This window comes from Qipengyuania sp. SS22, from assembly GCF_025736935.1.
Taxonomy (GTDB): domain Bacteria; phylum Pseudomonadota; class Alphaproteobacteria; order Sphingomonadales; family Sphingomonadaceae; genus Qipengyuania.
Genome location: NZ_CP107048.1, coordinates 1,353,020 through 1,409,266 on the forward strand (window position 1 = coordinate 1,353,020; position 56,247 = coordinate 1,409,266).

The window sequence follows — 56,247 nt, forward strand, 5'->3', positions numbered from 1 at the left end:
ACGAGCATCTTCTTGGGCACGCAGCCACGGATGACGCAGGTCCCGCCGACGCGGTGCTCCTCGGCCACCGCGACCTTCGCGCCATGCGCGGCCGCCACGCGGCTGGCGCGAACGCCGCCCGAACCGGCGCCGATGGTGAAAAGGTCGAAATCATATTGCTCGGACATGCAGCGGCTCCCTGTTGCGCGGATGCGCGATATCGGGATGCCGCATGCATTTGCCAAGGCGCGAATTGCGCCCCGGCGGTCCGGCGAGACGTTTTACCGTCCCGCGCGGCGGCGGTTGCGGCTGCGCGCGGGGCGGTTGCCCTGCGGACGACCGCCTTCGCCGCTCTCGCCATCGCGCTTGGGCGCACCGGCACGGTTGGAGTGCTTGGTCTTGGGCTTGCTCCTACGCGCCGCATCACCGGTGGGGCGAACCTTGGGCTTGGCCATGCGCTGGCCGGGGGCCGCGCGCTTGGTCGGGCCGACGCCTTCGACGACCGCGCGGAAATTGTCCGGCAGCGGCAGGCGTTCGAACTCGGCGTCGGTCTTCTTGCGGATATCCTTGAGGTAATCGCGCTCGTCCTCGGCGCAGAAGGCGATCGCGATGCCATCCTTGCCCGCGCGCGCGGTCCGGCCGATGCGGTGGACATATTGTTCGGGCACGTTCGGCAGTTCGTAATTGATCACGTGGCTGACGCCGGGGATATCGATCCCGCGCGCGGCGACATCGGTCGCGATCAGGATCGGCGTCTTGGCGCGCTTGAACTCGTCGAGCGCACGTTCGCGCTGCGGCTGGCTCTTGTTGCCATGGATGGCGTTGGCGGGGATGCCGACCTGCGCCAGCTTCTTCACCACCCGGTCGCAGCCATGCTTGGTGCGCGCAAAGATCAGCACGCGTTCGAACTTGCCCGGCACCTGGTGGCGTTCGGAGAGCATCATTTCGAGCAGCGTCTGCTTCTCGTCCTGCTGGACCATGAAGAGATACTGGTCGATGCGTTCGGCAGTGGTACTTTCGGGCGTGACCGAGACCTTGACCGGATTGCGACAATATTTGCCCACCAGTTCCTGGATCTGCTTGGGCATGGTGGCGCTGAAGAACAGCGTCTGGCGGTCTTCGGGGACCAGCTGGCTGATCCGCCGCAGCGCGTGGATGAAGCCGAGGTCGAGCATCTGGTCGGCCTCGTCGAGCACCAGCACTTCGACCTTGTCGAGCGTGAACGCCTTCTGGTCGATCAAATCGAGCAGGCGGCCGGGCGTGGCAACGAGGATGTCGGTGCCGCGGTGCAGCTTGTTGCGGTCCTTGTTGACCGAGGTGCCGCCGACGATCGAATGGACCTTGAGCCCGGCCAGCTGGCCGTAATCCTTGGCGCTCTGGGCGATCTGGCCGGCCAGTTCGCGCGTCGGGGCAAGCACCAGCATACGGCAGGACTTGAACGGCGTCTGCTTGTCGGCATCGCGCAGCCGGTCGATGCTGGGGAGCATGAAGGCGGCGGTCTTGCCGGTACCGGTCTGCGCGATACCCATCAGGTCGCGTCCTTCGAGAACGGGCGGGATCGCCCCTTCCTGGATCGGGGTAGGCGTGGAATAGCCCTTGAGGTCAAGCGCCTGGAGGACGGGCTGCGACAGCCCAAGATCGGAAAACTGTGTCATGTAAACTCGCATTCGTAATGCGGCGCGCGCAGACTTCCATCGCGGAATCCGGGCGCGTTCGCGGGGTTGAATAACCACCCGCGTGAATAGGGAAGTCTGGAAAAAGGAACCGAGGCGCGGCCGGGGCAATCGCTGTAAGCCGATCGCCGCTTCACGCTGGCTAGCGCGCTTCGATGGAGCGGCATGGGGCATGCCGCGCGATAAGTCAATGCCGCAGTGCAGCTTGCGCCGCGCCGCGCGGGCGGGTCAGCGGATGCCCGCGTGGTCCATCAGCCTTTCGACGACGCGGTCGGCGGGCGTCGGTTTGGCGACCACGGGCGCATCGATCGCGCGCAGCATCTCGCCCGAACGGTCGAGATCGCCGGTGTTGAGGATAAACGGGATCGACCGTTCCTTCAGCGCGAGCGCGATTTCCTCGCAGGTCTCGCCGCCGCCCAGGTTTACGTCGAGCACCGCGCCATCGATCGGCTGTTCGTCCAGCGCGGAGCAGGCCTCGGCGCAGGTGACCGCAGTGACCGTCGCGATGGCGCAATCCTCGAAGGCCATGACCAGATCCATCGCGATCAGCGGCTCGTCCTCGAGGATCAGCACGCGATTCATCGGCCACCGCCCGTACGGGCGATGGGCAGCGAGATTTCCACGCGCAATCCTTCGCGGTCCCAATGCCGTTCGATCACGCCGCGCGAATGCCGCAGCAGGCTTTCGGCGATATCGAAGCCGGTCCCGCTGGACCCGTCGGGCGGCGCGCTCACTTCGGGTCCGCCGCGTTCGGTCCAGGTCACGATGATCGAATTGCGTCCATGCTTGTCTTCCTCGTGCCGCCATTCGACCGCGACCGTGCCGGCATCGTTCGACAGCGCGCCATATTTGATCGCATTGGTCGCCAGTTCATGCAGCGTCAGCCCGATCGCCGAAATCGCATTGGGTTCGGTCCGCAAGCCATTGCCGTTGAAGCGGAACCGCTCGCCTTCGGGGTCATAGGGCTTGAGCACCGAACGCACCGCCTGGCCGATCTCGATGGTGCCGAAGAAGGCATCGTCGAGCGTCGGTTCGTAGGAGCGGCCGAGTGCCTGCACCCGGTCGTTGATCCGGCGCGCGACACCGCGCGCGTCCATCGAGCGGCCGGTGATGTTCACGATCGCGCCGATTACCGCAAAGACGTTCTTTAGCCGGTGCGACACTTCGCGCGCCATCGCCTTGGCGTGGCGTTCCTCGGCCTTGGCGAGATGGATATCGCTGACGTCCCACTGGCTGCCGAAGAAATATTTGAGATTGCCCTCGGCATCGTAGATCGGGCCGAGATGCAGCGCATTCCAGAAGCTGGAGCCGTCCTTGCGGTAATTGCGTATCTCGACGACGACGACCTCCTCGTCGCGGATCGCATCGCGGATCTTGGAAACCTGGTCCTGGTCGGTCTGCGCGCCCTGGAGAAAGCGGCAGTTGCGACCGACGACTTCGTCCGCGCTATACCCGGTCAAACGTTCGAAGGCGCGGTTGCAGAACACGATCGGATGATCGGGCAGCGTCGGATCCGACAGGCACACCGCCATACGCGTCTGCGCCATGGCCTGCTCGAACAGCAGGCCCGAGGCGCCGACGAAGGCATCGGGGGTATCGAATTCGGCGCTGGGTGTGCCGAGGGCTTGGCTTAATGGGTGGGGCGGAATTTCCGACATCCGGCAGGTCTCATACGAATTCTAGCGACGTCCCGCCTCTGTTAGTGCGGTTACCTGCCTCAAACCTCCGGATGCCGTGAAGTTCCCGAATTGTGCGGGTTACGGGGTTATTCGGAGGTGAGACCAGCCGCTTCCAGCAACCCCTCGGTACTCGCGTCGAAGGCCTCGCCGCCCTGTTCGATCGCCTTGGCCATCTGCTTGCCCAGTTCGACGCCGAACTGGTCGAAGGGGTTGATGCCCATCAGTACCGCGCTGGCGAAGACGCGGTGTTCGTGGAAGGCGATCAGCGCGCCCAGTGCGGCGGCGTCGAGGTCGTCGCACAGGATCGTCGCCGAGGGCCGGTCGCCGGGGTAATTGCGCGCGGGGTCGGCGCCCTTCTTGCCCGCCATCAGCGCGGCGCCCTGCGCAAAGCAGTTCATCAGCAGGATGCGGTGATGCGCGGGGTCGAGTTCGTCGCCCGGCGCGATGCTGGCGATGAAATCGACCGGGATCAGATGCGTGCCCTGGTGGAGCAGCTGGAACACCGCATGCTGCGCATCGGTGCCCACCCCGCCCCAGGTAATCGGCGCGGTCGGGCCATCGACCGGCTGCATGTCGGCGGTGACGCGCTTGCCGTTCGATTCCATCTCGAGCTGCTGGAGATAGTCGGGGAACAGCCCCAGCCGCTCGTCATAGGCGAACACGGCGCGCGTCTGGCAGCCGCGCACGCGGGTGTAATAGAGATCGGCGAAGGCCGCGCGCAGCACGAGGTTGGCCGCGCCGTCGGTATCGCGGAAATGTTCGTCCACCGCCTTGGCGCCCGCGAGCATGGCGCGGAAATCCTCCATCCCCACCGCCATCGCGATAGGAAAGCCGATCGAGGACCAGATCGAATAGCGCCCGCCGACGCTTTCCTGGAACGGCAGGATGCGCGTTTCGTCGACGCCCCATTCGACCGCTTTGTCGGGCGCGGCGGTGAGCGCGATCACGCGGCCGCCGGGATCGGATACGCCGTTGTCGCCCAGCCATTTGAGCGCGCTGGCGGCATTGGTCATGGTCTCGATCGTGGTGAAGGTCTTGCTCGCCACCGCGATCAGCGTCTTGGCCGGATCGCACTTGGCAAATGCCGCCTCGAGCGCGACGCCGTCGATGTTGGAAACGACATGGACATCGCAATAGCTGAGATCGCGGCTGAGCGCGTCGACGCCCAGCGCCGGGCCGAGCGCACTGCCGCCGATGCCGATATGGATGAGGTGCTCGATCTCGCCCAGCGCGCCCTGGTGGATCGCTTCCACCAGCATGCCCATGCGGTCGATCAGCGCCATCGCCTCTTCGACCTTGGCGCCCTCGCCCGTGCCGCGCAGCGTCGCATGGTCGGCGGCGCGGCCCTCGGTCGGGTTGACCACTTCGCCGCCGAACAGCTTGGCGCGCATGCCCGCGAAATCCATCGCCTCGGCAAGTTGTTCGAAGCGCGCGATCACCGCGCGGTCGAGATGCGTCTTCGACCAGTCGAACAGGATCCCGCCTTCATCGAGTTCGATCCGGCCCGAGAGCATGGCGACCCGCGCCTCGCCGCCCGGCTCGTCGGTGCCCTCGCCCCCGTCGCGGGTGGCGCTGAACAATTCGCCCAGCGTGGGGCGCGGGAGCGCGGCAAGCTGGTCCCAGATGTCGGCAGCAGAGGTCATGGTGCAAAAATCCTTTCGTGTCCGCAGGTGCGCGACTAGGGAACTCCGCGATGATTGAGAAGCCCGCATGACAGACCGCGCCCTGGATCCGCATTCGCCCCCGACCAGTTCGAGCGAACCAAAAGACAAGGAGACGCTCGGCAGTTTCCTGTGGTTCGTCACCAAGCTGGTGCTCGTGGTGCTGATCTTCCGCAGCTTCATCTTCTCGCCCTTCACCATCCCCAGCGAGAGCATGCTGCCCAATCTGCGCAATGGCGATTACCTCGTCGCGGCGAAGTGGCCCTATGGCTTTTCGAAATACTCGCTGCCGGGCGAACCCGACCTGTTCGAAGGGCGGTTCTTCGCCAGCCTGCCCGAACGCGGCGATGTGGCGATCTTCAAGCACCCGGTGACGGGCGTGGATTACGTCAAGCGCGTGATCGGCCTGCCCGGCGATACGGTGGCGGTGCAGGACGGCGTCGTCATCCTCAACGGGACCCCGCTGCCCAAGGAGGATGCCGGACCTGCGGACATCCCGATGAGCGCCAACACCGGCTGCCGCCGCGATGGCGGCGTGGTGCTGGACGGGACGACCTGCCGCTATCGCCAGTTCCGCGAGACGCTGCCTTCAGGCCGCAGCTATCTGACGCTGGATTTCGGCACTGTCGGCGCGCGCTTACTGACCGACGAGACCGGCCAGATCGCCACCGATGCGCGCGGCAATCCGCTGCGCGTCGATCCCGACAATACCGAGCCGGTGATCGTGCCCGCGGGCCAGCTGTTCATGATGGGCGACAATCGCGACAATTCGCTCGACAGTCGTTTCCCCGCAGTGCGCGATGGCGGGGTCGGGCTGGTCGATGCCTCCCTGCTGGTCGGGCGCGCCAGCCGCGTCTTGTGGTCGAGCGACGGCAGCGTCGAATGGTATCTGCCGTGGACCTGGTTCACTGCCGCGCGCTGGAACCGCATCGGGGCCGACATATGAGTGCGCTCGATCCCGCCGCACGCGACTGGCTCGCCAAGACCGGCTTCACGGTAAAGGACGAGGCGCTGTGGTTCGTCGCGCTGACGCATGGCAGCATGGGCGAGAAACAGGATTACGAACGGCTAGAATTCCTCGGCGACCGCGTGCTCGGCCTGTCGATCGCCGACTGGCTCTATGCGCGCAGCGATGCGCCCGAGGGCAAGCTGGCGCAGCGGCTCAACGCCATCGTCAGCCGCGAAATGTGCGCGCAGGTCGCGCGCGGGATCGGGCTGGCCCCGCATATCCGTATTTCCAAGCAGGCCAGCAGCGACGGCGGGCGCGACAGCGACAATATCCTCGGCGATGTGATGGAAGCATTGCTGGGCGCCGAGTTTCTCGACAATGGCTTCGAACCCGCGCGCGGCGTGGTCCAGCTGCTGTGGCGCCCCGCGCTCGAAAGCGGCGCGGGCAAGTCCAAGCATCCCAAGAGCGCGCTGCAGGAATGGGCCGCGGGCAACCAGCGGCGCCCGCCCGAATACGAGCTGGTCGATCGTTCGGGCCCCGATCACGCGGCGCGATTTACCGTGCGGGTGAAAGTCCACAAGGTCGGCGAGGCCGAAGGCACCGCGGGCAGCAAGCAGGAAGCCGAGAAGCAAGCGGCACGCATATTTATGGAGACGTTCGGGTGACGCAGGAAACAACCAAATGCGGCGTGGTCGCCGTGCTGGGTGCGCCCAATGCGGGCAAGAGCACGCTGGTCAACCAGCTGGTCGGCCAGAAGGTCGCGATTACCAGCGCCAAGGCGCAGACCACGCGGGCGCGGATGATGGGCATCGCGCTGCACGGCAACACGCAGATGATCCTGGTCGACACGCCGGGTATCTTCGCGCCCAAGCGGCGGCTCGACCGCGCGATGGTCAGCGCGGCCTGGGAAGGCGCGGAAGCAGCCGATGCGGTGCTGCTGATGGTCGATCCGGTCAAGCAGCGGCGGCACGAGCTCGAACCGCTGCTCGAACAGGTCGCGCAGCGTCCCGAACGCAAGATCCTCGTGCTCAACAAGGTCGATGTGGCGAAGAAGGAACCGCTGCTGGCGCTGGCGCAGGATCTGGCGGGCAAGGTGGACTTTGCCGATATCTATTTCGTCTCCGCGCTGACCGGCGACGGGGTACCCGAGATGAAGGAAGCGCTGGCGGGAATGATGCCCGAAGGCGTGTGGATGTATCCCGAAGACCAGGTGAGCGATGCCAGCGAACGCCTGCTCGCCACCGAGATCACCCGCGAACAGCTGTACCAGCAGCTGCATGAGGAGCTGCCCTACGACAGCGCGGTGCGGCCCGAGAAATACATCCAACGCCCCGATGGCAGCGTCGAGATCCACCAGCAGATCGTGGTCATCCGCGACAACCAGCGCGCGATCGTGCTCGGCAAGGGCGGTTCGAAGATCAAGGCCATCGGCGAGGCCGCGCGCAAGGAACTGACCGAACTGCTCGGCCAGAAGGTCCACCTGTTCCTCCACGTCAAGACCGACGAGCGGTGGAGCGAGGACAAGGAAATGTTCGAGGAAATCGGGCTGGACTGGAAGAGCTAGGAGCTCTTCGCACCGGCAATGCTCGCGCTCGATTCCCTCCCCCAGATGGCTGCCGCGCTCGCGGCGGGGCTGCTGGTGGGGATCGAGCGCGGATGGAAGCTGCGCGGCGAAACCCCCGGCATGCGGGTTGCGGGAATTCGCACCTTCACCCTGCTGGGCGTGGCGGCAGGCCTTGCGGGCATCATCGCGGGCCACGGCTTTGCAGTCGCCTCCGGTCTCGTCTTTGCAGCGGCCACCGCCATCGTGGCGATCGGCTATTCGCGCGCGGTGCTCGACAGCAGCCGGCCCGATGCAACCAGCGCGGTCGCCGCCATGGTCACGCTGGGTCTGGGGTTCCTCGCCGGGATCGGCGAAGAGGCACTGGCGGTTGCGGGCGCGGCTGTGGTCACGCTGATCCTCACCCTGCGCGCCGAAGTCCACCGCTGGGTCGGCGCGCTCGACGAGGCCGATATCAAGGCCTTCACGCGCTATGCGGTGATCGCGCTGGCGGTGTTCCCCTTTCTGCCCGAGGGGCGTTTCGGCCCCTACGATGCGTGGGAGCCGCGCACCCTGTGGCTGGTGGTGATTATCGTTACCGGTTTTTCCTTCGCCGGCTATGTCGCCAACCGCCTGTTCGGCGCGCGCCGCGGGACCATCGCGACCGCCGTCATCGGCGGCGCCTACAGTTCCACCGCGGTGACGCATTCCTTTGCCCAGCGGATCGGCTCGGGCGGCGGGCACGGCGCGGAGAACGCCGGCATCGCGCTGGCCAGCGCGGTCATGTATCTGCGGGTCATCATCCTGGTCGCAGTGCTCGCGACGAGCCTGCTTCGGCCCTTCGTGATGGTGGTGGCCCCCGCGTTGATCGCCGGCTTTGCGGTCAGTTACCGGCTGTATCTCAAGGCCCCCAGCACGTCCGGCCCCGCCGCACCCGGCAATCCAATCGCCATGCTGCCCGCATTGACCTTCGTCGCTTTCGTGGCCGTTGCTGCGGTGGCCGCCCGCTGGGCGCAGGGCGAGTTCGGCGAACAGGGCATCGCGGTCCTGTTGCTGCTGATGGGCAGCATGGATGTCGATGCCGCTATCGTCACCGCAGGCGGGCTCGGGCCGGGCACCATCGCCCCCGACCTCGCCGCGCTGGCGATCGCGGGGACGATCCTCGCCAATATGAGCGTGAAGCTGGGCGTCACCCTCGTTTACGGCGGGCGCGAGGCGCGCCCTGCCGCGCTGGCGCTGGGCGCAAGCATGGTGGTGCTCGCCGGGAGCCTTGTTGTGGGGTATGTGCGGCCTTGAGTTGCGAGCGCTCGGCCCTGATTACTGGTTGGCGAGCTCGAAGTTGATATCGAACCGCCTCAAGTAGCTAACCGCGTTGCCATCAGCGTCGGTTCTGATCTGAAATTCTTGCGCCCCTGCCTGTTCGCAGGCCACTTCGCCAAACGCATCGGGCAGCTCGGTCAACGCTTCGCAGCGGACCATCTCGCCCTGCATTCCGATCTCGAGACCTAGCTCGATACCAGACTGGGGCGCGCCTTCGGCATCCTCTGGCAGGCGATTCACGGTCAAGATGATGCCGTCTTGTTGGATCCGTCCCAACCGAGATGCGAGACCTGATCGGCCATCGGCGTCGACGATGGTGATTATTCGCCCCAATCCATAACCGCGCTTCCCCGCGAAATTTCTGGCAGGTTCGATCCGGTGGCCGATCAGGACCGCGCACATCTCTTCGGCCACGTCTTCGTGCGGCACGGAGTGCCTTACTTCGCAGCTGAGGACTTTCCCTTTCGGATCGGCGAATACCTCCAGGCGGGCAGCCGTCCATTTACGCTCGCGATCGACCCATCCGGGCAGGTTGTCGTTGACATGCTTCGCGTCGCGGACCTCGAAAGAGGGCGTCGCAAACGAAACAGCGGCAGCCAAGAAAGGAAGAAACAAGGAGCTACTCCAATGCCATTTCAGAAGGTTCTCAACGACCTAACGTGAATCGGCCAGGTTGGCGAGTGGGATCACGAACTCCGGCTACCGCTTCTTCAGGATCTCGATCTTGTTCTTCTTGGCGAAGTCCTTGGTCGATTCCTCGCTGCGGCCGATGGCCTTGGCGATTTCCTTGAGGCCCTTGCCCTTGCCTGCCAGCAGCCGCAGCTGTCCGGCCTCGTCGGCCTTCCACGGCTGCTTGTGGCGTTCGAAACGTTCCTTCGCCATCAGTCGGCCTCCGCTTTCTTCGCCGCGGGCTTCTTGGCAGGGGCCTTCTTCTTGGCGGGCGCCTTCTTGGCGGCGGGCTTTTTCTTCGCAGCAGCCTTCTTCTTCGGCGCGGCCTTCTTCTTTTTCGCCGGGCCCTTGGCCGCGCGCGCATCGATCAGCTCGATCGCCTGCGCCTCGGTGACGTCCTCGGGCTTCATGTCCTTGGGGATCGTCGCATTGGTGGTGCCGTCGGTGACATAGGGTCCGTAGCGGCCCGGCATCACCTTCATCTCGGCGCCGCTGGTCGGATGTTCGCCCAGCGTCTTGATCGGTTCGGCCTTGCCGCGCCCACCGCCCTTGCGATTGGCGGCTTCGGCAAGCAGCGTGACCGCCGCATTCATGCCGGTATCGAACACGTCGCGCGTGCTCTGCAGCTTGGCGTATTTGCCATCATGTCGCAGGTAGGGGCCGTAACGCCCTATCGCGGCTTCGATTTCCTTGCCGCTTTCGGGATGCGTCCCGACGATCCGCGGCAGGCTGAGCAGCTTCAAAGCCCATTCGAGATCGAAATCGTCGAGATCCTTGGGGATGCTCGCGCGCTTGGCTTCCTTGCCCTCGCCCAGCTGGATGTAGGGGCCGAAGCGCCCCGTCTTGCGTTCGACCGGGAGGCCGGTTTCGGGATCTTCGCCCATCACCCCGTCATCCGCGCCGTCGTCGCCTTCACCGCCGGGCTTGGCGAACTGGCGGGTGAACTTGCAGTCGGGGTAGTTGGCGCAGGCGACGAAGGCGCCGTAGCGGCCGCCGCGCAGCGCCAGCCGGCCGCCTTCGCGGCCTTCGGTTTCGCACAGCGGGCAATGGCGCGGGTCCTTGCCGTCGGCGCGTTCGGGGAACAGGTAGTCGGACAGGAATTCGTCGAGCACTTCGGTCACTTCCGAAGGCTTCTTGTCCATCACCTCTTCGGTCTTGGGCTTGAAGTCGCGCCAGAACGCCTCGAGCAGCTTCTTCCAGTCCTCGCGCCCGTCGCTGACGGTGTCGAGCTCGTCCTCGAGCCCGGCGGTGTAGTCGAAGGCGACATATTGCGGGAAGAAGCGTTCGAGGAAGGCGGTCAGCAACCGCCCGCTTTCCTCGGCGAAGAAGCGATTCTTCTCCATCCGCACATAGGCACGGTCGCGCAGCGTCTGGATCGTGCTGGCATAGGTCGAGGGGCGACCGATGCCGAGTTCCTCGAGCCGCTTGACCAGGCTCGCTTCGGAGAAACGCGGCGGCGGCTGGGTGAAGTGCTGGTTGGCCTCGACACCCTTCTTGAGCGGGCTGTCGCCCTTGGAAATGGCGGGCAGCAGGCCCTCTTCATCGTCCTCGGCATCGTCGCGCCCTTCCTGGTAGACCGCGAGGAAGCCGGGGTATTTCACCACCTGGCCGGTGGCGCGCAATTCGTGCTGGCCGGTGGCCTCGCGCAGCGTGACGGTGGTGCGTTCGAGCGAGGCGGCGGCCATCTGGCTGGCCATCGCGCGCTTGAAGATGAGGTCGTAGAGACGGCCCTCATCGCCGCTGCCCGCGCGGTCGCGGTTGAAATCGGTCGGGCGGATCGCCTCATGCGCTTCCTGCGCATTCTTGGCCTTCGTCTTGTACATCCGCGGACTGTCGGGGAGCGCATGGCCGCCATAGCGATCGGCGACCGCCTTGCGGCAGGCGGAAATCGCGCTGCCATCCATGCTGACGCCGTCGGTCCGCATATAGGTGATCGAACCCGCTTCGTAGAGCGACTGCGCACAGCGCATCGTGTGGCTCGCGGAGAAGCCCAGCTTGCGCGCGGCTTCCTGTTGCAGCGTCGAGGTGGTGAACGGCGGCGCGGGGTTGCGCTTGAACGGCTTGGTCTCGACTTCCTCGACCGTGAAGTTGGCGGTCTCGACCGCCTGCCGGGCGGCAGTGGCGCTGCCCTCGTCGCCGAGCGTCAGCTTGTCGAGCTTCTTGCCGTCGTATCGGACCAGCCGCGCGTCGAATTCGCTGCCGTCCTGCTGCAGCTTGGCGATCACCGACCAGTATTCGTCAGCACGGAAATGTTCGATCTCGATCTCGCGGTCGACGATCAGCCGCAGCGCGACCGATTGCACGCGGCCCGCGCTTTTCGCGCCGGGCAGGCGGCGCCACAACACCGGGCTGAGCGTGAACCCATAAAGATAGTCGAGCGCGCGGCGCGCAAGATAGGCGTCGATCAGCGGCTGGTCGAGCTCGCGCGGGGCCTTCATCGCATCGGTCACCGCCTGTTTGGTGATCGCGTTGAAAGTGACGCGGTCGACCTTGGCGGGCAGCGCCTTGCGCTTCGCCAGCAGCTCGCGGACATGCCACGAAATCGCCTCGCCTTCGCGGTCGGGGTCGGTCGCGAGGACCAGCCGGTCGGCGCCCTTCGCCGCGTCGCTGATTTCCTTGAAGCGCTTCTGCTTGTCGCGATAGAGTTCCCAGTCCATCGCGAAATCCTCGTCCGGGCGCACGCTGCCATCCTTCGGCGGCAGGTCGCGGACGTGACCGTAGCTGGCGAGAACCTTGAAGTCCTTGCCGAGATATTTCTCGATGGTTTTCGCCTTGGCGGGCGATTCGACGATGACCAGTTGCATGGAGGTAAAAACAGTCCCTTACGTGTGTACGTGCGTATACGCGCGAAAATGGGACCGGGGTTCGGTGGCCGTCAAGCGCCAAAACGCAGAACGGGCCGCCCGTATAGGAGGTACGGAGGCGGCCCGTCGCGCGCGCTGCGAACAGCGCCCGCTGTCTGATCTGGTGTGCTTGCGGCGCCCGAGTCGCGGACAGCGAAGACATGCAGCATATGACAGAAACGACATCCGAAATTGCAAGAATGCGCCAATTTCTCTCCTTTCCGTAACGTCACCCGCAAGCTGGTAGGGAGACTTGGCACCGTTCGATCACTGCAGGCTGACCCGTCCGCCAGCGTGGCGTTCGAGCGATCCGGCAATCTCCAGTTCGAGCAGTGCGAGCTGCACCGCCGCGGCGGACGTGCCCGACTGGCGGATCAGTTCGTCGACGGCGACCGGGGCGGTGGTCAGCAGCCCCGCGATCTCGGCGGGTTCGGCCTGGGCAAGGTCCTCGGGCGTGTAGTCGAAGCCATTGGCCGGTTCGCGGAAGGTCGAGCGCGGTTCGCCGGTGAAGGTGCTCAGCAGTTCGGCCACCTCGGCCGGTTCCTGCACCAGCATTGCGCCTTCGCGGATGAGGTGGTTGCAACCGTGGCTGCGCGCTTCGAGCGGGCTGCCGGGGATCGCCATGACCTCGCGCCCCGCCTCGCCCGCCAGCCGCGCGGTAATGAGGCTGCCCGATTTGACCGCCGCTTCCACCACCAGCGTCCCGCCCGCCAACCCGGCGATGATGCGGTTGCGGCTGGGAAAGTGGCTGCCGCGCGGTTCGGTGCCGGGAGGCTGTTCGGCAAGCAACAGGCCATCGCTGGCGATCCGCTCCTGCAGCCCGGCATGCTGCGGCGGATAGGCAATATCGATCCCGCTGGCGATTACGCCGACGGTGTGCGGAAAGGCACCCTCATGCGCCGCGCCGTCGATCCCGCGTGCGAGGCCCGAGACCACGGTAAATCCCGCCTCGGCCAGTCCGCTGGCGAAATCGCGCGCCAGCTTGACCGCTGCCGCGCTGGCGTTGCGCGCACCGACCATCGCGACACAGGGCCGCGCCGCCACCGCAAGATCGCCGCGCCAGGTCAGGATCGGCGGAGCGCTGTCGAGCTGCGCAAGCAGCGCGGGGTAATCGGGCTGGTCGTGAAACAAATATCTGGCGCCCGCCTTGCGCACCGCCTCCACCTCGCGCTCGACCTTCTCCGCAGCAATCGCCCGATAGGCGCGCCCGCCGCGCCGCCCCAGATCGGGCAGCGCTTCGAGCGCCTGCACGGCATTACCGAAACGCTGGAGCAGCATGGCATAGCTGACCGGCCCGATATTGGGCGAGCGCAGCAGGCGGATGCGGGCGAAAGCCTCGTCCTGCGACAGGGCCGAGGTCGCCGCACCGGTCATCCCCCAGCGTTGTCCTTATTGCCGCCGACGCGAGGTTCCTCGCCCTTGGCCAGCCGTGCGATATTGTCGCGGTGGAGATAGATGATCAGCAGCGCGATCGCGCCGAGCACGGGGAAGAACTGCGGGAAGCCGAACAGCGGCGCTGCGGCCGCCGCCGCGACCACCGCGGCCATCCCGGCAAGCGAGGAAATCCGGAAGATCGCCAGCACGCTGAGCCAGACGAAGGCATAGGCCAGCCCGACCGGCCAAGCGAGCCCGAAGGCCACGCCCGCATTGGTCGCCACGCCCTTGCCGCCCCTGAAGCCGAGCCAGATGGGGAAGCAATGCCCCAGCACCGCCGCGCCCGCGGCAAAGGCCATCGCCACTTCGCCCCACAGCTGACCGGCAATCGTGACCGCAGCGAACCCCTTGAGCAAATCGAGCAGCAGCGTGGCCGCGGCCAGCCCCTTGTTGCCGGTACGCAGCACGTTGGTCGCGCCGATATTGCCGCTGCCGATGTTGCGCACGTCGCCCATCCCCGCGGCGCGGGTGAGCAGCAGCCCGAAGGGGATCGAGCCGATCGCATAGCCGAGCAGTGCCGCCCAGAGCACGGTGGTGGTCATTTCTGCTGGCACGATTTACCCCAAGCTACGCCCCGAGCGTCCCACCACCGCAGGCGGGCGTTGCCCCGCGGGTGTTTTTGCGTTCTAGCGACCTAGAAGAAAGTACCGGGTTAGGCCAAGACCCATCTGCGATACCGGCCTGCCAATTCGAACGGATCTGGAGCTTTGGACCAACATTCCCCCATCCTGCTGTTTGATTCGGGTGTCGGCGGACTGACCGTACTCGGCGAATTGCGCGCGCTGCTGCCGCAGGCGCCAGTGATCTACGCCGCGGACATGGCGGGCCTGCCCTATGGCGCGAAGAGCGAAGCGGAGGTGGCCGCGCGAGTCGCCGGGCTGCTCGGGCGGATGGCCGAACGCTACCAGCCGCGGCTGATCTGCATCGCCTGCAACACCGCCAGCACGATCGCGCTGGGCATGGTGCGCGATGTGCTCGAAACCCCGATCGTCGGCACGGTGCCCGCGATCAAGCCCGCGGCGGCGATGAGCCGGAGCGGGGTGATCGGCCTGCTCGGCACCGAGGCGACGGTGCGCCAGCGCTATGTCGACGACCTCGAACGGCAATTTGCCCGCGAATGCACGCTGCTGCGGTTCGGCGCGAACAACCTCGTTGCGCTGGGCGAAGCGAAACTGCGCGGCGAGGAGGTCGCTATCGACGATGTCGCGCGCGCTGCCTCGGGTCTCGTGCTGCAGGACAATGGCGAGCGGCTCGACACGGTGATCCTGGCCTGCACGCACTTCCCGCTGCTCGAAGCCGAATTGCGCGAGGCCTTCGGCGCGGGTGTCGGTTTCGTCCATGGCGCCGGCGGGATCGCGCGGCGCATCGCCTCGCTTACCGAAGGCGAACCCTTCACCCGCAGCGCACCCGATTTCGCCGTGACGACCGGCGATCTCGATGATTTCAAACGGCTTGCCCCCGCCTTCGCGCGGCTCGGGATCGAGGATTTGCGCCCCTTCTGACTTGCGAGCCATTCGCAAAGATCGCGGTGGCGATTTGCAACGTATTCGATTAGGGCGACCGACACAGTCAGCCGCGGACGGGCGGCGCAGATACGGGCGAATACGCCAGTGAATTACGACCAGATTTTCGACGAGGCGATTTCCCGACTGCACGAGGAAGGCCGCTACCGCGTCTTTATCGACATCCTGCGCAACAAGGGTGCCTTCCCCAATGCGCGCTGCTTTGCGGGCCATAACGGCCCCAAGCCCGTCACCGTGTGGTGTTCGAACGATTATCTCGCGATGGGCCAGCACCCCAAGGTCATTTCGGCCATGGAAGAGGCGTTGCATGATGTCGGCGCGGGCAGCGGCGGCACGCGCAATATCGGCGGCAACACGCATTACCACGTCCAGCTCGAAGCCGAATTGTCCGACCTGCACGGCAAGGATGCCGCGCTGCTGTTCACCAGCGGCTATGTCTCGAACGATGCGACGCTGTCGACGGTGGCCAAGCTGCTGCCCGGCTGCGTGATCTTTTCGGACGAACTCAACCATGCCAGCATGATCGCCGGGATCCGCAATTCGGGCTGCGAAAAGCGCGTCTTCCGCCACAACGACCTCGCCCATCTCGAGGAATTGCTGGCCGCCGAAGACGAAGCCACGCCCAAGCTGATCGCCTTCGAAAGCGTCTATTCGATGGATGGCGACATCGCGCCGATCCATGCGATCTGCGACCTGGCCGAGAAATACAATGCGCTGACCTATATCGACGAGGTTCACGCAGTGGGCATGTACGGCCCGCGCGGCGGCGGCATTTCGGAACGCGACGAAGCCGCGCACCGGATCGACATCATCGAAGGCACGCTGGGCAAGGCGTTCGGCGTGATGGGCGGCTATGTCGCAGCCGACCGGAAGATCGTCGACTGCATCCGCTCCTATGCGCCGGGATTCATCTTCACCACCTCGCTCAGCCCCGCGCTGGTCGCGGGCGTGCTGGCCTCGGTGCGCCATCTCAAATCGAGTAACGAGGAACGCGAAGGCCAGCAGGCCGCCGCCGAATTGCTCAAGCAGAAGATGCGCGATGCGGGCCTGCCGGTGATGGACAGCGTCACGCATATCGTCCCGCTGATGGTCGGCGATCCGGTCCGCGCCAAGAAGATAAGCGACATCCTGCTCGCCGAATACGGCGTCTATGTGCAGCCAATCAACTTCCCGACCGTGCCGCGCGGCACCGAACGGCTGCGCTTTACCCCCGGTCCGGCGCATACGCCCGCGATGATGGACAATCTGGTCGGCGCGCTGGTCGAGATATGGGACCGCATGGATCTGGAACTCGCGCAGGCGGCCTGACCCGGAATGGTGGCACCTGCTGATCCCGATTTCCGCCACGCGCTTCCCCCCGAACTCGAAGCACTGCTCGACAGCGACCCGGCGCTGGCCGCGAAATGGCAGGCACTGACCCCGCTGGCGCGCAACGAATGGATCTGCTGGACGATTTCGGCCAAGCAGGAACCCACCCGCGCCAAGCGCCGCGCCCGGCTCCACGAAGAAGTGCTCGATGGGAAGAAGCGTCCGTGCTGCTGGCCCGGATGCCCGCACCGCCGCGCGAGCGCGCGCAAATTCGTCGCTCCCTGAAAGCCGATGCAATCGCGTGCCGCCTGTGGCATGCTACGCGGCAGGGAGAGAGAACATGGCCACGATTTCCGACCGCGCTGCGCGCGATACCGGCACGCTCGACATTCGTCCGCTGACCCCTGCGATCGGGGCAGAGATACTCGGGATCGACCTCGGCAGTGCCGACATCGCCGCGCGCATTCCCGAGATTCGTGCCGCGCTGCTCAGCCACGGAGTGATCTTCTTCCGCGACCAGGACATCACCACCGCGCAGCATATCGCCTTCGCCCGCGCCTTCGGCGAGCTGGAAATCCACCCCGCCACGCCCAAGGACCAGCCGAACCGGGAAGTGCTGCGGATCGGGCATGGCCCCAAGAGCCGCGGGCAGGAAAACGCGTGGCATTCGGACGTCACCTGGCGCGAGGAACCCTCGCTCGGCTCGATCCTGCTGGCGCGCGAAGTGCCCGATTGCGGCGGCGACACGCTGTTCGCCAATATGCACCTCGCCTACGAGCGCTTGTCGGACCCGATGAAGGTCTTTTGCGAAGGGCTAACTGCGGTGCATGACATCGCGCGCGTGTTCGCCAAGCGGCTGGGCAAGCGGCCCGAGGAACTGCACGACCAATATCCGCCGGTGCGCCACCCGGTGATCCGCACGCATCCCGAAACCGGCGAGCGCGCGATCTACGTCAACACCGCCTTCACTTCGCATATCGAGGGGCTGGAGGAGAGCGAGAGCCGCTGGCTGCTCGACCATCTCTTCGCCACCGCCAGGGATGCCGAAATCCAGTGCCGGTTTCGCTGGCAGGCAGGCTCGGTTGCGTTCTGGGACAATCGCGTGTGCCAGCACTTCGCCGCGAGCGATTATTTCCCCGCACGCCGGGTGATGGAACGCGTGACGATTGCCGGGGACAGGCCCTTTTTCACGGCCTGACCGCCTGTCGTAACAGCTTGGTAAGCGCGGCCTTCCTCCCTAGATAGCCGCGATGGACGGCCCCGCCCCTGCCCCGCGCGACGAACGCGCCCTCACGCCGCTGCTGGCGCTTGCCGGGCTGGTACTGCTGCCGTTCCTGTTGCTCGCGCTGTTCGGCCAGGTGGCGGTCCCCGCGAGCGACCAGCGGGCGACCGATGCCCAGATCGAAACCGCCCCCATGCCGGTGCCCGATCTTCCCGCGACGGGCGACGACACCGTGGTCCTCTCCGACCTGCCCCCAGGCGATGCGCAGGCGCGCAATGCCGGCGTGGCCTTCGCCGCAATCGGGCCCGGCAATGCTTCGCCCTTCACCTTCCGCGGCAGCGCCGCCGACCGCACCCGCGCACGCGACTGCCTCGCGCTGGCGGGAATGGCCGAGGCGGGCGGCGGCGATGGCGACCAGCGCGCGGTGATGCAGGTAATCCTCAACCGCGTGCGCCACCCCGCCTTTGCCGGCAGCGTGTGCGGCGTGGTGTTCGAAGGCTCGCAGCGTCCCACCGGCTGCCAGTTCAGCTTCACCTGCGACGGCTCGCTCACGCGGCGCTATTCCGATGCCGCCTGGCGTGCGGCGCGCGCGCGGGCGGAGGAAATGCTCGGCGGCGCGACGCATGCGCCCGTCGGCAATGCCACCCATTTCCATGCCGATTACGTCTATCCCTGGTGGAGCAACCAGCTCGCCAAGGTGGCGCAGGTCGGACCGCATATCTTCTTCCGCTGGCGCGGCTTCTGGGGCAGCGGCGCCGCGCTCTCGGCGCGCTATGGCGGGGGCGAGCCCGATCCCCTGCGGCTGCGCGAAACCGCGCTGGTTACCGCCGCCGCGAGCCCGCTTCCCGGTCTGGTCGAAAGCGGCGAGGCGGTGCGCAGCATCACCCGCGACAGTGTGGCGCGGGCGGCCGGTGGGCCATCTGTTCCCGCCCCAGTCCCGGGGCCCGGCAGCGCGGGCTCGGGCGCAGGAGTGCATTTCGTGCTCGTATCGCCCGGCGATTCGCCTGCCGCGCTGGTCGAGCGCGCACGCGCGCTGTGCGGCGGCGGCGGCTACTGCCGGGTGCAGGGGTGGAGCGATTCCGCGCAGGTCCCGTCCAGCCTGCCGCTGACCGACACCGCCCGCCGCAGCCTGCGCTTCAGCTTCGCCGCAGCGAATGCCAATGGCGGCGAAGCGGTGTTCTTCGATTGCCGGCTGTTTTCCGCGCCGGACATCGGAACCTGCCTGCCCGCCATCCCGTAGGGGATTTGTCGGCGCTGGCGTGGCGCGCTAGTCCTACCGGCAACACTATTGGGAGCGAGACTGAATGAGCGGCAATCCGGATATGACCTATGACGAGGTGGTGATGGGCCGCCGCTCGATTCGCGGCTATCTCGACAAGCCGGTGCCCCGCGCGGTGATCGAGGAAGTGCTGACGCTCGCCATGCGCTCGCCGACCTCGATGAACACGCAGCCGTGGCATTTCCACGTCATCACCGGCGAACCGCTCGACCGGATCCGCAAGGGCAATACCGAACGGATCCTCGCGGGCGAGCCCGACAGCCGCGAGTTCCGCCGCGGCGAGCCCTTCGCGGGCGTGCACCGCGAACGGCAGGTCGGCGTGGCCAAGCAATTGTTCGGCGCGATGGGGATCGAGCGCGACGACAAGGACAAGCGGCAGGACTGGGTGCTGCGCGGCTTCCGCCAGTTCGACGCGCCGGTCTGTGTGATCGTCGCCTATGATCGCGAATTGTCGGGCAGCGACGACACGCCTTTCGATTGCGGCGCGGTCACCACCGCGCTGGTCAATGCCGCCTGGAGCCGCGGCCTGGGCTGCGTGATCAACAGCCAGGGCATCATGCAAAGCCCGGTGGTGCGCGAGCATGCGGGCGTCCCCGACGACCAGGTGATCATGAAAGCGGTCGCGCTGGGCTGGCCGGACGAAAGCTTCCCCGCCAATGCGGTGGTGAGCGAGCGCAAGAGCGTCGACGAAGCCGCGCGCTTCGTGGGCTTCGAATGAGCGATCGCTTCGTCGATCTGGGCGATGGTTTCTGGACCGTCCGTGGCAGCCTGCGCATCGGCGGCGTGTTCGATGTCGGCACGCAATGTTCGCTGGTGCAGCTGGCCAGCGGCAACATCGTCTTTCTCGACAGCTATACGCTGACCGATGAGATCCGCGCGCAGGTCGATGCGTTGACCGATGGCGGCGCCAAGGTCGAGGCGGTGCTCAACCTCCACCCGTTCCACACGCTGCATTGCGAATGGATGCACACCGCCTTCCCGCAGGCCAAGCTGTATGGCACTGCACGGCATATCGAGCATCTGCCCGACCTGCCGTGGGAAGATGTCCGCTGCGAACAGGATGCGCTGGCGCAGCTCTATGCCGATGATTTCGCCTTTTCGGTGCCGCGCGGGGTGACGCTGGTGTCCGACGACGACAGCGTGCATTTTTCCTCGGTCCTCGCGCTGCACCGCGCCAGCGGGACGGTGCATGTGGATGACACCTTCGTCTATCTGCGCAAGGGTTTTCCGCTCAACCTGCTGCCCTTCACCGGGCGGCTGGGCTTCCACCCGACGCTGGCCAAGGCGCTCGAACCGCGCGCAGGCGCGGCAGACCAGTTCCGCGAATGGGCGATCAGGCTTGGCGTCGACTGGGCGGATGCAAAGCGCATTGCCGCCGCGCACAATGCGGTGCTGCCGCTCGACCGCAAGAAACTACCCGATCTGATCGGTGAAGCGCTGGGCCGGGTGAAGCCGGTACTCGACGCACACCGCGCCGAATACGGCTAAACGCTCAGCGCAGGCTCACCACATTGTCGGCGGCGGGGCGCTGGCGGCTGCCGTCGTAGAGGCTGGCCATCGGTTCATCGGTGACGAGCACGCGGTCAGCAGCGCCGAAGCCGTTGAAATCGGTCTTCATCGCCGCGCCATAGGCACCGAGCATGCCGATCTCGATGAAATCGCCCGCCTGGATGTCTTCGGGCAGCACGAACGGCCCTTGCATGTAATCGGCATCGTCGCAGGTCGGGCCGTAGAAGGCGAAGTCCATCTCGGGCTTGATGAGGTCGTCCTCGAGCGCGCGGACGGGGAATTTCCAGTCCACATGCGCGGCATCGAACAGCGCGCCATAGGCGCCGTCATTGATGTAGAGTTCCTCGCCGCGGCGCTTCTCCACCTTGACGATCAGCGAGCTATATTCGGCGCATAGCGCGCGGCCCGGTTCGCACCACAATTCGGCATTGTAGGCGATCGGCAGGTTGTAGAAGTTCTGGTGGATGATCTGGAAATAGTCCTCCAGCGGCGGGGGCTCCATCCCGGGATAGACCGAGGGGAAACCGCCGCCGACGTCGATCATGTCAATCACCACCGAGGCTTCGCCGATCGCGACGCGTACGCGTTCGAGCGCCTGGACATAGGCAAACGGCGTCATCGCCTGGCTGCCCACGTGGAAGCAGACGCCAAGCCAGTCGGCATGCTGGCGGGCTTCCTGCAGCAGCGCGGGCGCTTCGGTCAGGTCGCAGCCGAATTTGGACGCGAGGCTGAGTTCGGAATATTCGCTCGATACGCGCAGGCGGACGCACAGGCGCAAATCCTGCGCGGGCTCGCCATCGTCGTCGCGGCAGGCAGTGACGACCTTCTCCAGTTCCTCGACCGAATCGAGGCTGAAGGTGCGCACGCCGTGCTGGCGATAGGCTTCGCGGATTGCGCTGGGGGCCTTGACCGGGTGCATGAAGCACAGCGTGCCGCCGGGCAGCGTAGCGCGGACCAGCCGCACTTCGGCGATCGAGGCGACGTCGTAATGCGTCACGCCGTTATCCCACAGCACCTCCAGCAGGTCGGGCGAGGGGTTCGCCTTCACCGCATAGAGCGACTTGCCCGGAAACTTCTCGACGAAGAAACGGGCGGCGCGCGCGGCGGCGTGCGGGCGATTGAGGATGATCGGTTCGTCCGGCTGGAGAGCGCGAACTACGGACCGGGCGTCAGGAAATGTGTGCAACTCAAGGGACCCCCAAAACGGCTAGGTTTCAGACAAGGCTGCCTTGCGGATCGGACCCCTTGGGGCAGCGGAACGGCGCACATAAGCGAGATGCGCGATAAAGCAAGCGGAATCGGCCCCTCCGAGCCTTGTCATCGTACCCTATCAAGCACCGAGGCGGCGCGGTGTTCCGCGCAGCGACCGCAGCATCAGCTCAGCCGGTCGCGGAAGGTGTCGTAGCCGAACTCCTTGACCAGCTCGAGCTGGTCGCTGTCGCTGTCCCAGAGATAGATGCTGGGCAGCTGGACACCGTTGAAAGTGTTGGTCTTGACCATCGAGTAATGCGCCTGGTCGAGAAAGGCGAAGCGCTTGCCCACTTCAGCGCCGCCGGGGATCCGGTAATCGCCGATGACGTCGCCCGCGAGGCAGGACGGCCCGCCGATCCGTACCGCCGGAACTGCCTCGTCGCTGCTCTCGCCCAGCATGGCGGGGCGGTAGGGTGCTTCGATTACATCAGGCATGTGGCAGGTCGCCGAAACATCGGCGACCGCGACGGGCAAGCCGTTAAAGCCGGTATCGAGCAACGTGCCGACAAGGATGCCCGCATCGAGCGCGACCGCCTCGCCCGGTTCGAGATGGATTTCCGCGCCGGTATCTTCCTTGGCGTCGCGCAGGAACTCGATCAGTTCCTCGCGCTGGTAATCGGCGCGGGTGATGTGATGCCCGCCGCCCATGTTGATCCATTTGAGCTGGCCGAACCACGGCTCGATCGCGTCGAACACCTTGTCCCAGGTGGCCAGCAGCGGTTCGAAATCCTGTTCGCACAAATTGTGGAAATGGATGCCGTCGACCTGCGCCATGATTTCGGGCGTGAGCTGGTCGAGCGGGAAGCCCAGCCGGCTGCCCGGGCTGGAGGGATCGTAACGCGGCACTTCGCCCGTGGGATGCAGCGGATTGATCCGCAGGCCGACGTCGAAATCCTGCCCTGCGGCGCGCGCGTTTTCCATGATCAGCGTCGCGCGTTCGAGCTGGCCGGGCGAATTGAAGATGACATGGTCCGACAGGCGGCAGACCTCCTCCAGTTCCTCGGGCTTGTAGGCCGCCGAATAGGTCGCGATCTCGCCGTCGTAGAACTCGCTCGCCAGCCGCGCTTCCCACAGACCCGAGGTGCAGACCCCGTCGAGATATTCGCCGATGATCGGCGCGGTCGCCCACATCGAAAACGCCTTGAGCGCGCTGAACATCTTGATCTCGGCAGCATCGCGCACCTCGGCCAGTATCTGGCAATTGGCGCGCAGTTTCGCTACGTCGACGACGAAAGCGGGGCTGTCGACGCGGTCGAGGTCGAATTGGGCAAAGGCGCCCGGATCGCCGGCTTTGGTTTCCATAGGGGTCAATTCTCTCCCGAAGTATCGGCCACCAGCGCATCGACCTGGCGGGCGATCGAGCGGCGTACGGCGGCAACCTGTTCAGCGCCGATTTCGTTCCATCCCATGATCGCCTGCGACACGCGCCTGCCGCTGGTGAAGGCGATCATGTTGGCGATCAGCAACAGCGCATCGAGACGCGCCTCCTCGCCTTCCGGGTCGCTACCGCGGGCGGCGCGGATCAGCTGCGCGGTCAGTTCGGTCCCCGGCTGCCATAGCCGTTCATAGAGCAGCGCGAAGGCATCGCCCGGCGCGTTCATCTCGCGCGCGACGAACCCCGCCCACAGCGCGGCTTCGTCGCCCATGACGAGCGTTTCGACCAGCGCATCCATCAGCTGGCGGAGCAGGTCGTGCGCGGTGGCGCGATCGCCCTGCGCTTGCGCAAGGAACGCTGCCGCGGGCGCGGTGGCCGCCGCCATGCCCTCGGCAAAGCGGTCGAGGATCGCCTGCGCGCATTCGAGATACAGCGCGTCCTTCGAGCCGAAATGATAGTTCAGCAGCGGCTGGTTGACCCCGGCGGCGGCGGCGATGGCGCGGGTGCTCGCGCCTTCCAGCCCGCTCTCGGCAAAGGCCACGATCGCCGCATCGAGGATGAGGCTGCGCGTATCGCTGCTCTTCGCATAGCTGCCGCGGCTGGCGGGTGGGGACTGGGCCATGCGCGGCCCATAGGGCAAGCTGCGGGCAAGCTCCATAGCCTGCCCGCATGGCGGTTATAAAGCGGGTTTGTACTGGCTCGCGTCGGTGACGAAATCGGCATGGCCATAGGTTTCGAGCAGCCCCGCCAGCTTGCGCACAAGCCGCCGGTCGGCCCAGTCGCGCGCAACCGGAACGGCGGCCAGCACCTTGTACCAGCGGATCTGGCCGTGGACAAAAGCTAGGGCGCACAGCGCCGCCAGCCGGTCCGCCCCGCTCATGATGACATCCACGCTCTCAGCCAGCTCGCGGTCGCCGCCCATGAAGTGCTGGATAAAGAACAGCTTCGAAAAACCGCCCTCCATCCAGCGTTTCGCCCCCGCCAAGGCCCCCTCCCCCTGGGTCATCTCGGCGTCCATCGTCGCGCGTAGCAGCGCGCCGCAGGTCTCGGGCTCGAACTCGGCGCGCAGCGTAGCCGAGCGGGTCAGCCACAGTTTCTCGATCCCGCGCGGCGTGTCGCTCAGCAAATCCTCGGGCAGGCCCAGCAGGAAGCAGCGATAGCGCGCCAGTTCGACCTTGGCGCGTTCTTCGGGCGTGAAGGTCTCGCGGCCGCTGTCGAGCACTTCGCGCGTCATCAGATAGGTGCCGATCAGCCCGGCGGGCATCTGGTCGACCTGCGGGATGGGAATACCATAGACCCCCACATCCCACTTGCCGCTGCGCATGATGTTGGCGCGGACCATGGAGTGCATCAGCCGCACCTTGGCCGCCGCCTTGAAGCCTGCGCCCGTACGGCGCAGCGCACCGGGCATCAGCGTACAGGTGAAGAAGCTGCCGGTTTCATAGGCGCGGCGCGAAGCGGTGTTGTTCGACAGCGTACCGGTCAGCGCCATCGGCAGCGCGCTGTATTTGTTCATGAAGGTCGCGATGAAGGCGCCGCGCAGCACGAAGGGGGTCAGGTGGACATGCGCGTTGCGCTCGGCCCGCGCGCCCTGTTCGACCAGATCCATGTCGAGCCAGTCGGGCTTGGCCTCCATTGCGGCGATGAAGGCGCGCAGTTCCTGCGGCGCATCCTCGACTGCCTCGATCCCGCGATCGCAGGCAAGATCGAGCATGTCGACCAGCGCGCGGAAGCCATATTCGGGCATCAGCGCGGCATAGGCATCCGCCGTGCGGTCGCCCATCATCGTATAGCCGCGGATGGTCGCGAGGCATTCGCTATCGGCGAGCAATTCGGCACGGCGCGAGGCGAAGCGCACGGGCATCTCGACCTGGTCGGAAAGGTCGGTGGAGAAGCGTTCGGGCAGCTGCGTGAAATCGACCGAGCCGTAGATCGCGGGGATCGCCTCGCGCTGCGCCACTACCTCGGGCGGAAAAGCTGCGGTTGCAGGTTCGAGCGGTTCGACGTGCGCAAGCGTGGCCATGTAGCGGCTCCCTTCACGCGCCAATTTATATCACTCGATCAAACCGTCAAGGGCGAGGAATTGGCGTCGTGACGCAGCCGGCTTCGTTCAATTTCGAGCCAAAGGCTCCTCAGTCGGGTTCTCCGAGAGCCGCGCGAAAGGCGGTGGCGTGTCGGGGCTCGAAGCATACAAAGGCGATGCGCTCAAAGGTTTCAGGGTTTGCAGCCGCAACCTCACAACACGTCTCGACCGCAACTTTGGCCGCAAGCTCGACCGGATACGCGTAACGTCCCGTCGAAATTGCCGGAAAGGCGATGGACCGGGCGCTCAATTCGATAGCCCGGACCAGCGCGTTTCGATGGCATGCCGCAAGCAAGTCAGGCTCGCCGTTTTCACCCCCACGCCAGACCGGGCCGACAGTGTGGATAATCCAGCGGGCCGGAAGGTTGTAGCCCTTGGTCGCCTTGGCTTCGCCTGTCTTGCAACCGCCCAGAAGACGGCATTCATGGACCAGGTCCTTGCCGGCAGCCCGGTGGATCGCCCCGTCGACACCACCACCGCCAAGCAGCGAACTGTTTGCCGCGTTGACGATGGCGTCAAAGGGCAAGGTGACGATATTGCCCTCGACCACCTCGAGTATGGTGGTGCCCACTCTCACCAGACTCAGAACCCGACCGGACCGTCCAGTTCCTTCACCTGCCATGGCAGGCCGTGCGCGTTGAGCATGTCCATGAACGGATCGGGGTCCATTTCTTCCATGTTGAACACACCCTCGCCAGCCCATTTGCCGGTCAGCATCATCGCGCTGCCGATCATCGCGGGGACGCCGGTGGTATAGGAAACCGCCTGGTTGCCCGTTTCCTCATACGCCGCTTCGTGGCTGCAGATATTGTTGATGTAGAAGGTCTTTTCGCCCGACCCGTCGAGCGCTTCGCCGGTCGCGATGACGCCGATATTGGTGTTGCCCTTGGTCGTTTCGCCCAGCGATTCGGGCTTCGGCAGCACGGCGGCGAGGAATTGCAGCGGGATGATGTCCTTGCCCTGGTATTTGACCGGGTCGATCCGCGTCATGCCGACATTCTGCAGCACGGTGAGGTGCTTGATGTATTCGTCGCCGAAGGTCATCCAGAAGCGCGCGCGCTCAAGCTCGGGATTGAACTTGGCGAGGCTCTCGAGCTCCTCGTGATACATCATGTACATGTTCTTGGGGCCGACCGCCTCGAAGTCGAATTCGACCTTCTTGCCCATCGCGGGGGTTTCGACGAATTCGCCGTTTTCCCAATGGCGCGCGGGCGCGGTCACTTCGCGGATGTTGATTTCGGGATTGAAATTGGTCGCGAAGGCCTGGCCGTGATCGCCGCCATTGCAGTCGAGGATGTCGAGCTGGCGGATGGTCTTCAGCTTGTGCTTCTTGAGCCACATGGTGAAGACGCTGGTCACGCCCGGATCGAAGCCCGAGCCAAGCAGCGCCATCAGCCCCGCCTGCTTGAAGCGGTCGTGATAGGCCCACTGCCAGTGGTATTCGAACCGCGCCTCGTCCTTGGGTTCGTAATTGGCGGTGTCGAGATAGGACACGCCCGCTTCGAGACACGCATCCATGATCGGCAGATCCTGATACGGCAGCGCAAGATTGACCACGAGGCTCGGGCCGACCTTCTTGATCAGATTGACCATCGCCGGGACTTCCTCGGCGTCGATCTCATAGGTCGCCACATCCTGCCCGGTGCGCTCCTTCACGCTGGCGGCGATGCTGTCGCACTTGCTCTTCGTGCGGCTGGCGAGGTGGATGTCGCCGAAAATATCCGCGTTCATCGCCATCTTGTGGACGCAGACCGAGCTGACGCCGCCCGCACCGATCACCAGGACTGTCGACATGGGTAATACCTCTTTCGTGTAAATTCGAATCTTGCGCGCCCCCTAGCGAAATGCGCTACGGGGGCCAAATGATCCGAGACGATATGCGCAAACCGACCCGCGAAGGCGTTCTCGCCGCGGCCGCCTCCATTGCCGAACTGCTTCCGCCGACGCCGCTGCTGCCGGTCGAGATCGGGGGGGTGCGCTGCCATGTGAAGGCGGAAAGCCTGCAACCCATTGGCGCATTCAAGATCCGTGGTGGCTGGTGGCGGCTGTCGAATCTCGACGAGGCGGAGAAGAAGCGCGGTGTGGTCGCGGTATCTTCGGGCAATCATGCGCAAGGGGTGGCCTGGGCAGCGCGGCGGCTGGGGATCGCCGCAACGATCGTGATGCCGCGCAATGCCCCCCAGGTGAAGCTCGACGCGACACGCGCGCTGGGGGCCGAGATCGTCCTCTACGACCGGCCCGGGCAGGACCGCGACGAAGTGGCAGCGGGCATCATCGCGGAAACCGGCGCGACGCTGGTGCACGCTTTCAACGATCCGTGGGTGATCGAGGGTCAGGGCAGCGCGGGCGTGGAAATCGCCGCACAGCTGGGCCGTCTGCCTTCGCGCGTGGTCGCCTGTTGCGGCGGCGGCGGACTGTCCGCCGGGCTCGCGCTGGCCTGCCCCGACAGCGCGATCCACGTGGTGGAACCGCAGGGGTGGGATATGGTCGGGCAATCGCTCGCAGCCGGGGAAGTGGTCCGCGTCGGCGCCAATCCGCCCGCCACCATCTGCGATGCGCTGCAACCCGACGCGAGTGCGCCGATGGTCCTGACCGTACTGCAGGGCCGCGCCGGTCCCGGCGTGGCGGTGACCGACGAAGAAGTGCGCACCGCCCAGCGGTTCGCTTTTTCGAAGCTCAATCTGGTGGTCGAACCCGGCGGAGCGGCGGCGCTGGCCGCAGCGCTGGCGGGCAAGGTGCCGGTGGACACGGGCACGGTGATCATGGTGACCGGCGGCAATACCGACGCGGCCAGCTTCGCGCAGACCCTGCTGGGATAGACCGGACCGCCCGATCCCGCCGCCGAGCTAGGTTGCAATTGACAATCTTACGCGGGGCCAGCACTCTTGCGCGATAAGGGTCAAAAGGGGAGGTTCCACACATGCTAGCCCAGATGCTTGCACCCGCCGCGGTGCTTATTGCCTGGTCGATTATCATCCTGTTCTGGATGGCGTTCACGCGGCTGCCCGCGCTGGGCAAGGCCGGGGGCCTCGGCGAAGCCAAGCCCGGCGGACGCGGTCAGGATCTCGAGGGCGTATTGCCCGACCGGATCAACTGGAAATCGCACAATTACGCGCATCTGATGGAACAGCCGACGCTGTTCTACGCCGCCAGCGTGATCATCGCGCTGCTGGGCGCGACCGCGCTCGATACGGTGTTCGCGTGGATCTATGTCGCGCTGCGGATCGTCCATTCGATCTGGCAGGCGACCGTCAATGTCGTGAAAATCCGCTTCCTGCTGTTTATCGCGTCCACGATCGCGCTGATCTATCTCGCCTATCGCGCGCTTGCGCTGACGCTGTTCCACGATCCCAGCCTCGTGCTGGCCTGACGGAGACTATCCGATGATTCAATCGCAAATCCTCCAGCCCATCGTCGTGCTCGTCGTATGGACGATGATCATGTGGCTGTGGATGTACGCCACCCGCATTCCGGCGATGTCGCAGGCGGGGATCGACCCCAATGACGCGCGCCGGACCAAGGCGCTGGACGAGACGCTACCTGCCGAAGTCCAGTGGAAAGCGCATAATTACAACCATCTGCACGAAGCACCGACGGTGTTTTATGCGGTTGCGCTGGTGCTGGCGATGATTGGCGCGGGCGACGGCATGAACGCGCTGATCGCGTGGATCTATGTCGGGCTGCGGATCATCCACTCGCTGGTCCAGGTGACCGCGAATGTGGTGATGGTGCGTTTCGTGCTGTTCGCGCTGTCGAGCATCGTGCTGATCGCGCTGTCGGTCAGTGCCGCAATGCAGGTGTTCGGCACCCAAATGTAAGCCCGCACCAAGTCATTGCGAGGAGCCGCAGGCTCCGCGGCAATCCATCGTCCGGCGTAGCAACTCGCTGCAAGGTCGGTTGATGGATTGCTTCACCTGCGGCTCGCAATGACTGTGTAGAGAGCTTATTCCGCCGCCTCGGCTTCGTGCGCGTGGCCATCGGCATCGAGCTCGAGATTGGCAAGAAAGCGCTCGGCGTCGAGCGCGGCCATGCAGCCCATCCCCGCAGCGGTGACCGCCTGGCGATAGACGTGGTCGGTGACATCGCCCGCGGCGAACACGCCCGGCACATCGGTCTTGGGCGATCCCGCCTCGGTCAGCAGATAGCCGCCATCGTCCATCGGCAATTTGCCCTTGAACAGCTCGGTCGCGGGCGCGTGGCCGATCGCGACGAAGGCGCCGTCGACCTCGAGCGTGCTGTCTTCGCCGGTCTGCGTATCGCGCAGGTTGAGATGCCCCAGCGCGCCGGTCGGCCCGGCCTCGAAGCTTTCGACCGCCTTGTTCCAGATCACGCTGATCTTGGGGTGGTTGAGCAGGCGTTCCTGCAGGATCTTCTCGGCGCGCAATTCGTCGCGGCGGTGGATCAGCGTGACATCGTCCGAATGGTTGGTGAGGTAGAGCGCTTCCTCGACCGCAGTGTTGCCGCCGCCGATCACCGCGACCTTCTTGCCGCGGTAGAAGAACCCGTCGCAGGTGGCACAGGCGCTGACGCCCTTGCCGCCCAGTTCCATTTCGCCCGGCACGCCCAGCCATTTGGCCTGCGCGCCGGTGGCGATCACGAGGACATCGGCGACATATTCATCGCCGCTGTCGCCTACCGCGGTGAACGGCGAGCCGCCCGCCACATCGACATCGACGATGGTGTCCCACATCATCCGCGTGCCGACATGCTCGGCCTGCTTCTGCATCTGCTCCATCAACCACGGGCCCTGGACCACATCGGCAAAGCCGGGATAGTTCTCGACATCGGTGGTGATGGTCAGCTGGCCGCCGGGCTGCAGCCCCTGCACCACGATCGGTTCCATCATCGCGCGCGCCGCATAAATGGCCGCGGAATAGCCCGCGGGGCCCGAGCCGATGATGAGCATCTTGGTGCGATGGGTAGCCATGTCGTCAAATCCGTCAGTCTGAATGGGGTGTCGCGGCTATATGGGAAGCCGCGGGGTGAGAGTCACGCGACGAAGCGGGCAATCAGGGCATCGCGCAGCGCGTCATCCACACCTATCGCCTGTTCGAGATAGCCATCGAAGCTGCCGTGGCGCTGGGTGGCAATGTCGAGATAGCGGTCGAGATATTCCTCGCGCACGCCGAGCAGGTCCTTTGCGGCACTCGCATCGAGCTTGCGGCCCAGCCGAGCCTCGATCCCGGGGAGCGATTGCCGCGCGAGGATATCGAAGGTCGGGCTGTCGTTGGTGCGCAGGAATTCGCGCCGCTGGTCTTCCTCCGCCACCCCGAGGATGTGCAGCAGCATCGTCGCCGCCACACCGGTACGGTCCTTGCCGGCATAGCAATGGACGAGACTGGCCCCGTCGCGCTGCGCGAGAATGGACAGATAGCGGCCGAACATGTCGATCATCGCCGGATTGTCGGGCATGCGCGTATAGACCGCGAGCATCCGGTCGCGCGCGAAATCGGCGGCGCTGGTGTCGGGCCCGATATCCATATGCGGCGGGCTGGAGGTGGTTTCGCCCTCGTAGAACAGCACCTGCCCGTCGAACCCTTCGACCCGGCGGCAGGGATTGGCCGCGCGCTCGGTTTCGCCGCGCAGGTCGATCACGGTGTGGATGCCGAGCGGGGCGATCGCGGCAAGATCGGTGTCGGTGGCTTCGACATGATGGCCCGAGCGGAACAGCAGGCCGGTGCGGACCTGCCCGCCTCCGCGCGTATGCCAGCCGCCGTAATCGCGGAAATTGTGGATGCCCTGCGTCTCGAGAAATGGTTCGCGAATCATGTCCGCGACGGTGGCAGCGCAGCCTGCCATGCGCAATCGCGCTGGTACGGTGATGTCTCCCCGGCGCGTGGAGAAGCCCGCTCAGGCCTCCGCGAGATCGCGCAGGAAGTTGGCGGTCCAGTTCTGCACATTGTCGTCGCGGACGGTGCCGATCATCTTCTGGTAGCGGGCCTTGCGTTCTTCCAGCGGCATGTCGAGCGCGGTCTGAATGGCATGCGCAATGTCGTCGGGACTGTGCGGATTGACCAGCAGCGCATCGGGCAATTGCGCCGCCGCGCCGGCGAAGCGCGAGAGGATCAGCACGCCGGGATCTTCGGGATCCTGCGCCGCGACATATTCCTTGGCGACGAGGTTCATCCCGTCACGCAAGGGGGTGACCAGCCCGATCTTGGCGGCGCGGAAGAATCCGAACAGCTCGGCATGGCTGTAGCCGCGGTTGACGTAGCGGATCGGGACCATGTCCACTTCGCTGCGCGCCCCGTTGATCCGCCCGCATTTCTGTTCCAGCTCGGCGCGGATTTCCTGATAGCTGTCGACATCTTCGCGGCTCGGCGGGGCGATCTGGATGAACACAAGATCGCGGACGCGTTCGGGATGGTTGTCGAAGAACCGGCCGATCCCGTCGAAGCGTTCGGGAATGCCTTTGGAATAATCGAGCCGATCGACCCCGATCATCGCGGTCCGGCGGCGGCTCGAGCTGATCAGCCGCTGCTGCGCCTGCCGCGCCTCGCCATCTTCGCCCAGCCGCGAGAACTGGTCCCAGTCGATCCCGATCGGATAGGCACGCGCAATCGTGGTGCGTCCTTCGAAACTGACGGTCCCTTTTTCGATATCGATATCGGCGCCCAGTTCCTTCTCGCAATAATGCAGGAAGCTTTGCAGCCATTCGTCGTTCTGGAAACCGATCACGTCGTAATAGAGCAGCGTGCGCACCAGCCGCTCGTGATAGGGTAGCGACTCGAACAGGCGTGTCGGCGGCCAGGGAATATGCAGGAAAAACCCGATGCGGTTTTTCAGCCCGCGCGACCGCAGCCGTTCGCCCAGCGGGATCAGATGATAATCGTGCACCCAGACGAGATCGTCGGGTTCGATCAGCGGCGCGGACATTTCGGCGAAGCGTTCGTTGACGCGTTCATAGCCCTTGCCCGTCTCGCGCTCGTATTCCGCGAGGTCGAGGCGGTAATGGAACAGCGGCCATAGCGTCGAATTGGCATAGCCGTTGTAATATTCGTCGATATCGCGCTGCGAAAGATCGATCGTTGCGGTGGTCACGCCATCATTGGTCTGCGTGTCGATATGGCCGGTGCGTCCGCTTTCGCTTTCCTGCCCCGACCAGCCGAACCACAGGCCCTTGCGGTCGCGCAGTGCCGCCAGCAGCGCGCCGGCCAGCCCCCCTTGCGCCCCGGCAGCCCCACGTGCCTTCGGCACGGCGACGCGGTTGGAAATGACGACAAGGCGGGGATCGGGGGTCAGCGTACGTCGCTCCATGGTTTACTCAACAGCCCAGCGCAATTGATGATCCCGACCAGCGAATAAGTCTGCGGGAAATTGCCCCACAATTCGTGCGTTTCGTAGTCGAGATCCTCGCTCAGCATACCGGATTGCGTGGTATGCCGCAGCATCGCTTCGAAGATAACCCGCGCCTCGTCGCTGCGTCCGACCAGCGCAAGCGCCTCGATCAGCCAGAAAGTGCACACGTTGAACGCGGTCTCGGGTGCGCCGAAATCGTCTTCCGCAGCATAGCGGAGCATGTGGTCGCCGCGGCGCAGGTCGCGTTCGACTGCCGCGAAGGTCTTCAGGAACCGTTCGTCGTCGGGCTTGAGATAGCGCAGTTCGACCAGTTGCAGCAGGCTGGCATCGAGATAGTCGCTCTCGAAGCTGGCACCGTAATGCTCGCCCTCATCGCTCCATGCGCGATCATCGATCTTGGTGCGGATCGCATCGGCGCGTTCCTGCCAATATACCACGCGGTCGCCCTTGCCGAGCGTGGCAGCGACATTGGCCAGCCGGTCGCAGGCCGCCCAGCACATCACGGCGGAATAGGTGTGCACTTCCTGCCGCGTGCGAAACTCCCACAGGCCCGCATCGGGCTGGTCGTGCTTGGCCCATGCCGCTTCGCCGACCTCTTCCAGGTGAGCGAAATCGACATCATCGGCCATTCGCAGCAGACGCGTGTCGAAAAAGGCCTGCGCGGTCGGCATGACGATCTGGCCATAACAATCGTGCTGCACCTGCTTGTACGCGGCATTGCCGACGCGCACCGGGCCCATCCCGCGATAGCCTGCCAGATGCTCGGCTTCGAATTCGTGCAGTTCGTCCGCGCCCATCACCGAGTAGAGCGGCTGGATCTGCCCGCCGCGCGCTTGGTCGACGATGTTGCGCAGATAGGCGAGATACTTCTCGAGCACGTCGAGCGCGCCCAGCCGGTTCAGCGCCTGGACGGTGTAATAGCTGTCGCGGATCCAGCAGTAGCGGTAATCCCAGTTGCGCTGGCTGTTGGCCGCTTCGGGGATCGACGTGGTCAGCGCAGCGACGATCGCGCCGGTTTCCTCGTGCTGGCACAGCTTGAGCGCGATCGCTGCGCGCATCACCTCTTCCTGCCATTCGAGCGGGATATGCAACCCGCGCACCCAGTGCTGCCAATAGCGCGCAGTCATCGCTTCCATCCGCCGCACTTCGCTGCGGATATTGCCATCGAAGGGTTCGTCGGGGCCGAGGAAGAAGTGCTGGTCGCTCTCCACGCGGTAGCTGCGCCCCTCGAGCACGTAGCCGATCGGGGCATCGGTCGACAGGCGCAGCGCCTGCGGGCCGATCATGTAGCGGATATGATTGGTGCCATTGGTCGTTTCGGCGAGCGAGGCGCCGTAACCATTCATCGGCGCGAGCACGATGCGCAGCCGCGGCGCGCCCGCCACGGGGCGCACGATGCGAGCATAGGCCACCGGGCGGTACATCCGGCCGGAACGTTCGAAGCGCGGGGCGAAGTCATGGATCTCCACCGCGCTGCCATCCTCGGCCTCGAGCCGGGTGATCAGGATCGCGGTGTTGCGTTCGTAGCGCTGGCTGCTGCGGGCCTGGCCCTCCAGCTCGAACCGCCAGATGCCGCGATCGCGCGCATTGTCGTTGAGCAGCGAACAGAAGACCGGATCGCCGTCGACGCGGGGAACACAGCCCCAGACGAATGCGCCCTCGCTATCGACCAGCGTACTGACCTGGCAGTTGCCGATCGGGGAAAGCTCAAGGTCCGACTGCATCATATCTCCAACCAATGGTGCACTGCAGCAACGCTGTCGAGTCCGTATCGTGCCCGCCGGCTGACACGGTCGCCCACTGCTATGCCGAAGCCCCCACGCTCGTCGGCCCCGGCAAACCCGTCCTCGTCGGTCACATCGTCGCCGATGAAAACCGGGACGGCGCCTGCGAAGGGGGCGGTCTGCATGAAGGCTGCCACTGCGGCGGCCTTGGTGGCGCCCGGGCGCACCAGTTCAGCCACGCCCTTGCCGCTGGTAACGCAGAGATCGCGGGTGGCCGCGAAATCCTGCGCAAAGGCCAGCGTCGCCTCGCGCTTGGCGGGTGCGCCGCGGAAATGCAGCGCGCCGCCATGCGTCTTGGTTTCGTAGAGCAGGCCGTTGGTTTCGGCGAAGGCGCGCAATTCGGCCACCGCCTCGGCGGACAGGCCGCGTGGCTCGTCACCGAGACGCGTGCCATCGGCAAGGAAGCGCGAGGCGCCGTGCGACCCGGCCCGGCAGATCGCCGCTTCGCCCAGGTGCCCGGCCAGATCGTCGAGCGCGCGGCCGCTGACCAGCGCCAGCCGGCCTTCCAGGCGGTCGCGCAGCGTGTGTAGCCGTCCGAGCAGGCCATCGGGAACGTGGATGTCACCCGGGCGCGGCGCGATTTCCACCAGCGTGCCATCGAAATCGAGGAACAGTGCGGCGGGGCCGCGGTCAAGCAGCTGCGCCAGCGGCGGCGGGGGTGGAAGCGTGGTCGAGCCGTCCATCGCGGCCTGCCTAGCGATTAGCGGCGTGCGGTCCAACGGGGGAATTCACGAAATCGTATCCTCGGCGCGGGGCACGAGGATGAGCGTGTTGTCCTCCACTCGCCACGACCCGAGCCGGGCAAGGACATTCATTCCGATGACGTTGAAATCGCCGAAGCTTTCCGCGATCGCGGCGTCGGTGCCGCTGGCGCTGACATTGCCGAAGGTCAGGCTGTCGATCGTCGCGACATGCGCCTGCACCGTGCCGTTGGCAGTGCCCAGCATGATCGGGATGCCGCCGCGGCGGGGCTCGAGCCCGGCGCGTTCGGCCAGCGGCGCGGAGATCGCGGTCAGCGTCGCGCCGGTATCGATCATGAAATTGCCCGGCACGCCGTTGACCTCGGCGCGGACCCAGAAATGCCCGTCGGCGGACAGTGGGATTTGCGTTTCACCGCCCGCGACCACCTGCTCGGGCAGGCCGATCTGCGGCACCGCGACATCGAAGCGCGGATCGAAGCGCGACAATTGCAACACCACGGTCACGAGGATCAGCCCGAGCGCGAGAGAGCTGGCCATGCGCAGCAGTCCGCCAAGCGCCGACCGCCTCGCGATCACAGCGCCGATCCAGCCGAGCACCATCGCCGCCAGTGCCGCCACCAGCAGTTCGGAACGCGGGATTGCACGCAGCGTATCCGCGGCGGCGCTGAAGACAGGTTCGAAATCCATACGGGGGATATAGGAACGCGCCGGTGCCGCGTCCATGAATACGCGTGCAGCTAGGGCGCTTCGCGCTGTTCGGTGGCCTGCGCGAGGATCACCGAGAAACGCCTTTCGCTATCGGTCCAGCGTTTGACCGGCGTCCAGCCGCCCGCAAGCAGCAGCATATTGGCGCTGCGGCGGGTGAATTTGTGGCTGTTCTCGGTGTGGATGCTGTCGCCCTGCTGCATCGCGAAATTTTCGCCCGAAACCGCGAAGTCGATATCGCGCGTGGCCTTCAGATGCATTTCGATCCGCGCCAGCCGGTCGTTCCACACCGCGTCATGCTCCAGCGCATCGGCGGGGATGGTGCCGCCGAGCTCGCGATTAATGCGCGTGACGAGGTTCTTGTTGAACGCGCCAGTCACGCCATCAGCATCGTCATAGGCAGCTTCGAGCACCTCGCGGTCTTTCACCAGATCCATGCCGATCAGCAGCATCGCGCTGTCGCTTTCGCCCTCGTCCGCACCCAGCGTCGCGCGCATCGAGCGCAGCAGATCGACCGCGGTACGCGGGACCATGTTGCCGATGGTCGAGCCGGGAAAGAAGCCCAGCCGGGCAAGCGGTTCGACCGCCTCGGGCAGCGTGACGCGGCGCATGAAATCGGCTTCGACCGGATGGACCGGCAGGCCGGGGAACTTCTGCCCCAGCCCGGCGGCGCTTTCGCGCAGGAAATCGCCCGAGATATCGAGCGGGACATAGGCCGCGGGCGCAATCGCCTCGAGCAGCAGCGGGGTCTTGACCGAGCTGCCCGAACCGAATTCGACCACTGCCCTGCCCGGCCCGATCAGCTCGGCGAATTCGGCACCGCGCGCTGCGAGGATCTCGGTCTCTGCACGGGTCGGGTAATATTCCTCGACCCCGGTGATCCGTTCGAACAGGCGTGAGCCTTCCTCGTCGTAGAACCACCGCGCGGGGATCGCTTTCTGCTGCTGGCGCAGGCCCTTGAGCACATCGGCACGGAAGGCCCGGTCGACGCCGGTCTCGTCAAGATCGACGAGGGCAATGCCACTATCGGAAGTCATCAAATGTCCTTTGCCAGCCTCAGGCCGGTGAATTGCCACCGCTGATGCGGGTAGAAGAAGTTGCGATAGCTCGACCGTGAATGCCCGCGCGGAGTGGCGCAGCTGGCCCCCCTGAGGACGAACTGGCCGCTCATGAATTTGCCATTGTATTCGCCCACCGCGCCTTCGGCGGGCTGGAAACGCGGATAAGGCAGATAGGCCGAACGGGTGAATTGCCAGCAATCGCCGAACAGCCCGGTGTTGCCACGCGGGAGCGGCGGCGCTGCCTCGTCGAGCTGGTTGCCGCCGAGCGGGTCGTGCGCAGGCGCTTGCCCCTCCTGCCCGCGGGCGATCGCTTCCCATTCGAATTCGGTCGGCAGGCGTTGGCCCGCCCAGCTCGCGAAGGCATCGGCTTCGAAATAGGAGATATGCGTGACCGGGGCAGCGGGATCGCGATCCTGCCAGCCGGCATGGGTGAACTGCTCGCCGTCGTTCCAGTAGAGCGGCGCGCACACGCCGTGTTCACGCACCCAGGCCCAGCCATCGGACAGCCACAGGCTGGCGGTATCATAGCCGCCATCGGCGATGAAATCGGCCCATTCGCCATTCGTCACCAGCCGCGACGACAGTGCAAAGGGTTCGAGCAGCACGCGATGCGCCGGGCCTTCGTTGTCGAAGGCAAAACCATCCGCCTGGTGGCCGATCCGCGCGATGCCGCCGGGATGCGCAAGCCAGTCATCCGCCTGCGGCGCGGCGGCGTGCATGGGCGCATCCCACATCGCCACGCCAAGCGGGTTCTGGAACAGCGCGTGCTTGATGTCGGTCAGCAACAATTCCTGGTGCTGCTGTTCATGGCTAAGCCCGAGTTCGATCAGCGGCGCGAGCTCCTCGCGCTCGAACAGCGGTGCTATTGCGGCATCGACATGCGCGCGCCAGTGGCGGATATCCGCCAGCGTCGGACGCGACAGCATCCCGCGCGAAAAGCGGTGGATCCGCTCGCCTTCGGCTTCGTAATAGGAATTGAACACGAAGGGCCAGCGCTCGTCGAACAGCGTGTAACCGTCGAGATGGTCGCGCAGCAGGAAGGTTTCCCAGAACCACGTCGTATGCGCCAGATGCCATTTGGCGGGGCTGGCATCTTCCATCGACTGGATCGTCGCATCGGCTTCGGACAGCGGGGCGGCCAGCGCCTCGCTCAGCCGGCGAACCGATGCATAGCGGGCTTCGAGGCCCTCCCCCAACATGTGGCGCGATTGCGGCTGGGCATGCGACATCGCCAACCCCCTACGTAGCGATCGCCGAGCGTTGGCAACCACAATCCATCATGGCGCAATTCAAAACAGGTTTAAAGACCGGGGGCAAAAAACCATGATCGAACAGGGGAATGACGCGCATTTTGGGTTAATGCGGGGCCGGTTCTTAGGTTCCGGCAGGCACCGGAGATGATGCTTCGAATTCCCGCGATCAGGCGGCGTCGGCCTGTCGGATACCGTGTTCCTCATTGAGCATTTCGGCGATGAGGAAAGCCAGCTCGAGCGATTGCGCGGCATTGAGACGCGGGTCGCAATGCGTGTGATAGCGATCCTTGAGCGCTTCATCGGTAATCGCCACCGCGCCGCCGACGCATTCGGTCACGTCCTGCCCGGTCATCTCGACATGGATCCCGCCGGGATGCGTGCCTTCGGCGCGGTGGACCGCGAAGAAGCCCTTCACCTCGGTCAGGATGCGGTCGAAGGGCCGCGTCTTGTAGCCGCTGTCCGATTTGACGACATTGCCGTGCATCGGGTCGCAGCTCCACACCACCGGATGGCCTTCGGCCTTCACCGCACGGACGAGGCGCGGCAGGCCGTCCTCGACCTTGTCGTGGCCAAAGCGGCTGATCAGCGTGATCCGCCCCGGCTCGCGCGCGGGGTTGAGCGTGTCGAGCAGCTTGAGCAGCGCATCGGTTTCCAGGCTCGGCCCGCATTTCATGCCCAGCGGATTGCCGATGCCGCGCGCGAATTCGATATGCGCGCTGTTCTCGAAGCGCGTCCGGTCACCGATCCAGACCATATGCGCGCTGGTATCGTACCATTCGCCAGTCAGGCTGTCGCGGCGGGTCAGCGCCTGTTCGTAAGGCAGTAACAGCGCTTCATGGCTGGTGTAGAAGCTGGTGCGCTGCAATTGCGGCACCACCTGCGGATCGACCCCGCACGCCTCCATGAAATCGAGCGCTTCGCCAATCCGGTCGGCCACGTCGGAGAACTTATCCGCCCACGGGCTGCGGCCCATGAATTCGAGCGTCCACTGGTGGACCTGCCGCAGATTGGCATAGCCGCCGGTGGCGAAGGCGCGCAGCAGGTTGAGCGTGGCGGCGGCCTGCGAATAGGCGCGGACCATGCGCTGCGGATCATTGGTGCGCGTCGCGGCGTCGAATTCGATACCGTTGATATTGTCGCCGAAATAGCTCGGCAACGTGACATCGCCCTGCGTTTCGGTGTTCGAGCTGCGCGGCTTGGCAAACTGTCCCGCCATGCGCCCGACCTTGACCACCGGTTTCTTGCTGGCGAAGGTCATCACCACCGCCATCTGCAGCAGCACGCGGAAGGTGTCGCGGATGTTGTTGGGGTGGAACTCGGCAAAGCTTTCGGCGCAGTCGCCGCCCTGCAGCAGGAAGGCGCGCCCTTCGGCGACATCGGCGAGATCGGCCTTGAGCGCGCGCGCCTCGCCCGCAAACACCAGCGGCGGATGCGTTTCGAGCGTGGTGGTCGCAGCCTCGAGCGCGGCCGGGTCGAGATAGTCGGGCAAGTGCCTTGCCTCGTATCCCTGCCAGCTATCGGGTGCCCAATTGGTCGCCATTGTCTTTTCCATTTACGGCGCCGGGAATGGCGCCAGATTGCCCGCCTGTAGCAGACGAGGCGGCATCATGTCGCAAGCAGCATTTGCTTGGCCAGCGTAAAAAGTCGATTGCAGTGACCGGATCAGCGTCCCGCGACGGCGTCCCCGCCACCCGATGCGGTGACCACTTCCTGCCCCTGCGGGATGACCGCCAGCCGCCAGCCCTCACGCGATCCGAAGTATTTCTGCGCCAACGCCTGCAGATCGGCGGGTGTCGTCTGCGTATAATCGGACAGCAGGAAACGCAGCATCGGGATGCGGCGCGCGTCTACGGTCGCCCCTTCGAGCTGGTAGAGCCAGAACAAATTGCCGGTCGACGCACGGCTGACATATTGCCGCAGCGGTTCGACCACGCGGTTGTACTCGTCCTCGCCCACCGGCGCACTCGCCAATTCCTTGGCGATGCGTTCGGCTTCGGCGAAGAAGACCGGCACATCCTCGGGGCGCAGCTGGGCCAGTGCGGCGATCCGTCCGCCGCTGTTCACATCGCTCGGCCAGTCGGACCGCACGACAGGGGAGTAGCTTGCCCCGGCATGTTCGCGCATCGCGTCCATCAACCGGTTGTTGAACAGCGAGGTCAGCACTTCGAGACGGCGCGATTCGCGCAGGTTCTCGACCCCCGCGCCGCTAGGCCAGGCGATCACTGCCGCGGCCTGGTTGGCATCGCCGCGATGATGCCGGACCACGGTCGCGCCCGCTTCGGGGAAGTCGACCGCGCGGTCGAGCACGGCGGCCGAAGGCGCTTCACGCAGGGCCAGCGCGCCGAATGTCCGGCGCAGCGCATCGACCGTTTCCGCCTTGTCGAATTCGCCGAATACCAACACTTCGACCGGACCCTGCGCGAGCAAGGGCTCCCAAAACTCGCGGAAGCCTGCGGGCGTCGCCGCATCGTACATTTCGGGCGTCGGGGTGCGGAAGCGCGGATCGCTGTCGCGCACCAGATATTCCAGATCGCGCTGCAAGACGCCGCCAGGATTGGAGCCATAGCTTTCATAGGCCAGCTTGCCTGCTGCCTTGGCGCGGATCACCGGGTTCGGATCCCAGCCGGGCATCGCCAGCTTGGCGGCGAAGAGATAGAGCTGTTCCTCCAGATCCTGCTCGCGCGTCTGTGCGTAGAAAGTGAAGGCGCCATCGCCGACCTGGAAATCGAAGCCGAACTTGCGCCCGGTGGCGAGCACGTCGAGCTCTTCCTGTCCCAGTTCACCGATCCCCGATCCGATCAGCGCGGCATAGCCAAGGTTGGCATAGACTGCATCGTCGGGGTCGATCGCGCGATAGCCCGCGCCGAAGCGCACCTTGACCGCGACGCGGCCGGGTTCGGCATCGTTCGCCCACAGGATCGCCTTGACGCCATTGGCAAATTCGACCTGTTCGATGTCGAGCACACCGATCGGTGCCTGCGTGGCAATCTCGCCCGGCTCGCCCACGGGCGGCAATTCGTCGAAGGAAATCGCCTGCGCGGCAATGCGCGCTTCGCCATCGGCGGCAATGTCTTCACTCAGCGCGGCGCGGATCGCCTCCTCGCTCGCCTCGCCCGTGGTCGGGGTGACATAGGCGGCGCGGATCACATCGCCCGCAAACAGCGCGCGGGTGTGGTCGAGCACGCGTTCGGGCGTCAGTGTCGCCTTCATCGAATTGAACACCGTCAGCACGGTTTCGGGCGCGGCTATCGCCTCGCGGATATCGACCGCATTGACGACATCGTCGGCCAATCGCGGCCCGGGCAGCACGCGGCGCTGTTCGACCTGGCTGGTGAAGACGATCTCGAATTCCGCCAGTTCGCGGTCGATCTCTTCCTGCGACGGCGGGGTCGCCAGCGCATCGGCAATGACGCCGCGAATATCGTCGAGCGCAGCCTTCCAGTCGCCGGTCAGCGGGGCGAAATTGACAAAGGTCATGTCGGCCGAGCGGCTGACATCGTCCTGCGACACTTGCGCGTAGAGATAGCTACCCCCCGCCCGTGCCCGCGATTCGAGGCGGCGGTTGATCAGCGCCTGCGCCAAAGCATCGCGCAGCAGGCCTTCGTTATAGGCCACCGTGTCCTGTACCGGGCGCCACGGCCGCATCACTGCATAGGTGAACGAACGCGGCAGGTCGGGTTCTACGATGACGCCGATCTCACCCACCGGATTGTCCGCATCGGCGCCCGCGGGGGCCGCCGGATCGCCGAACGCAGGCGCAGGCACATGCGGCCCGTCACCCTGCCAGTCGCCGAACCATGCCTCGATTTCGGCGGCAAGCTGCTTGGGGTCCATGTCGCCGGTGGCCACGACGACCACGTTTTCGGGACGGTACCAGCGCTTGTAGAAGGCACTGACGCTCGCCCCGGTGGCAGCGGCAAGCGTTTCTTCGGTCCCGATCGGCGTGCGCGTGGCGAGCCGTTGCCCGGCGAACAGCACTTCGCGGCTGCCATTGCCCGCACGTTCGCCCGGACCGCCGCGTTCGCGCTTTTCGGCCATCACGATGGGCACTTCGGCGCGGACATTGGCATCGCTCAGCACCGGACTGCGCACCATGCCCGACAGCAGCTTCATGCTTTCGGCCAGCTTGGTGGTCGAGATATTGGGCAGGTCGAGCTTGAACACGGTGTGCGTGGGGCTGGTTTCGGCATTGGTATCGCTGCCGAAAGTCGCGCCAAGCCGCTGCCAGGTCGGGATCGCCTCTGCCGGGCCGAGATATTTGCTTTCGCGGAACAGCAAATGTTCGAGCAGATGCGCATAGCCGCGCTCGCTCTCTTCCTCGTGCAGCGATCCGGCGTCGATCCGCACGCGGACCGACACCTGGTCGGGCGGGACGCCATTGTTGCGCACTGCATAGCGCACGCCATTGGGCAGTTCGCCGAAGGTCCATTCCTCGTCGCGCGGGACATCGCTGCCCTCGTAAATCCACGGCGTGCCGTCGGCGGGCGTGAGATATTGCGGCGTGGGCGCCGCAGGTTCCTGCGATGACAGGGGCTGCGAAGCGAGCAGCACAGCGGGAAGGACGAGCGCGAGACGCCGGATGGCGCGCGGAAGATTGGTCATGAAGGGCATATAGGAGGGCGACCTGTGAAGGCTAGGTGAATGTTACCTCTGCAAGCGTTCCTTCCTTGCCCCGGGTTCCCACCATTCCTACATCGCACATCATGTTCATCGAGACCGAAACGACGCCCAATCCGGCGAGCCTGAAATTCCTCCCTGGCCAGCAGGTCATGACGCAGGGCACGCGCGAGTTCGCCACCCCCGAAGCCGCGGAGGCCAGTCCGCTGGCGCAGGCGATCTTCGACACGGGCGAAGTCGTGAACGTGTTCTTCGGCGGCGATTTCGTCACCGTCACGGTCGCGCCGGGCGCCAGCTGGAGCGATCTCAAGCCGCAGGTACTGGCAATCCTGCTCGACCATTTCGTCTCGCAGGCACCGCTGTTCGCACCGGGCAGCGCCGGAGGCATCGCGGTCCCGCCCGAAGACGAAGGCATGCTGGTCGAAGAGCGCGAGGAAGATGGCGACATCATCGCGCAGATCAACGAATTGCTCGAAACCCGCGTGCGCCCTGCCGTGGCGGGAGACGGCGGCGATATCCAGTATCGCGGCTATCGCGACGGCATTGTCCACCTGCAGATGCAGGGTGCCTGCTCGGGCTGTCCCTCCTCCACCGCCACGCTCAAGCACGGCATCGAGGGATTGCTGAAGCATTACGTGCCCGAGGTCGTCGAAGTCCGCGCCGCCTGATCCCCCGACACCCGAAGGAATTCTTCCTGTGGCCGATACCCTTTCGCCCGACGCGCTCGACCTGATCTTCCGCGACGCGCGCAGCTATAACGGCTGGCTCGACAAGCCGGTCAGCGACGACCAGATCCACGCGATCTACGAATTGCTCAAGATGGCCCCGACGTCGGCCAATATGCAGCCTGCGCGGATCATCTGGGCCAAGTCCGCCGAAGCCAAGGCCAAGCTCGCGGAGCTGGCGATCGACGGCAACAAGGACAAGATCACCTCGGCCCCGGTGGTCGCGATCATCGGCTACGATATCGATTTCCACGAGGAACTGCCGTGGCTGTTCCCGCACACCGACGCAAAGAGCTGGTTCGACGGCGACGAGGAAGGCCGCAAGGACGGCGCGTTCCGCAATTCCTCGCTGCAGGGGGCCTACCTGATGATCGCCGCGCGGGCGCTGGGGCTCGATTGCGGCCCGATGTCGGGCTTCGACAACGATGCGGTCGACAAGGCGTTCTTCGCCGACGAGCCGCGCCATCGCAGCAATTTCATCTGCGCCATCGGCTATGGAGATCGCGAAAGCATCTTCGCGCGCAGCCCGCGCCCCGACTTCGACAAGTTCAACCGTATCGACTGACTTGCAGCCGCGCTTGTGCTGGGGCAGTGCGCGGTCATGCGCATCCTTGCGATAGAAACTGCCACCGAGGCCTGTTCGGTCGCGCTGTTCGACAACGGCGCGCTGCTCGACGCGCGCCACGAAGTGCTGGGCCGCGGCCATGCCGAACGGCTTGTCCCGATGATTGCCGAATTGCCGGGCAAGGGCCGCGCCGACGAGATCCGCGTTTCGCTCGGGCCGGGCAGCTTTACCGGTGTGCGGATCGGGCTGGCGGTCGCGCGCGCGCTGGGAATCGCCTGGCACGCCGCAGTCCGCGGCTATCCCACACTGGCACTGGTCGCCGCGATGGCGCGGGGGGATAGCGGACAGACGGTGAGCGTGTGCATGACCGGCGGGCATAGCGAATGGTTCGTGCAGGACTTCGGCGGCGACGGCCTGCCGCTGGGCGCGGTCGCCTCCTTCCCTCCCGCCGATGCCGGGGCACGCAGCCTTGGCGACCTGCTTGCCGGGTCGAAGGCCGAAGAGCTTGGCGACCTTGCCGGTCGCACGCCCGATCCGGTCCGCCTGCCCGATGCACGCCATGTACCCGCCCTGCCCGACAGCCTGCTGCGCGACGATCTCGCCCCGCTTTACGGGCGCCCTCCGGATGCGAAGCTGCCGGGCGGATGAGCGAGCTCGACCAGTTGATGGCGGTCATGGAGGCCGCCTTCGATCCGCGCTGGCGCGAAGCATGGACGCGCCAGCAGGTCGAGAACTCGCTGGCCATGCCGCACACCTACGCGATTCTACTCGATGCCGAAGGCGAGCCAATAATCGGCACGAATGTTGCCGCCGGCTTCATTCTCGCCAAGCGGGCGCCGGGCGAAGAGGAGATGCTGTTGATCGGCGTCCGTCCCGAACTGCGCGGACGAGGACTTGGCCGGAAGCTGATCGAGACTTTCGCCCGAGTGGCGTTCGACGGCGGCGCAGAACGTATATTCTTGGAAATGCGCGCGAATAACCCCGCCGAGACACTTTATCGCGACTGCGGGTTCGAACCGATCGGCCGCCGGGTCGATTATTACCGGACCATCGACGGCACCCCGCTCGACGCGATTACCTTCGCGCGGAAGTTGTAAACGCGCGACAAGAATAACCTTGTCCAACAGTCGTTGCATTTTCTTGTCGATTTTATACAATGCCGCCGGAGTGGGTCGCGACACGGATAAAATCCCCAAATTTTGAAGGTAAATGATGGAAGATTTGAACACCGACATGGGCGAGACCCTGATTACGCTAACCTCGGACATTGTGGCGGCCCATGTGAGCAATAACAGCGTTGCGGTCGACGAAGTGCCGACGCTGATCTCGAACATCTACAACGCACTTTCGGGGCTTGGCGGAACCGAACCCGAAGAAGAGAAGCCCGAACCTGCGGTGCCCATTCGTTCGTCGGTGAAGAAAGATTACATCGTCTGCCTCGAAGACGGGAAGAAGATGAAGATGCTGAAGCGGCATCTCAAAACCGCCTACGACATGACCCCTGAGGAATATCGCGCGCGCTGGAACCTGCCCGCCGATTACCCGATGGTCGCCCCCGCCTATGCCGAAAAGCGGCGCGAGCTGGCAGTCAAGATCGGACTGGGCCGCAAACCCGGTCAGAAGCGCGGCCGTAAGAAGAAGGAAGCGTAAAGCCCTTCGGTTCGCCTTGAGCAAGACGCCCCGGCCCGATAAGGGTACGGGGCGTTTTTTCATGCGGGAAGCAAAATTGCACCAAAAGATCGATCTTGAACAATTGTGTGCCGACAAAGGTCTGCGCATTACTGAGCAGCGCCGGGTCATCGCACGTGTGTTGTCGGAAAGCGACGACCACCCCGATGTCGAACTGCTCCATGAACGCGCCAACAAGATCGATTCGGGCATCTCGATTGCCACCGTCTATCGCACGGTACGGCTGTTCGAAGAGGCCGGCATTCTCGACCGCCACGATTTCGGTGACGGGCGCGCGCGTTACGAAGCGGTGCCCGAGGCACATCACGACCATCTGATCGATGTCGAGACCGGCAAGGTGGTCGAATTCGTCGATCCGGAGATCGAGGCGCTGCAGAAGCAGATCGCCGCCAAGCTGGGCTACCGCCTCGTTGACCACCGGCTGGAACTCTATGGCGTCCGCCTCGACCGCGAAGACTAAGGGCCTCGCGCAGGCCGAGCGGCGGCTTGCCCGCCTGTCCGCCCGCCGGCTGGCCGCGATGCGCGGCGAGAAAACCCCGCTAGCCTTGCGCGAATGGCTGCGCTTCGTCTTGCGCACGCTGGGGATACTGGCGGGGCTGCTGGTCAGCGTGCCGCTGCATTACCTGTACCGCGTCTTCGCCTATGGCTCGCCCTTCCCGATGCTGTTCCTGCGTTACACCGCATGGATCATCGGGGCGCGCGTCCATATCCGCGGGACGCCGCTGCGGCGCGACGTGTTCTTCATCGCCAACCATGTCTCATGGGTCGATATCCTCGCGCTGGCGGGCGCGACGGGGACTGCCTTCGTCGCCAAATACGAATTGTCGCAAGTGCCCGTCATCGGCTGGCTGTGCCGGCTCAACCGCACGGTGTTCGTCAAGCGTGAGAACCGGATGGACGTCGCCGAGCAAATCAATGCGCTGAGAGAGGCGCTGGCTGACAATTGGTCGGTCACGGTGTTCCCCGAAGGCACGACCACCGATGGCAAATCGCTGCTGCCCTTCAAGAGCTCGATGCTCTCGGTGCTCGAACCGCCGCCGCCGGGCGTGCTCGTCCAGCCGGTGGTGCTCGACTATGGCGAGGTGTCCGAATTCATCGGCTGGATCGGTGAGGAAGACGGCCTCAACAACGCGATGCGCGTGATGGGGCGCAAGGGCTCGTTCCGCCTGCGGATCACCTATCTCGAACCATTCAGCCCCGAGGAATACCACGGACGCAAGGCGATTGCCGCAAAGGCGCGCGAGGAAATCGAGGAAGAACTGGGAGCGACGCTCGACGAACCGCTGCGCGATTTCCGCCATACGGTCGAAGCGATCCGCTATTTCGCGCCCGACGCAAAGACCGGCGAAGATTAGAGCCTGGGGGTCAGAGCCCGGCCTTGACCAGCCAGTCGTGGAACAGCCGCACCGGGCGTTCTTCCAGCGCGGTGGGCTTGCACACGAACCAGTAGCTATAGGGGCTTTCGACCGCGACGTCGAACAGCGTCGCCAGCCGGTTGTCGGCCGCGCGGCGCATATGGTCGTCATGCATGATCGCGATGCCCAGCCCCTGCGCGGCTGCCTCGAGCATGATCTGGCCGGAATCGAAATGGTCGATTGCGGCCGGTTCGAGATCGGCGAAGCCGATTTCCGCGCGCCAGGCGGTGAAGCTTTCGGGCAGTTCGTTATGGATCAGGAAGGTCTGCCGCGCGAGCAGATCGCGGTCGGGCGTGGACCCGATCTTGTCCGCCAGGTCGCGGTTACAGATCGCATGAACCTTGTTGTAATCGAGCCGGACGGCATGCAGCCCGCGCGACGGCCCGCGCGAGAGGATGATCGCGGCGTCGAGCACATCGCCGACCCGGTCCTCCAGATGCGCGCCGGTATCGATATCGATATGCAGCAGCGGATGCCGTTCGCGCAGCTCGCCAAGCTTGGGGAACAGCCGCTGCGTCCCGAACAGCGGCAGCACGCCGAGCCGCAGACGCAGCAGCGAGAGGTTTTCCGACTGGCTTTCGACCGCGCGGGCGAGCGCTTCGAGCTGCGGGTTCACCGCTTCGAAAAAGGCGTGTCCGTCATCGGTCAGCTGCATCGACTGGCGGGCGCGGGTGAACAGCTTCTTGCCGACGAATTCTTCCAGATTGCCGATCCGCCGCGACAGCGCCGAAGGGCTCAGTCCCAGTTCGTCCGCCGCGCCGCGGGCGGAGCCAAGCCGGACCGTCCGGACAAAAGCCTCGAGGGCGCGCAAGGGGGGTAGTCGCCGGGTAGCCATGATGGTTGCACGCTATGGTCGCAATTCGCCCCTGTCGAGGGCGAATGTGCGATAATCTGCAACTGTCGTCACGTGACTGTTGCAAAATCCTCGGGTGCGTGGAGGCGCAGGCGCTTCACATGGGTTTCGTCGCCATCGGTGACTTCGATCCGCCAGCCGCTGCGATGTTCCAGCACGCGGCCCACCTCGGGCACCTGTTCGGCCAGCACGAACGCCAGCCCGCCCAGCGTATCGACCGATTCCTCGACCTCGGCCAGCGCGGGCGAGACCTTCTCGGCCACGTCCTCGAGCTCGGCGCGGGCATCGCAATCCCACATGCCCTCGCCGATATCGACGATCCACTCCTCGGGCGCCTCGTCGTGCTCGTCCTCAATCTCGCCGACGATTTCTTCGACCAGATCCTCGATGGTAATGAGGCCGTCGGTGCCCGAGAATTCGTCGACCACCACCGCCAGATGCATCCGCTGCGCGCGCATGTCGGCCAGCACATCGAGCGCGTTGCGCGTCTGCGGGACATAGAGCGGCTGGCGCATCAGCACGGTCCAGTCGCTCGGCGGAGTTTCGCGCCGGGCGAGGATGGTGAAGACGTCCTTGATGTGGATCATCCCGATCACATCGTCGAGCTGGTCGCGGTAGACGGGCATGCGCGAATGGCCGTGTTCGGCGAAGGTTTCGACCAGCTGGTCCCAGCTGGCGGTGGCTTCGATCGCGATGATCTGGCCGCGCGGCACCGCGACATCGTCGGCATCGTGCTCGGAAAAATGCAGCAGGTTGCGCAGCATCTGGCGCTCGACCAGCGACAGATCGCCCGTGCCGCTGTGTTCGGGCGTATCCTCGCCGTTTTCGTCCTCGTGCTCGTCGATCGCGTCTTCCAGCTGCGCACGCAGCGAGCGTTCGCCGTAGTCGGGGTCGAAAAATTTCCGGATGGCGAGCAAGAGCCCGCTGCTACTCTCCGCGTCTCCCGCGGGTGATGACGAATCGGGCATGGCCCTAATTATGCACTCCAGTCAGTTGCCGTCCCCATATGGGTCGGCGATACCCAATTTTGCAAGCGCTGCGATCTCGATCGCTTCCATCGCTTCGGCCTGCGTGTCCGAATCGACATGATCGTGCCCGGCGAGGTGGAGCAGGCCGTGGATCACGAGGTGCGTGGCATGGTCCGCCAGCGCGATCCCCTTGTCCGCCGCCTCGCGCGCGCAGGTCTCCGCCGCCAGCGCCAGATCGCCCAGCATTTCGGGCGGCCCGTCGGGTGCGAGGCCCAGCAGGTCGGCGCGGTCGAGCATGGGGAAGGACAGCACATTGGTCGGCTTGTCCTTGCCGCGCCATTCCTTGTTCAGGGCGTGAACCTCCGCGTCGCAAGTAAACAGCACCGAGGCGGTCAGCCGCGGATTGCCCAGCGCCGGCTCGCCTGCCGCGACCGCGCCATGCGCACGCTCCACCAGCGCGTCCCAGTCGGTGCCGCCGGGCCAACTGTCGATGTCGATGTCGAAATCCATTTCCGACCCTCTGTCATTGCGAGCGCAGCGAAGCAATCCAGCGCGCAGTTCTATGGATTGCCGCGTCGCCTGCGGCTCCTCGCAATGACTGACTTATGCGCTCAGCCCCTCGTAAGCCTCGACGATGCGGCCGACGATCGGGTGGCGCACCACGTCGGCGGCGGTGAAGCGGATGGTGCCGAAGCCGTCGACGCCCTCCAGCTTGCCGACCGCATCGGCCAGCCCGCTCATGCCGTCGCCGCCGGGGATGTCGACTTGCCGCGGATCGCCGCAGATCACCATGCGGCTGTTCTGGCCGAAACGGGTGAGGAACATCTTCATCTGCTCGCGCGTGGTGTTCTGCGCCTCGTCGAGGATGACGAAGGCGTCGGCAAGCGTGCGGCCGCGCATAAAGGCGATCGGCGCGATCTCGATCTCGCCCGAGGCCAGCCGCCGTTCGACCTGTTCGGGGGGCATGCAATCGTAGAGCGCGTCATACAGGGGACGCAGGTAGGGATCGACCTTCTCTTTCAGATCGCCGGGCAGGAAACCGAGCTTTTCGCCCGCCTCCACCGCGGGGCGGCTGAGGATCAGCCGCTGCACGCTGCCGGTGATCAGCTGCGCGACTGCCTGCGCCACCGCGAGATAGGTCTTACCGGTCCCCGCCGGGCCAAGCGCGAAGATGATGTCGTCGCGCACCAGGCTGCGCATATAGGTGGTCTGCATCGCGCTGCGCGGGACGATGGTCTTGCGCCGCGTGCGGATCATGATCGGCGGGCCAGCCTTGTCGTTGCCCGGTTCGGCGCCGACGATCCCGTCGAGCGTGGGTTCGTCCGACATGGTGATCAGCGCCTCGATCGCCCCGGCGTCGAGATCCTGACCCACCGCCAGCTTGTCGTACATCGCCTTGAGCACGTCGCGCGCCCGCGCCACGCTGTCTTCGGGGCCTTCGATATGCAGCTGGTTGCCGCGCGCCGAGATGAACACGCCGAGGCGGTTTTCCACCTGCACCAGATTGGCGTCGAACTGGCCGAACAGTGCGCCCAGCAGGCTCTGGTTGTCGAAGCCGAGATCGACCTGTGCGCGGCGCACTTCGCGCTGCGGAGAGGGCGGCGGGGAGAAGGTCTGAGCGTCCTTCTGGACAGGTTTGCGGGCCATAGGCTCCTTTCAAATGCGACTCGGAGTTTAGGCTTCAACGCACCGCGCGCAAGTTGGTCCACGCTGCGCGACGGTGGATAGTCATCCGCCTGTAATCAGGCGGCGACAGTCTCGCGTAGCATCCCCGCGAGCGAGTTGGGCCCCGCCTCGACCAGTTCGACCTGCACGAGGTCGCCGATCTGCACGTCGCCTTCGAACCACGCGCTCTGCAGCCACGGCGTCTTGCCGAGCCACTGGCCGGGCAGCTTGCCCTTGCGTTCGACCAGCACTTCGCAGGTGCGACCGACGGTGTCTTGGTTGAAGGCCAGCTGGTCGCGGTTGAGCGCGGCCTGGAGGCGCTGGAGGCGCTCGTCCATGACCTCTTTCGCCACTTGCCCGTCCATCGTCGCGGCAGGGGTGCCGGGGCGCGGCGAGTATTTGAAGCTGAAGGCCTGCGCATAGGCAACCTCGCCGACCAGCTCGAGCGTTTCCTCGAACTCGGCGTCGGTCTCGCCGGGGAAGCCGACGATGAAGTCGCCCGACAGCGCGAGATCGGGGCGCGCGGCGCGAAAGCGGTCGAGCAGCTTGAGATAGCTTTCGACGGTATGGCTGCGGTTCATCGCCTTGAGCACGCGGTCGCTGCCCGCCTGCACCGGCAGGTGGAGGAACGGCATGAGCTTGGGCGTGTCGCCATGCGCGGCGATCAGGTCGTCGTCCATGTCGGCGGGGTGGCTGGTGGTGTAACGGATACGCGCAAGGCCATCGATCGCCGCGATATCGCGGATCAGCCCGGCGAGGCCGACTGCGTGGCCCCTGTCGTTCTCGCCGCTCCACGCGGACACGTTCTGGCCAAGCAAAGTGATTTCCTTTGCGCCCGCTTCGACCAGCTTGCGCGCTTCGGTCACCAGATCGCTGTAAGGACGCGAGATTTCCGCGCCGCGGGTATAGGGCACCACGCAATAGGTGCAGAACTTGTCGCAGCCTTCCTGCACGGTGAGGAAGGCGGTCGGGCCGATCCGGCGGCGGTCGGGCAGCGCGGCGAATTTGGCGATCGCGGGCATGTCGGTATCGGTCGCGCGTTCGCCCTGCACTGCGCGGTCCAGCATTTCGGGCAGCCGGTGGTAGGCCTGCGGGCCGACGACCATGCTGACCGCGGGCGAGCGCTTCATGATCTCTTCGCCCTCGGCCTGCGCAACACAGCCCGCGACCGCGATCATCGGCGGTTTGGTCTGCGTCTTGCCCTTGGTCAGCCGTCCGATGTCCGAATAGATCTTCTCCGCCGCCTTCTCGCGGATGTGGCAGGTATTGAGCACCACCAGATCGGCATCCTCGCCCTCGGCGGCGGGCGCAATGCCCTGCGCATCGAGCATCTCGGCCATTCGCTCGCCGTCATAGACGTTCATCTGGCAGCCGAAGCTCTTGACCCGGTAGGTCTTGGGAGGGGTGGTGGTCGGTTTCATGAAGTCCGCGCCTTTAGCCCGAAGCGCGCGCGTGTTCAATCGGACTCGCTATCAGCCTCGTCGCCGCGTCGCGACTGGTGCACGCAGGGTTCGCTTTCGCGGTAGTCGGGGCCCGGGTGCACCTTATCCGCGGGTCCGCATTCGACCAGCGGCTTTCGCACCGGCATGGTGCTGTCGGCGTTGGCGTCGATGACGGCGGCAGCGTCCTTGCTCCCATAGGCGGCTATCCAGGTGATGCAGTCGGCCAGTGGGCGGATCTTGTGTTTGGCGAAGGTGCTCTCCCGTGGACCGCAGTTGAGCGTGAAGGCTTCCGCCGCGGGTGCCTCGTCGAAGCGCGCAAAGCGCCGCAGGATTTCGCCGCGCTCGTTGAAGACCGTGCGCCGGATATCGTTGGTCATCCCGTCGCTGCGATAGAAGGGCGAGGTGTTGAACATATACGCGCGCACTTCCGGATAGCGGACCGAGATTTCGGTCGCCAGCGCCCCACCCAGCGAATGGCCGGTCACGATCCACGGCACGCCATCGCCGAATTCGGGACGCGCGCGCTCGGCCTCGAAGGCAGCTAGCGCCAGTTCGATATGGTCGCTGCGCAGCGTGCCGTAGAAGATGTCGGTCAGGCCGTTGAAATCGGTCCCGCGGAACGAGAGGATACGCGCTGCCAGCTCGCGCTCGCCGCTCCCGCTTTGCCGGTATTGCGCGAAGAGCTCGTAGCCAAAGCCCTTGTCGGCGGTCTCGGCATCGATTTTGAGCCGCTCGAGCCGGGCCAGCGCCGCGCCCAGCTCGGCGAAGACATCGTGATCGCCGGTATAGGCATTGGTCGCAGCCACCGCGAAGGGCCACGCCTCGACCGCCGCCTCGCGCACGAAGCCGCACCACCCGCCAGGCTCCATCCGGCACGGCGAGCGTGATTGCGAGATATCGGGATAGGTGACGCAGGCGGTCAGAGCGAGCGGCAAAATTGCAGAAGCTAGGCGGCGTAACCTCACGTCAGATCTTAGCGCCTGGCATCTCGGCCATGCGCTCGCCGTCATAGACGTTCATCTGGCGACCGAAGACTTTGGCCCCGTAGGTCTTGGGGAATATGGTCGATCTCATGGGAGGGGCGCTTTAGCCAGATTGGACGAAATTTTCAACGACCGCGATCATCGACGCATTGGCTTAGAACTGATCTTTCTTGCGGGTTCAGCGGATCACCCGAACGAACGCGAACGATCCAATTTCCGGAGCTGCCCTCGTAGAAATGAAGTGTCTTTCCTGACCCAAGTGAGTAGTCGAGGCTGTTGCTGGGTTCGGGCCAAAGCCGCCTACGTCCAACACCATCAACGCCTTGGATTGGCACCATGCCGCCCGGAAAGACCGCGCTGGCATCGATGCAGGACTTTAGCCCCGTCATGCTACCGCGGAAGTCGCTTTGCCAGACTATCGGAAGACGAATTTCCTCACATCCGGCGAGGAGAACGGACGATCCGACGGCAAAGACAACTCCCAAACCCATCGATAGGCACTTCGGCCGTTTCAATGGGCTCGGGAGGCGTGGCAACCAAGCCGGCAGGTTACCCAACAGTCGCCTTGACGATCTTGCCCGGGTTTGCGGGCGGTTCGCCCTTGGGCAGCGCGTCGACGTGCTCCATGCCGCTCTCTACCTGGCCCCAGACGGTGTACTGGCCGTCGAGGAATTCGGCGTCATCGAAGCAGATGAAGAACTGGCTGTTGGCGCTGTCGGGGACCTGCGTGCGGGCCATCGAGCAAGTGCCGCGCGTGTGCGGTTCGCTGTTGAATTCGGCCTTGAGGTCGGGCTTGTCGCTGCCGCTCATGCCGGTGCCGGTCGGATCGCCGCCCTGCGCCATGAAGCCGGGGATCACGCGGTGGAAGACCACCCCGTCGTAGAAGCCTTCGCCCGCCAGCGTGGTGATCCGTTCGACATGGCCGGGCGCGAGATCGGGACGCAGCTTGATGACCACGTCCTTGTTGTCGCCATCGCCGGTGTCGAGAGTGAAGGTCAGCTTGTCCGCCATCGGGGTATCTCCTGTGATTGGTTGGCCGCCTACATAGGGATTGTGCACGGCGTGTCACCCTCTGCTTGCAATCCCACCGCGTCTGCCTAGACCGCAGGCCATGGCCGATGCGACGCCGCCCGAAGACGATGTGATGCTGGCCGATCCGCCCGTCGAGGAGGCGCGCCCCGACGACCGTATCGACGACGAACGGATGGACGAGGAGAACACGCTCAAGGCGGAGTTCGTCCGCTCGGTCGCCGATGCGCTTGATGAAGGCGACGGCAAGGCGGTTTACGAGCTGGTCGAGCCGCTCCACCCCGCCGACATTGCCGATCTGCTCGAACTGTTCGAGCGCGAGGAACGCTACCAGCTCGCCGCGACGATCACCGACCTGATGACCTCGGACGTGGTCGCCGAGCTCAACGATTACGTCCGCGAGGACATGATGGAAGCGCTGCCGCCCGAGGCGGTGGCGCAGATCGTCGACCAGCTCGAAACCGACGATGCGGTCCAGCTGATCGAGGATCTCGACGAAGCCGACCAGCGCGCGATCCTTGCCGAGATCGAGCTGGAAGACCGGATCGCGATCCAGTCCGCGCTCGCCTACCCCGAGGAAACCGCCGGCCGGTTGATGAGCCGCGATTTCGTCGCGGTGCCCGAACATCTGACCGTCGGCGATCTGATCGATTTCCTGCGCGAAGGCCGCGACCTGCCGGACGAGTTCTTCGAGGTTTTCGTGGTCGACGAGAAGCACCACCCGGTCGGCACCTGCGCGCTGAGCTGGGTGATGCGCGCGCCGCGCAGCATTGCGCTCGCCGATGTGATGAAGCGCGACCAGACGCTGATCCCGGTAATGCTCGACCAGGAAGAGGTCGGGTTGATGTTCCAGAAGTACAACCTCATCAGCGCCGCCGTGGTCGACGAGAACGAGCGGCTGGTCGGCCAGATGACGGTGGACGACGTGGTCCACATCATTTCCGAAGAAGCGGGCGAAGACGCGCTGCTGATGAGCGGTGCGGGCGAAGGCGACATCAACGAGCCGATCCGCGAAGCCTACTCCGCGCGCGTGCGCTGGCTGGTCGCCAATCTGGGCACCGCGCTGGTCGCCAGCCTGATCATCGCGCTGTTCGGCGCGGCGATCGAGCAATTGGTCGCGCTGGCGGTGCTGATGCCGATCGTCGCCAGCATCGGCGGCAATGCGGGCACGCAGACGATGGCGGTGACCGTCCGCGCGATCGCCACCAACCAGCTGACACGCAGCAACACGCGCCGCATCCTGATCCGCGAAATGCGCGTGGCCGTGCTCAACGGAGTGACCATCGCGGTGCTGGTTGGATTGGCGACGGGCGTCATCTTCACTCCGCTGCTGGGCGGCGTGATCGCGCTGGCGATGGTGATCAACGTGGTTACCGCGGGGCTGGCTGGCGTGCTGGTACCGGTCGCCTTCGAACGGCTCGACCAGGATCCGGCAGTCGCGAGCAGCGTATTCGTGACGATGATCACCGATTCTATGGGTTTCTTCGCCTTCCTCGGCCTCGCCGTGGCCTGCGGGGTCACGGGATAGCGAGCCTACACATGGACCGGGTGTTACACGGTCCAGGGCGAAAAAAGCTGCGGGTGGTTGCTGCGCTGCGAGACCGCGGAAATACGGGAGCTGGAGGGGTAGAGATGCGCGCACGACCCGCTCCTGCCAGTGGCGGGTCGGTGTAGGAAAGCAGTGAGTTTGCCTCCCCCCATCGCGTCACCCCGGACTTGATCCGGGGTCGGGGCTGCTTGGCTTCGCGCGCACCCGGTGAAACGAAGCACCGGCCCCGGATCAAGTCCGGGGCGACGTTTCAGGAAACATCGTCCGCTATCCCGCATGGTTGAGATATGGGGACGAAGCGCTACATCACCCCCAATGCCGCTCAATCTGACCAAGATCGCCTTCGGTGCGCAAACCTATGCCGATATCGAGAACTGGTATGCCGCGCGGCGCAGTCCCAATTTGACCACGCGCTATCGCCCGACCAAGTGGGAGCAGTGCATCGGCGGATCGCTGTTCTGGATCCACCAGCATGCGATCGTCGCGCGCAGCGAGATCCTTGGCTTCAGCGAAACCCCCGACGGGCGCTGGTCGATCGATCTCAAGCCCGAACTGGTCCGCGTCCACCCGCGCCCCAAACGCGCGCACCAGGGCTGGCGCTATCTCAAGGGCGAGGTTCCGCGCGATCTGGCGCCGGGCGAAGACAT

The 56,247-nt window shown here is 65.3% G+C and carries 56 protein-coding genes (2 of these 56 only partly in view); 23 read left to right on the forward strand and 33 right to left on the reverse strand.

The features are described 5' to 3' along the window. The 5 genes from gorA to pgi all read right to left on the reverse strand — a co-directional run. On the reverse strand, positions 1–167 hold the start of the coding sequence (gorA, locus tag N6L26_RS06605) for a glutathione-disulfide reductase (protein ID WP_263604828.1). 1,186 nt of this gene lie to the left of the window's left edge; 167 of the gene's 1,353 nt are visible here — the first part of the coding sequence; the start codon lies at positions 165–167; its stop codon lies beyond the left edge, outside the window. Positions 168–260: 93 nt separating this feature from the next. Continuing rightward, a complete protein-coding gene (locus N6L26_RS06610; RefSeq protein ID WP_263604829.1) occupies positions 261–1,634 on the reverse strand; it encodes a DEAD/DEAH box helicase in 1,374 nt (457 codons plus the stop codon). A gap of 246 nt (positions 1,635–1,880) precedes the next feature. Then, entirely contained in the window at positions 1,881–2,234 is a 354-nt protein-coding gene (locus tag N6L26_RS06615) for a response regulator (protein ID WP_263604830.1), read from the reverse strand. Further along, the gene (locus tag N6L26_RS06620; protein WP_263604831.1) at positions 2,231–3,310 is read right to left on the reverse strand and encodes a PAS domain-containing protein; all 1,080 of its coding nucleotides are present in this window, start codon (positions 3,308–3,310) and stop codon (positions 2,231–2,233) included. The genes N6L26_RS06615 and N6L26_RS06620 overlap by 4 nt, the downstream gene beginning before the upstream one ends. A gap of 107 nt (positions 3,311–3,417) precedes the next feature. Beyond that, positions 3,418–4,974 (reverse strand): glucose-6-phosphate isomerase, encoded by a 1,557-nt coding sequence (gene pgi / locus N6L26_RS06625; protein ID WP_263604832.1) that lies wholly within the window; start codon positions 4,972–4,974, stop codon positions 3,418–3,420. Between the two features lie 67 nt (positions 4,975–5,041). Here pgi and lepB point away from each other — a divergent pair, with 67 nt between their 5' ends. From lepB to N6L26_RS06645, 4 genes are read left to right on the forward strand one after another with little or no spacing between them, the layout of a single operon-like run. Then, positions 5,042–5,938, forward strand: a complete 897-nt coding sequence (gene lepB / locus N6L26_RS06630; RefSeq protein WP_263604833.1) for a signal peptidase I — start codon at positions 5,042–5,044, stop codon at positions 5,936–5,938. Beyond that, entirely contained in the window at positions 5,935–6,606 is a 672-nt protein-coding gene (gene rnc, locus N6L26_RS06635; RefSeq protein WP_263604834.1) for a ribonuclease III, read from the forward strand. The genes lepB and rnc overlap by 4 nt, the downstream gene beginning before the upstream one ends. Further along, positions 6,603–7,505, forward strand: a complete 903-nt coding sequence (gene era, locus N6L26_RS06640; RefSeq protein ID WP_263604835.1) for a GTPase Era — start codon at positions 6,603–6,605, stop codon at positions 7,503–7,505. The genes rnc and era overlap by 4 nt, the downstream gene beginning before the upstream one ends. Before the next feature lie 18 nt (positions 7,506–7,523). Then, positions 7,524–8,777 carry an MgtC/SapB family protein gene (locus tag N6L26_RS06645; RefSeq protein ID WP_263604836.1) on the forward strand — a complete coding sequence of 418 codons (1,254 nt, stop codon included), beginning with the start codon at positions 7,524–7,526 and terminating at the stop codon, positions 8,775–8,777. A 21-nt stretch (positions 8,778–8,798) separates the two neighbouring features. Here the strand turns inward: N6L26_RS06645 and N6L26_RS06650 are convergent, their stop codons facing one another. The 5 genes from N6L26_RS06650 to plsY all read right to left on the reverse strand — a co-directional run bounded on the left by N6L26_RS06650 (position 8,799) and on the right by plsY (position 14,289). Beyond that, entirely contained in the window at positions 8,799–9,416 is a 618-nt protein-coding gene (locus N6L26_RS06650) for a hypothetical protein (RefSeq protein WP_263604837.1), read from the reverse strand. A gap of 84 nt (positions 9,417–9,500) precedes the next feature. Beyond that, complete coding sequence (locus N6L26_RS06655; RefSeq protein WP_263604838.1) at positions 9,501–9,683, reverse strand: hypothetical protein; 183 nt, start codon at positions 9,681–9,683, stop codon at positions 9,501–9,503. After that, entirely contained in the window at positions 9,683–12,274 is a 2,592-nt protein-coding gene (gene topA, locus N6L26_RS06660; protein WP_263604839.1) for a type I DNA topoisomerase, read from the reverse strand. The genes N6L26_RS06655 and topA overlap by 1 nt, the downstream gene beginning before the upstream one ends. Positions 12,275–12,580: 306 nt before the next feature. Next, positions 12,581–13,687, reverse strand: coding sequence for a DNA-processing protein DprA (dprA, locus tag N6L26_RS06665; protein WP_263604840.1), 1,107 nt, complete (start codon positions 13,685–13,687; stop codon positions 12,581–12,583). Next, the gene (gene plsY / locus N6L26_RS06670) at positions 13,684–14,289 is read right to left on the reverse strand and encodes a glycerol-3-phosphate 1-O-acyltransferase PlsY (protein ID WP_263604841.1); all 606 of its coding nucleotides are present in this window, start codon (positions 14,287–14,289) and stop codon (positions 13,684–13,686) included. Before plsY ends, dprA begins: the two co-directional genes overlap by 4 nt. 165 nt (positions 14,290–14,454) lie before the next feature. Between plsY and murI the strand changes: the two genes are divergently transcribed. The 7 genes from murI (at position 14,455) to N6L26_RS06705 (ending at position 20,567) form a co-directional block, all read left to right on the forward strand. Next, positions 14,455–15,249, forward strand: a complete 795-nt coding sequence (gene murI / locus N6L26_RS06675) for a glutamate racemase (RefSeq protein ID WP_263604842.1) — start codon at positions 14,455–14,457, stop codon at positions 15,247–15,249. Positions 15,250–15,357: 108 nt separating this feature from the next. Further along, complete coding sequence (hemA, locus tag N6L26_RS06680) at positions 15,358–16,578, forward strand: 5-aminolevulinate synthase (RefSeq protein WP_263604843.1); 1,221 nt, start codon at positions 15,358–15,360, stop codon at positions 16,576–16,578. Between the two features lie 6 nt (positions 16,579–16,584). Continuing rightward, positions 16,585–16,863, forward strand: coding sequence for a YdeI/OmpD-associated family protein (locus N6L26_RS06685; RefSeq protein ID WP_263604844.1), 279 nt, complete (start codon positions 16,585–16,587; stop codon positions 16,861–16,863). Positions 16,864–16,918: 55 nt separating this feature from the next. After that, the gene (locus N6L26_RS06690) at positions 16,919–17,776 is read left to right on the forward strand and encodes a TauD/TfdA dioxygenase family protein (protein WP_263604845.1); all 858 of its coding nucleotides are present in this window, start codon (positions 16,919–16,921) and stop codon (positions 17,774–17,776) included. Between the two features lie 52 nt (positions 17,777–17,828). Further along, positions 17,829–19,040, forward strand: coding sequence for a cell wall hydrolase (locus N6L26_RS06695; protein ID WP_263604846.1), 1,212 nt, complete (start codon positions 17,829–17,831; stop codon positions 19,038–19,040). 64 nt (positions 19,041–19,104) lie between these two features. Continuing rightward, positions 19,105–19,797 (forward strand): nitroreductase, encoded by a 693-nt coding sequence (locus tag N6L26_RS06700; protein WP_263604847.1) that lies wholly within the window; start codon positions 19,105–19,107, stop codon positions 19,795–19,797. Further along, the gene (locus N6L26_RS06705) at positions 19,794–20,567 is read left to right on the forward strand and encodes a hypothetical protein (protein WP_263604848.1); all 774 of its coding nucleotides are present in this window, start codon (positions 19,794–19,796) and stop codon (positions 20,565–20,567) included. The genes N6L26_RS06700 and N6L26_RS06705 overlap by 4 nt, the downstream gene beginning before the upstream one ends. 4 nt (positions 20,568–20,571) lie before the next feature. Here the strand turns inward: N6L26_RS06705 and N6L26_RS06710 are convergent, their stop codons facing one another. From N6L26_RS06710 to N6L26_RS06735, 6 genes are all read right to left on the reverse strand, one after another. Further along, positions 20,572–21,774, reverse strand: coding sequence for a type III PLP-dependent enzyme (locus tag N6L26_RS06710; protein ID WP_263604849.1), 1,203 nt, complete (start codon positions 21,772–21,774; stop codon positions 20,572–20,574). 188 nt (positions 21,775–21,962) lie between these two features. Beyond that, the gene (locus tag N6L26_RS06715) at positions 21,963–23,141 is read right to left on the reverse strand and encodes a carboxynorspermidine decarboxylase (protein ID WP_263604850.1); all 1,179 of its coding nucleotides are present in this window, start codon (positions 23,139–23,141) and stop codon (positions 21,963–21,965) included. Between the two features lie 5 nt (positions 23,142–23,146). Continuing rightward, the gene (locus tag N6L26_RS06720) at positions 23,147–23,836 is read right to left on the reverse strand and encodes a CerR family C-terminal domain-containing protein (protein ID WP_263604851.1); all 690 of its coding nucleotides are present in this window, start codon (positions 23,834–23,836) and stop codon (positions 23,147–23,149) included. Positions 23,837–23,890: 54 nt separating this feature from the next. Continuing rightward, complete coding sequence (locus tag N6L26_RS06725) at positions 23,891–25,237, reverse strand: oxygenase MpaB family protein (protein WP_263604852.1); 1,347 nt, start codon at positions 25,235–25,237, stop codon at positions 23,891–23,893. 109 nt (positions 25,238–25,346) lie between these two features. Beyond that, positions 25,347–25,868 (reverse strand): O-acetyl-ADP-ribose deacetylase, encoded by a 522-nt coding sequence (locus N6L26_RS06730; protein ID WP_318173591.1) that lies wholly within the window; start codon positions 25,866–25,868, stop codon positions 25,347–25,349. A gap of 11 nt (positions 25,869–25,879) precedes the next feature. Continuing rightward, positions 25,880–27,091: a saccharopine dehydrogenase family protein gene (locus tag N6L26_RS06735; protein ID WP_263604854.1), complete on the reverse strand. Its 1,212-nt coding sequence runs from the start codon at positions 27,089–27,091 to the stop codon at positions 25,880–25,882. Positions 27,092–27,159: 68 nt separating this feature from the next. On the opposite strand from N6L26_RS06735, the gene N6L26_RS06740 reads away from it, so the two are divergent. The 3 genes from N6L26_RS06740 (at position 27,160) to N6L26_RS06750 (ending at position 29,115) form a co-directional block, all read left to right on the forward strand. Continuing rightward, positions 27,160–28,116, forward strand: a complete 957-nt coding sequence (locus N6L26_RS06740; protein ID WP_263604855.1) for a threonine/serine dehydratase — start codon at positions 27,160–27,162, stop codon at positions 28,114–28,116. 101 nt (positions 28,117–28,217) lie between these two features. Further along, positions 28,218–28,667: an MAPEG family protein gene (locus N6L26_RS06745; protein WP_263604856.1), complete on the forward strand. Its 450-nt coding sequence runs from the start codon at positions 28,218–28,220 to the stop codon at positions 28,665–28,667. 13 nt (positions 28,668–28,680) lie between these two features. Further along, a complete protein-coding gene (locus tag N6L26_RS06750) occupies positions 28,681–29,115 on the forward strand; it encodes an MAPEG family protein (protein ID WP_263604857.1) in 435 nt (144 codons plus the stop codon). A 125-nt stretch (positions 29,116–29,240) separates the two neighbouring features. On the opposite strand, the gene trxB is transcribed toward N6L26_RS06750, so the two are convergent. The 10 genes from trxB to N6L26_RS06800 all read right to left on the reverse strand — a co-directional run bounded on the left by trxB (position 29,241) and on the right by N6L26_RS06800 (position 42,702). Beyond that, a complete protein-coding gene (gene trxB, locus N6L26_RS06755) occupies positions 29,241–30,224 on the reverse strand; it encodes a thioredoxin-disulfide reductase (protein ID WP_263604858.1) in 984 nt (327 codons plus the stop codon). A 62-nt stretch (positions 30,225–30,286) separates the two neighbouring features. After that, entirely contained in the window at positions 30,287–31,096 is an 810-nt protein-coding gene (locus tag N6L26_RS06760; protein WP_263604859.1) for a tyrosine-protein phosphatase, read from the reverse strand. A 51-nt stretch (positions 31,097–31,147) separates the two neighbouring features. Further along, positions 31,148–32,554, reverse strand: coding sequence for an alpha,alpha-trehalose-phosphate synthase (UDP-forming) (locus N6L26_RS06765; protein ID WP_263604860.1), 1,407 nt, complete (start codon positions 32,552–32,554; stop codon positions 31,148–31,150). After that, entirely contained in the window at positions 32,536–34,323 is a 1,788-nt protein-coding gene (locus N6L26_RS06770) for a glycoside hydrolase family 15 protein (RefSeq protein ID WP_263604861.1), read from the reverse strand. The genes N6L26_RS06765 and N6L26_RS06770 overlap by 19 nt, the downstream gene beginning before the upstream one ends. Continuing rightward, complete coding sequence (gene otsB, locus N6L26_RS06775; RefSeq protein ID WP_263604862.1) at positions 34,320–35,063, reverse strand: trehalose-phosphatase; 744 nt, start codon at positions 35,061–35,063, stop codon at positions 34,320–34,322. Before otsB ends, N6L26_RS06770 begins: the two co-directional genes overlap by 4 nt. Before the next feature lie 45 nt (positions 35,064–35,108). Then, positions 35,109–35,768, reverse strand: coding sequence for a TIGR02281 family clan AA aspartic protease (locus N6L26_RS06780; protein WP_263604863.1), 660 nt, complete (start codon positions 35,766–35,768; stop codon positions 35,109–35,111). 50 nt (positions 35,769–35,818) lie between these two features. After that, a complete protein-coding gene (gene egtD, locus N6L26_RS06785; RefSeq protein WP_263604864.1) occupies positions 35,819–36,823 on the reverse strand; it encodes an L-histidine N(alpha)-methyltransferase in 1,005 nt (334 codons plus the stop codon). Beyond that, a complete protein-coding gene (gene egtB / locus N6L26_RS06790) occupies positions 36,823–38,076 on the reverse strand; it encodes an ergothioneine biosynthesis protein EgtB (protein ID WP_263604865.1) in 1,254 nt (417 codons plus the stop codon). Before egtB ends, egtD begins: the two co-directional genes overlap by 1 nt. A gap of 190 nt (positions 38,077–38,266) precedes the next feature. Continuing rightward, positions 38,267–39,640 (reverse strand): class II 3-deoxy-7-phosphoheptulonate synthase, encoded by a 1,374-nt coding sequence (locus N6L26_RS06795; RefSeq protein ID WP_263604866.1) that lies wholly within the window; start codon positions 39,638–39,640, stop codon positions 38,267–38,269. 122 nt (positions 39,641–39,762) lie between these two features. Then, entirely contained in the window at positions 39,763–42,702 is a 2,940-nt protein-coding gene (locus N6L26_RS06800) for a M16 family metallopeptidase (RefSeq protein WP_263604867.1), read from the reverse strand. Positions 42,703–42,803: 101 nt separating this feature from the next. Between N6L26_RS06800 and N6L26_RS06805 the strand changes: the two genes are divergently transcribed. From N6L26_RS06805 to N6L26_RS06835, 7 genes are all read left to right on the forward strand, one after another. Continuing rightward, positions 42,804–43,385, forward strand: coding sequence for a NifU family protein (locus N6L26_RS06805; RefSeq protein ID WP_263604868.1), 582 nt, complete (start codon positions 42,804–42,806; stop codon positions 43,383–43,385). Between the two features lie 28 nt (positions 43,386–43,413). Continuing rightward, the gene (locus N6L26_RS06810) at positions 43,414–44,007 is read left to right on the forward strand and encodes a malonic semialdehyde reductase (RefSeq protein WP_263604869.1); all 594 of its coding nucleotides are present in this window, start codon (positions 43,414–43,416) and stop codon (positions 44,005–44,007) included. 36 nt (positions 44,008–44,043) lie between these two features. Beyond that, the gene (gene tsaB / locus N6L26_RS06815) at positions 44,044–44,655 is read left to right on the forward strand and encodes a tRNA (adenosine(37)-N6)-threonylcarbamoyltransferase complex dimerization subunit type 1 TsaB (RefSeq protein ID WP_263604870.1); all 612 of its coding nucleotides are present in this window, start codon (positions 44,044–44,046) and stop codon (positions 44,653–44,655) included. Then, on the forward strand, positions 44,652–45,104 hold the full coding sequence (locus N6L26_RS06820) for a GNAT family N-acetyltransferase (protein ID WP_263604871.1): 453 nt from the start codon (positions 44,652–44,654) through the stop codon (positions 45,102–45,104). The genes tsaB and N6L26_RS06820 overlap by 4 nt, the downstream gene beginning before the upstream one ends. Before the next feature lie 115 nt (positions 45,105–45,219). Continuing rightward, positions 45,220–45,657 (forward strand): MucR family transcriptional regulator, encoded by a 438-nt coding sequence (locus N6L26_RS06825; RefSeq protein WP_263604872.1) that lies wholly within the window; start codon positions 45,220–45,222, stop codon positions 45,655–45,657. 76 nt (positions 45,658–45,733) lie between these two features. Beyond that, positions 45,734–46,156: a Fur family transcriptional regulator gene (locus tag N6L26_RS06830; RefSeq protein ID WP_263604873.1), complete on the forward strand. Its 423-nt coding sequence runs from the start codon at positions 45,734–45,736 to the stop codon at positions 46,154–46,156. Continuing rightward, entirely contained in the window at positions 46,128–47,051 is a 924-nt protein-coding gene (locus N6L26_RS06835) for a lysophospholipid acyltransferase family protein (RefSeq protein ID WP_263604874.1), read from the forward strand. Before N6L26_RS06830 ends, N6L26_RS06835 begins: the two co-directional genes overlap by 29 nt. 10 nt (positions 47,052–47,061) lie before the next feature. On the opposite strand, the gene N6L26_RS06840 is transcribed toward N6L26_RS06835, so the two are convergent. From N6L26_RS06840 to N6L26_RS06870, 7 genes are all read right to left on the reverse strand, one after another. Further along, positions 47,062–47,946, reverse strand: coding sequence for a LysR substrate-binding domain-containing protein (locus tag N6L26_RS06840; RefSeq protein WP_263604875.1), 885 nt, complete (start codon positions 47,944–47,946; stop codon positions 47,062–47,064). Between the two features lie 68 nt (positions 47,947–48,014). After that, positions 48,015–48,932 (reverse strand): hemolysin family protein, encoded by a 918-nt coding sequence (locus N6L26_RS06845; RefSeq protein ID WP_263604876.1) that lies wholly within the window; start codon positions 48,930–48,932, stop codon positions 48,015–48,017. A 21-nt stretch (positions 48,933–48,953) separates the two neighbouring features. After that, positions 48,954–49,442: an rRNA maturation RNase YbeY gene (ybeY, locus tag N6L26_RS06850; protein ID WP_263604877.1), complete on the reverse strand. Its 489-nt coding sequence runs from the start codon at positions 49,440–49,442 to the stop codon at positions 48,954–48,956. A gap of 93 nt (positions 49,443–49,535) precedes the next feature. Then, entirely contained in the window at positions 49,536–50,579 is a 1,044-nt protein-coding gene (locus N6L26_RS06855) for a PhoH family protein (protein ID WP_263604878.1), read from the reverse strand. Between the two features lie 95 nt (positions 50,580–50,674). Next, complete coding sequence (gene miaB / locus N6L26_RS06860) at positions 50,675–52,018, reverse strand: tRNA (N6-isopentenyl adenosine(37)-C2)-methylthiotransferase MiaB (protein ID WP_263604879.1); 1,344 nt, start codon at positions 52,016–52,018, stop codon at positions 50,675–50,677. Between the two features lie 35 nt (positions 52,019–52,053). Then, positions 52,054–52,974, reverse strand: coding sequence for an alpha/beta hydrolase (locus N6L26_RS06865; protein WP_263604880.1), 921 nt, complete (start codon positions 52,972–52,974; stop codon positions 52,054–52,056). A gap of 597 nt (positions 52,975–53,571) precedes the next feature. Next, positions 53,572–54,033, reverse strand: a complete 462-nt coding sequence (locus N6L26_RS06870) for a peptidylprolyl isomerase (RefSeq protein WP_253514934.1) — start codon at positions 54,031–54,033, stop codon at positions 53,572–53,574. A 100-nt stretch (positions 54,034–54,133) separates the two neighbouring features. Between N6L26_RS06870 and mgtE the strand changes: the two genes are divergently transcribed. Together mgtE and N6L26_RS06880 are read left to right on the forward strand one after the other, a co-directional pair. Beyond that, a complete protein-coding gene (gene mgtE / locus N6L26_RS06875; protein ID WP_263604881.1) occupies positions 54,134–55,579 on the forward strand; it encodes a magnesium transporter in 1,446 nt (481 codons plus the stop codon). Positions 55,580–55,915: 336 nt separating this feature from the next. After that, positions 55,916–56,247, forward strand: partial view of a DUF1489 family protein gene (locus N6L26_RS06880; protein WP_263604882.1) — the 5' portion only. Its footprint extends 58 nt past the window's final position; the window shows 332 of its 390 coding nt (coding positions 1–332); it begins with the start codon at positions 55,916–55,918; the stop codon falls past the right edge of the window.

Excerpts from the sequence above, each read along its gene's own strand:
- N6L26_RS06610 (WP_263604829.1), bottom strand. The coding sequence starts at position 1,634 with ATGACACAGTTTTCCGATCTTGGGCTGTCGCAGCCCGTCCTCCAGGCG.
- N6L26_RS06615 (WP_263604830.1), bottom strand. The coding sequence starts at position 2,234 with ATGAATCGCGTGCTGATCCTCGAGGACGAGCCGCTGATCGCGATGGAT.
- N6L26_RS06620 (WP_263604831.1), bottom strand. The coding sequence starts at position 3,310 with ATGTCGGAAATTCCGCCCCACCCATTAAGCCAAGCCCTCGGCACACCC.
- pgi (WP_263604832.1), bottom strand. The coding sequence starts at position 4,974 with ATGACCTCTGCTGCCGACATCTGGGACCAGCTTGCCGCGCTCCCGCGC.
- lepB (WP_263604833.1), top strand. The coding sequence starts at position 5,042 with ATGACAGACCGCGCCCTGGATCCGCATTCGCCCCCGACCAGTTCGAGC.
- rnc (WP_263604834.1), top strand. The coding sequence starts at position 5,935 with ATGAGTGCGCTCGATCCCGCCGCACGCGACTGGCTCGCCAAGACCGGC.
- N6L26_RS06645 (WP_263604836.1), top strand. The coding sequence starts at position 7,524 with ATGCTCGCGCTCGATTCCCTCCCCCAGATGGCTGCCGCGCTCGCGGCG.
- N6L26_RS06655 (WP_263604838.1), bottom strand. The coding sequence starts at position 9,683 with ATGGCGAAGGAACGTTTCGAACGCCACAAGCAGCCGTGGAAGGCCGAC.
- topA (WP_263604839.1), bottom strand. The coding sequence starts at position 12,274 with ATGCAACTGGTCATCGTCGAATCGCCCGCCAAGGCGAAAACCATCGAG.
- dprA (WP_263604840.1), bottom strand. The coding sequence starts at position 13,687 with ATGACCGGTGCGGCGACCTCGGCCCTGTCGCAGGACGAGGCTTTCGCC.
- plsY (WP_263604841.1), bottom strand. The coding sequence starts at position 14,289 with ATGACCACCACCGTGCTCTGGGCGGCACTGCTCGGCTATGCGATCGGC.
- N6L26_RS06685 (WP_263604844.1), top strand. The coding sequence starts at position 16,585 with ATGGTGGCACCTGCTGATCCCGATTTCCGCCACGCGCTTCCCCCCGAA.
- N6L26_RS06690 (WP_263604845.1), top strand. The coding sequence starts at position 16,919 with ATGGCCACGATTTCCGACCGCGCTGCGCGCGATACCGGCACGCTCGAC.
- N6L26_RS06695 (WP_263604846.1), top strand. The coding sequence starts at position 17,829 with ATGGACGGCCCCGCCCCTGCCCCGCGCGACGAACGCGCCCTCACGCCG.
- N6L26_RS06700 (WP_263604847.1), top strand. The coding sequence starts at position 19,105 with ATGAGCGGCAATCCGGATATGACCTATGACGAGGTGGTGATGGGCCGC.
- N6L26_RS06705 (WP_263604848.1), top strand. The coding sequence starts at position 19,794 with ATGAGCGATCGCTTCGTCGATCTGGGCGATGGTTTCTGGACCGTCCGT.
- N6L26_RS06715 (WP_263604850.1), bottom strand. The coding sequence starts at position 23,141 with ATGGAAACCAAAGCCGGCGATCCGGGCGCCTTTGCCCAATTCGACCTC.
- N6L26_RS06720 (WP_263604851.1), bottom strand. The coding sequence starts at position 23,836 with ATGGCCCAGTCCCCACCCGCCAGCCGCGGCAGCTATGCGAAGAGCAGC.
- N6L26_RS06725 (WP_263604852.1), bottom strand. The coding sequence starts at position 25,237 with ATGGCCACGCTTGCGCACGTCGAACCGCTCGAACCTGCAACCGCAGCT.
- N6L26_RS06735 (WP_263604854.1), bottom strand. The coding sequence starts at position 27,091 with ATGTCGACAGTCCTGGTGATCGGTGCGGGCGGCGTCAGCTCGGTCTGC.
- N6L26_RS06740 (WP_263604855.1), top strand. The coding sequence starts at position 27,160 with ATGATCCGAGACGATATGCGCAAACCGACCCGCGAAGGCGTTCTCGCC.
- N6L26_RS06745 (WP_263604856.1), top strand. The coding sequence starts at position 28,218 with ATGCTAGCCCAGATGCTTGCACCCGCCGCGGTGCTTATTGCCTGGTCG.
- N6L26_RS06750 (WP_263604857.1), top strand. The coding sequence starts at position 28,681 with ATGATTCAATCGCAAATCCTCCAGCCCATCGTCGTGCTCGTCGTATGG.
- trxB (WP_263604858.1), bottom strand. The coding sequence starts at position 30,224 with ATGGCTACCCATCGCACCAAGATGCTCATCATCGGCTCGGGCCCCGCG.
- N6L26_RS06760 (WP_263604859.1), bottom strand. The coding sequence starts at position 31,096 with ATGGCAGGCTGCGCTGCCACCGTCGCGGACATGATTCGCGAACCATTT.
- N6L26_RS06765 (WP_263604860.1), bottom strand. The coding sequence starts at position 32,554 with ATGGAGCGACGTACGCTGACCCCCGATCCCCGCCTTGTCGTCATTTCC.
- N6L26_RS06770 (WP_263604861.1), bottom strand. The coding sequence starts at position 34,323 with ATGATGCAGTCGGACCTTGAGCTTTCCCCGATCGGCAACTGCCAGGTC.
- otsB (WP_263604862.1), bottom strand. The coding sequence starts at position 35,063 with ATGGACGGCTCGACCACGCTTCCACCCCCGCCGCCGCTGGCGCAGCTG.
- N6L26_RS06780 (WP_263604863.1), bottom strand. The coding sequence starts at position 35,768 with ATGGATTTCGAACCTGTCTTCAGCGCCGCCGCGGATACGCTGCGTGCA.
- egtD (WP_263604864.1), bottom strand. The coding sequence starts at position 36,823 with ATGACTTCCGATAGTGGCATTGCCCTCGTCGATCTTGACGAGACCGGC.
- egtB (WP_263604865.1), bottom strand. The coding sequence starts at position 38,076 with ATGTCGCATGCCCAGCCGCAATCGCGCCACATGTTGGGGGAGGGCCTC.
- N6L26_RS06795 (WP_263604866.1), bottom strand. The coding sequence starts at position 39,640 with ATGGCGACCAATTGGGCACCCGATAGCTGGCAGGGATACGAGGCAAGG.
- N6L26_RS06800 (WP_263604867.1), bottom strand. The coding sequence starts at position 42,702 with ATGACCAATCTTCCGCGCGCCATCCGGCGTCTCGCGCTCGTCCTTCCC.
- N6L26_RS06805 (WP_263604868.1), top strand. The coding sequence starts at position 42,804 with ATGTTCATCGAGACCGAAACGACGCCCAATCCGGCGAGCCTGAAATTC.
- tsaB (WP_263604870.1), top strand. The coding sequence starts at position 44,044 with ATGCGCATCCTTGCGATAGAAACTGCCACCGAGGCCTGTTCGGTCGCG.
- N6L26_RS06820 (WP_263604871.1), top strand. The coding sequence starts at position 44,652 with ATGAGCGAGCTCGACCAGTTGATGGCGGTCATGGAGGCCGCCTTCGAT.
- N6L26_RS06825 (WP_263604872.1), top strand. The coding sequence starts at position 45,220 with ATGGAAGATTTGAACACCGACATGGGCGAGACCCTGATTACGCTAACC.
- N6L26_RS06835 (WP_263604874.1), top strand. The coding sequence starts at position 46,128 with ATGGCGTCCGCCTCGACCGCGAAGACTAAGGGCCTCGCGCAGGCCGAG.
- N6L26_RS06840 (WP_263604875.1), bottom strand. The coding sequence starts at position 47,946 with ATGGCTACCCGGCGACTACCCCCCTTGCGCGCCCTCGAGGCTTTTGTC.
- N6L26_RS06845 (WP_263604876.1), bottom strand. The coding sequence starts at position 48,932 with ATGCCCGATTCGTCATCACCCGCGGGAGACGCGGAGAGTAGCAGCGGG.
- ybeY (WP_263604877.1), bottom strand. The coding sequence starts at position 49,442 with ATGGATTTCGACATCGACATCGACAGTTGGCCCGGCGGCACCGACTGG.
- N6L26_RS06855 (WP_263604878.1), bottom strand. The coding sequence starts at position 50,579 with ATGGCCCGCAAACCTGTCCAGAAGGACGCTCAGACCTTCTCCCCGCCG.
- miaB (WP_263604879.1), bottom strand. The coding sequence starts at position 52,018 with ATGAAACCGACCACCACCCCTCCCAAGACCTACCGGGTCAAGAGCTTC.
- N6L26_RS06870 (WP_253514934.1), bottom strand. The coding sequence starts at position 54,033 with ATGGCGGACAAGCTGACCTTCACTCTCGACACCGGCGATGGCGACAAC.
- mgtE (WP_263604881.1), top strand. The coding sequence starts at position 54,134 with ATGGCCGATGCGACGCCGCCCGAAGACGATGTGATGCTGGCCGATCCG.